Below are 55,462 nucleotides of genomic sequence, written 5' to 3'. Positions count from 1 at the left end.
TCGTTCGGCCTGGGTGGAACCGTCGCTGGTGTGAGACGCCCAGGACCCGGCCATCGGCAAGCACTTTCACGCCAACGGCCTGGAGAACAGGGCCAAACGGGGCCTTCGGTGTCAGTGCCGGGCGCTAGTGTCGTTCGCCCGGCAAGGAGCCGGTGAGTCCAGGGGGAGCACGACAGCGCCATGCACGACAACCACACCGGATACCGCCTCTCCGTCGTCGACGAGGACCCGCTGCGCGCCCGCAGGGAAGCGCGCGAACTGCTCGCCGCGCTCGCCGCGGCGGACTCCACGGCCAGGCTGGACCTTCCCGAACCCGGCGGGCCGGCAGGGGTCGGCGACAAAGGCGGCCCGTCCGCCGAGACCGTCGGGCTGCTGCTGAGCGCCGGCTCGTTCGTCGCCGCCCTGGTGCAGGTGTGGCTGGCGCGGATCCCTCAGCGCACGCTCATCGTCAAGCGGCCCGACGGGGCGACCCTGCACATCACCGGCAAGGAGGCCCGCGAGGACGACACGCTGGTCGAGCGGTTCCTCGCGGAGGACGGCGACGACGGCGCGGCGGGCTGAGCGGCGATGACCGACAACGACCGCCACGCCTTACTCGTCGGCGTCTCCACGTACGACAGCGAGACGTACGCCGACCTCCCGGCCGTACGGGCCGACCTGCACTACATGCGGGCGGTGCTGGAGAGCACCGAGATCGGCATGTACAACGAGTGCGCGCTGGCCGCCGAGCCGACGCGCGCGCAGATGCTGCACGCCGTCGAGACGTTCCTGGAGGCCCGGCAGCCCAGTGAGACCGCGCTGCTCTACTTCAGCGGGCATGGCGAGTACTGCGAGCAGGACGGCCAGCTGTACTTCCTGACCCGGGACACCGACCCCGCCGACCTGCCGGGCACGGCCGTACCGGCGGAGTTCCTGGAGCGGATGCTCCAGTCCTGCCGGGCCGCCTCCAAACTGGTCCTGCTGGACTGCTGCTCCAGCGGTTCGGTCGTCCAGGGCTGGACCGCCAAGGGTCCGGCGGGAGAACCGGACCGGCCCGCGCCGAGCACCCTGCTCCGCCCGACCGGCGTGTACTTCATCACCGCGTCCGACGCCCTCCAGGCGGCCTCCGCGATGGCGCCGCCCGGGTCGGGCCTCGGTACCTCCCGGTTCACCGGGGAGATCGTCGAGGGACTGCGCAACGGCTGGATCAAGGCGGGTGGCTGGATCACCCCGGACGACCTCTTCGACTATCTGACGGCCCAGATGACCCGCGACGGCGTACCGGAGGAACAGCGGCCCACCAAGTCCACGATCAGGGCCACCCGAAGCCTTCCCTTCGCCCGGTCGGTGGCACGGCCGGTGCGCCTTCCCGCGCTGCCCCACGACGCGACCGAGGCCGCCCGGCGCTCCCCCGCGCTGCTGAAGGCCCGGGAGCTGGCCGAGGCGGACGAACGGGACGGCGTCGACCGGCAGCGGCTGCTCCGGTACTACGCGGACTGCCTCACCGCACAGGCGGCGGCCGGAATGCGGCCCGAGCGGGACGGCGGCCGTGACACGAAGTACTTCCTGCTGGCCCAGGGCGAGGAGACGATCCAGTCGGGCCGCGGACCTCACATCGTCGCGCCCGGATCGCTGCCCCGCCCACAGGACGGGCCGTCCGGCTCCGACACCGCGGCGGGCACGCGACAGGAGTACTGGTACGGCTATCCGGCGATCACGCTGCCCGCGCGGGACGGCGGCCGGGGGCGGCGCGCGACGGTAGAGCTGGCGCCGCTGCTCATCCAGCAGATGGAGCTGGCACCGGACGAGAACGGCCGGGACGTGCTCCGGCCCAGCGGCGTACCGTCCCTGCACAGCGGTGTCGTCTCAGAACTCCTGGACGCGGGCGACGCCGCCGACCTGGTCGCCCGCTGGCAGCCGGCCTGGCAGGAGGGCAACGACGCCCAGATGCTGCGCGCCATAAGGGATTTGCTGGACGAGTTGGGGCTGCCGGAACTGGAACCGCTGGACCCGTCCGCGCTCAGCGAGCGCACGGTCATGCAGGCACTACGGCCCGGCGCGCACAACGCGGCCGTGCTGCTGGTGCCGTCCGGCGCGGAGGCCATGGCCACCCAGGCGCTGGTGGACAACCTGCTCCAGATCTCCACGCGGACCGAGCAGATCGCGGGCACCGCCCTGGACGCGCTGCTGAGCGGTGAGGCCCGGCAGACGCCGGCCGCGACCGCCCCCGCGGCGGGCCCGGTGACGCCCATCGTCCCCGGGCCGTGCAACGAGAGCCAGGAGAAGGTGATCTCCTCGGCGATGACACAGCCGCTGACGGTGGCGACCGGGCCGCCCGGCACGGGCAAGAGCGAGGTCGTCACCGCGGTCGTCACCACCTGCGTCGCCGCGGGGCAGTCGGTGCTGGTCGCCTCCACGAACAACGAGGCCGTGGACGTCGTCGCCCAGCGCTGCGACGACATCGCGCCCGGCCTGCTGATGCGGACGGGCAACGCGCAGGCGTTGGAGCGGGAGGCGGCCAAACTGGAACGGCTGCTCGCCGCACCGGTCGAGGCACCGCGTCGCGGATCGGCCACCGTGGGCGGCGAGCTGCGCAACACCCGGGGGATGGCCGACCGGCTGCGGGCGGAGGCGGCACACCGCGTCGGTGAGGAAGAACGCCTGCTGGAACTGCTCCGCGACCGTGAGGAGCGGGCCGCAGCCCTGGAGCTTCCCCTGTCCCTTCTCGAAGAGGCCTGGGCGGTGGACGCGGAGGGCGTCGCACCGCTGGGCCGGTGGGCGCAGAGGGCCCGGAAGACGGCCGCGGCCCGCCGGTGGCAGCTGGGGGCATGGAGGCGTGGGCGCGCGCTCGCCGCGCTGGTCTCGGCCGGGGCGGAGCACTCCGAGGGGACCGGGCCGGCCTGGCCGGAGTGGGCGACGGCACGACCGGTGCCCTCCGAGCTGCTGGAGTCCCTGGCCGGGATCGTCTCCGTGGAGCGGGAACTGCGCGAGCTCGTCCGCAGGCACCGGGAATGGGACGAGGAAGGCCTCGAAGAGCGCCGGCTGGCGACGGCGGGCGCACTGTCCCGCCTGGCCGCGGAACTGTCCCGCGCACTGTCCGCCGAGACCCTCGGCCGTGCCGCCGGGCTCATGAACCAGCGGCTCCAGGCGCTCCGCCGCCGCTCGGGCTACCAGCGCAGCCAGAAGAACCTGATGACGCACATCAAGGGTTGGGCCGTCAGCACCCACTCGGTGCGGCAGCTGGAACTCACCCCGAAGCTGTTCGATCTCGTGGTCATCGACGAGGCCAGCCAGTGCTCCGTTCCGTCCGTGCTGCCGCTGCTGTTCCGGGCCCGCCGGGCACTGATCATCGGTGATCCCATGCAGCTCGGGCACATCCCCGGCGTGTCACCGCAGCAGGAGCGGCAGGCACGGGTACGGGCCGGTCTGAGCGCCGCGCAACTGGAGCACCACCGCCTCACCTACCACGTGCACTCCTCCTACCACGCGGCCGAACAGCACGGCGACAGCACGCTGCTCCTCGACGAGCACTACCGCTGCCATCCGCGGATCGCGGACGTCGTCAACGGCCACTGCTACGGCGGCCGGTTGCGGGTGCTGACGGACGTGCGGCGGCAGGCACCGGCGCACGACCCGGTGGGCGCGGCCGACCCGGCACCGGTGCTCGGCTGGGTCGACGTACCGTCGGGGGAATCGGCGCGCGGCGGCGAGGGGCGGTCCTGGCGGAACGCGGGGGAAGCCGAGGCCGTGCGGCGCGTGGTCGACGGGCTGCTGGCAGGGCTTGCGCCGGACACGACGGTGGGAGTGGTCACGCCGTTCCGGGCGCAGAAGGAGACGTTGGCACGGATGTGGCGGGACGACGACCGGGTCCGGGTCGGCACCGTCCACACCTTCCAGGGCGGACAGCGCGACGTGATGGTGCTCAGCCCGGTGGCGGCGCACAACACACCGCCCCGGACGACGCACTGGGTCGCGAGCCAGGTCAACCTGTGGAACGTGGCGGTCACCCGGGCCAAGTCGCAGCTGATCACCGTGGGCGGCCGCGCCTTCTGGCAGGACCAGAGCGGCCTGCCGGCCCTCCTCGCCGCGCGCTCCGCTCTGCTGGGAGCCGACGCGGACGGCACGATGGCCGAGACCGAAACGCCCGGCCCGGTGACCGCGGTCCGCGAAGACCTCGCCGACCGCCTGCAGCGCTACCTGAATGGACGAGGTATCACCGATCTGGAGCGGACGGCGCTGGTGGGCGGACAGCCGGTGGACCTGCTGTTCACCGACGCCGGCAGGAACACGGCGGTGTTGATCGACCCCGGCCCGGGGCCCGGCGACGACCCCGCCCGGCACCTTCGGCTCCTCCACGCGCGAGGCGACCTGCTCACCGGACTGCCCTCCGGGGGACATGGGGCCAAGCCCTGCCCGGTGAGCCGGACGGTGCGGGTACCCGCCTGGCGGATCCTGGCGGGCGACACCGCGCTGGCACCGCTGCTCGACTGGCTCCCGGACGGGTAAGCCCATCATGCCTGGCGTCTCTACCGGCTAGTCGCCTCTGCTGTAGGTGAGACGTTCGACCTGGCCGGGCGGGAAGTCGTCCGGGACCTCCTTGCCGTTGACGACAAGCTGGAGGACGGAGGCATCGCCAAGGACCAGGGTGATCTGGTCCTTGTCCGTGAAGTTCTTGGTCTCGCCGTTGTCCAGCAGTCCGTCGAACAGGATGCGGCCGTCGTGGTCCTTCGCCGAGATCCAGCTCCGCCCGCTCCTGCCACTCACCACGACCGTGACCCGGTCCTTGGGTGCTGCGCTCACCCGGGACGATGAGGGCGTGGACGGTGGAGCGGAAGCCCGCGACGTGGGCCGCCGGGCATCCGAAGCGGTGACGGAGGGGCCGCCGCCCTTGTTGTCGTCCCCAGGCCGTGTGAGGGAGAGGAGGCCTCCCACGAGCGCGCTCGTCACGACCACGGCCGCGATCAGCAGGATGATCACACGGGGCCTGCGCGAGGGTTCGGCCTGGGCGCGGCGGGGAGGGGCGTCGCCGCGGCCGGGATCGGCGGGAGGCTCGACCGGGACCGGCGGTGCGACGCGCGTCCGGTCACGGTTGGCGAGAGCGAGTGTGTTGTTCGGGTCCGGGTTCTGCTCCGGACCCGGGTTCGGGTCCGGGTCCGGGTCCGGGTTCACCTCCGGGCTAGGGTTCACCTCCGGGCTAGGGTTCACCTCCGGGCTAGGGTTCACCTCCGGGCTAGGGTCCTGGTCCGGGCTAGGGTTCAGGTCCGGGCTAGGGTTCAGGTCCGGGCTAGGGTCCTGATCCGGGCTAGGGTCCTGGTCCGGGCTAGGGTCCTGGTCCGGGTTCAGGTCAGGGTTCGCGCCGAGCGAGCCCAGGAGTGCCTCGGGCGTGGGACGGGCGGCCGGATCCTTGGAGAGGCAGGCGGCGACCAGCGACCGCAACTCCCCCGGCAGCGCGGAGAGATCCGCGGGCTCGTGCACCGCCCGGTACATCAGCCCCAGGGGCGTCCCGGTGCCGAACGCGCTGCCCCCGGCCGCCGCGACGAGTACGGCCCCGAGCGCGAACACATCGGCGGCACCGCCGACGTCGTCGCCTTGCGCCTGCTCGGGCGCGAGGTATCCGGGAGTGCCGAAGGCCGCCCCGGTGGCGGTCAGCCGGGTGGACTCCACGGCCCGGGCGATGCCGAAATCGAGGACGCGTGGGCCGTCGTCGGCCATGATGATGTTGCCCGGCTTCAGATCCCGGTGTACGAGCCCGCAGGCGTGGACGGCTTGGAGCGCTTCGGCCAGCGCTGCCCCGAGAGACCTCAGCTGCTCTTCGTCCATCGGCCCTTGAAGCTCGATCAGCTCGGCGAGCGTGGGCCCGGGGATGTACGCGGTGGCCAGCCAGGGCGCCTCCGCGTCGGGATCGGCGTCGACGACCGGAGCCGTGTGGAAACCGCCGACCCTGCGGGCGGCCGCGACCTCTGCGCGGAACCGTTCACGGAAGTGCGGGTCGGCCGCCAGTTCGGGGCGGGCCACCTTGACCGCGACGGCCCGGCCGCCCGGTGACCGGGCGAGGTAGACCGTCCCCATGCCGCCCGCGCCCAGCTCTCGCTCGACGGTGTAGACACCGATCCGCCGTGGCAGGCCCGCGTCGTTCTCCATCGCCTGCACGCCTCCCCCTGCGCACGGTCACCCGTACGTGACGCCGTCCGGTGCACCCCGGCCGGTCTCCGTCCCGCGTATCCGCCCAGCAGCGTAGACGAAGCCACCACCCGGAGGTCCGGGAAGCCGGTCTCAGCCGCCGCGCCGCACCCGGGCCGCCTTGCGGGCCTCCGCGAGCTTGCGTGCCTCGCTGCTCTTGCGGGACGGCCTGCCGCCGGAGCCGCCCTTCGCGTCCTTGGTGCTGCCCAGGCCGCGGAACGGGGCGTTGTGGTGATGGGGGCGCGGTACGGCCGGCCCGCCGTCAAGAGGCTGTCCGGAGGGGGCCTGGGCACCGGTGATCCGGCTCAGCTCCGCCTCGCCGGACCGCACTTTGGTGACCTTGGGGGCGACGTCGGCGTCCGTCATGACCTGACTCGTCTCGCGGCGCTGTCCCGACAGGACGAGTGTCACGACGGTGCCGGAGCGGCCGGCCCGGGCCGTGCGGCCCGCGCGGTGCAGATAGTCCTTCGGGTCGGTGGCCGGGTCGACGTTGACCACGAGGTCGAGGTCGTCGACGTGCAGTCCGCGGGCGGCGACGTTCGTCGCCACCAGCGCGGTGACCTGTCCGTTCTTGAACTGGGCCAGGGTGCGGGTGCGCTGCGGCTGGGACTTGCCGCTGTGCAGGGCGGCGGCGGCCACGCCGCTGGCCCGCAGATGCCGCGTGAGCTGGTCGACGCCGTGCTTGGTGTCCAGGAACAGCAGGACGCGGCCGTCCCGAGCGGCGATCTCGGTGGTCACGGCGTACCGGTCCGGGCCGTGCACGACGAGGACGTGGTGCTCGATCGCGGAGACCGCGCTGGACGAAGGGTCCACGGAGTGGACGGCGGGCTCGCGCAGGTAGCGCCGCACCAGCTGGTCGACGTCGCGGTCGAGGGTGGCGGAGAACAGCATCCGCTGCCCGTCGGGACGCACCTGGTCCAGGATCTCGGTGACCTGCGGCAGGAAGCCCATGTCACACATCTGGTCGGCCTCGTCCAGGACCGTGATGCGCACCCGTCCCAGTCGGCAGCCCTTGCGCTCGACGAGGTCGTGCAGCCGGCCGGGCGTGGCGACGACGATCTCGGCGCCGTCCCGCAGCGCGGCGGCCTGTCGGCCGATGGACACTCCGCCCACCACGGTGGCGAGCCGCAGCCGCAGCGCCTCGGCGTACGGGGTGAGCGCCTCACCGACCTGCTGCGCCAGCTCCCTGGTGGGCACCAGAACGAGCGCCAGCGGCTCTTTCGGCTGCGCGCGCCGCCCGGCCGTCCGGGCGAGCATCCCCAGGCCGAAGGCGAGCGTCTTGCCGGATCCCGTGCGGCCCCGGCCCAGGACGTCCCGTCCCGCGAGCGCGTTCGGCAGCGCGGCCGCCTGGATGGGGAAGGGCACGGTCACACCGCGCTCGTCGAGCGCCCGCAGAACCTCCGCCGGCAACCCCAGCTCGGCGAAGGACACCGCGCTGGGCCCTGCCGGAGTGGCGCGCGACGCCTCGGACACATCGTCCTGCTGCCGGGCATCGGTACGTGCTGATTCGCTCACAGAGAGCCTTCCTCCGAAGGGACCGTACCGAGGAAGGCGCGGCAGGGACTCGGCCGCCGGCCGGAGACACCGAACGGGGCACCGGCACAGCGACGCTGCAAACCCGCAACGTTAGCACGGGGCACGCCGCCCGGGCCTCCCTCCCGTGATCGCGCCGCTCAGCCGAGCGCCGTCGCTTCCTGTTGCTGCCGGCGCCGGACCCTAGGGCGACCGCTTCGGATGCGAGTCCTCGACAGGGCCGACCGTCAGGAGGGGCCGGAAGTGTCCGGCGGGATGCGGTTCTCCGACCGGGAGTCCCTCGGCTTCGACCCAGGCGTGGGCCGCGAAGGGATTCGTGCGGACGCCCGTGCACCAGGTGGGCCAGGTCCCGCGCGCTCGGCACAGGAGGGCGGTCGCCACCGAGCGCTGCAGGCAGGCCTGCCCCGCGCATCGCAGGCTGACCGAGACCACGGCCGCGCGGGCCGCCGCGGCCTGGTCCGCGGTGGCCGGCGCGGCTCGGCGGCGGGCGAACTCCAGTACCGTGCGCAGCTTGGACGGAGAGAGCCTGCCGAGGATCCGGGCGACGGCCACGGCCAGGAGAGGAACCACTCGACGGTGCGGTGGCAGCCGATCACGGCGGGACAGCGCCACGGGGATGCTCATCGCTTCTCCCGGAGCAGGTCCGCCGAGCGCAGGGAGGCCAGCACAGCCGCCACGTCGTCGTGAGCGCGTGTGACGGCAATGGCGTGCTCGGAAGCGAGGGTCAGCGCGGCCTGCTCGGCGGTCGCACCGCTGGTCAGACTGCGGAGGACCGCGAGCCCTGTGGTGTTGAGCTGCCAGTAGCGGCCGGTCCGTTCGTGCAGGAGTACAGCTCCGTCGTCGGTTTCGGCCAGGGACACCTGCGGGTTGAGGAAGTAGGTGACGCTCACGCTCGTTCGTGTCGCCTTTCGTTCTGGGCGAGGTGGCGTGCGGCGCGGAACCAGGTCTCGCAGCCGAGCAGGTGCTCGACCGCGAAGTTCCTGGTGAGGTCGGCCTGCGGGGTGAGCAGCTGGGAGCGGACCGCGGCTGCCGAGATCAGGCCGGCCTTGGCCAGTTCCGAGTCCGCGAACAGGTCCAGGAGTCCGTCGCGGCTGCGGCTGAGCCCCGTGCGCAGGTCCTCGTCGAAGGAGCCCTTGGTGGTCCGGGCGCGGATCCGTTCGGGCAGGACGTCCCGCATCGCGGTGGCCAGCAGGGGCTTGTACTCCCATGGCGTGCAACGCTCGTGCACGCGTACGGCCAGAGCGGCTTCTACGACGCGGTCGTCGAGGTAGGGCTGATGCAGTCGGATCCCCGCCGTGTCGAAGAGGCGCGCGAACTGCCGGTACGCCGGTGCGGTCGCCCGCAGCGCCACCCGGAACTGGTGCTGGCCGCGATCGGCGGCGAAGGCGTGGGCACCGTCGGCGGCCTTGCGCAGCTCCGACCCGGCCGCGTCGACGGCGGCCGGCGTCACCCAGACCGGGGCGCGCAGCGGTATCAGCCCCCAGCCCAACGGCGGGTGTCTGGGGGCCGGGGCACGGTCGGTGAGGGAATCGGCCTCGTCGCGCCACCAGTCGCGTACCGAATCCGCGCGGGCGAGTTCCGCGAGCATCCCGCGCAGGGGCCAGCGGTTGAGGGCCTGGTAGCCGCGCAGGTGACGCAGGGCGAGCCAGGGGCGCCGGCGCAGCAGCCGGTGCAGATAGCCGGGGAGCCTGCCGAACAGTTCGTCCGCGCCGTGTCCCGCCAGGTGCGCCCGCGAGCCGCGGTCGGCGAGGAGGCCGACTGTGTGCTTCATGCGGGCCAGCGTCCGGGTGAAGAGGTACGGCTGTTCGGTGTCCGCCAGGTCCGCGGGGTGCGCGAACAGGGCGGGCAGTTCGCGCTGCGGCACCACCACGTGGGAAGCCTGGTCGAGCAGTGCCGCCGAGTGTGCCGCGAACGCCGCGTCGTCGTTGCCCAGGTCCGCCTCGCCCCAGCGGAAGGTCAGCAGCTGGGGGGCGCTCCGGGCGGCGAGGAAACACAGCGCGGTGGAATCCATGCCACCGGACAGGTCCGCGCTCAGCGGGCGCGGACCGGACGTGCGGCTGCCCACGGCGTCCGACAGTGCGGCGTGTACCGCGGGCGCGCCCTCTGCCAGGGTGAGGCCGGCCTCCGGGGCCTGCCACCAGCGGACCTCCCGTGCACGGTCTCCTGTCATGATCAGGCAGTGGTCGTCCGGGACCGCGGAGATCCCGGACCAGACGCTCGCGGTGCCCAGCGGAGCCGGCAACCGGCCGCCGGTCGCCAATCGGGCCGCGAGCACGCCTTCGTCCACGCCGGCGCCGGTCAGGCGTGCCAGGGTGTCGGGACGGTCGGACGCCACGGCATGACCATCCACCCGGGTGTGGAAGACCTGGCGCAGGCCGGTGACGCTGCCGCGGACACTCGTTCCGTCCGGGGAGGAGACGATCAGGTGACAGCTGCCGGGAAGCTGCCGGGCCAGGGCTGCGGCATCGGACTGTGACGTCACCTGTCCGGCCAGCCGGGTGAGGCGTGCGGTGGTGACCGGACAATGTCCGATCACCACCACCCGCACCGGGCCCGCCTGAGCCTGAACCATTTCGTCTGCCCCCCACCGGCCGACCAGCCAGGGCTTGCCCGACGGGTGGGGGATGACCTGCGGTGACTCGTAGAGCCACGTGGGGTCTGCGGGACAACGCTCGGGCAGGACGACGAACCCGGTGCTCATCTCACTCCGTCCGACGCGGTCGGTTGATCACCAGCCCTGGTGGGCGAGGAAATCGGTGTGGTCGCTGCCGAAGCCGAGCGTGTCCTCCGAGAACTCGCCGACGGCCGTCAGCGCGGGCGGTTCGTAGCTCTGCTGAACCGACGATTCCTCGAGCTGCTGGTTCTCCACTGTTCTCTCCTTCCATACGGGCCCCGTGCGAGGCCACCGGGCGGGGACCGCCCGGAGTGCGAGGTTGTTTCCGCGAGGCTTGCGCCCGTCACCGGGCAGGTGCCACGGTCGACGCAGTGTCACCGCACCGAAAGACCCCGGTGTGCGATGCCGGAAATTGACCGCACGAGCGTGCCAGCTGTTCCGAAGGGTCATCGATTCAGCCGCGGTCGTGCGGCGGCCTCACTGTCGTGCCTGATTCCACCGGCACCGGGGGAAGACGCCGAGGGAAGACTCGGATACGGCGCTTCCGGGTCGTACTCATGGACCCTTGGGGAATGCAGCCGCCGAGCGGGCAAGGGAAATCGACGTCATGTGGATACGCGCGGTGCGGCCCATCTGACGGTGCCCCGGCCGTCGGTCGGCGACGGGACCTCCGAGGTCCGTCAGACGCATCGCCGCAGCGTGATTTCCTGTGGCGCAGGGAAAGAACGCGACCCGAAGCGGAATTCACTGTCGTCGTTCGGTGATATCAAGAATGGCGCGACACCCAACAACCTCTGCCCCCCGTCCCCGTCGGGTGGCGCGCTCCGAACTCCCTCACGCCCCACCCGTTTCTCTTTCGACCAAGAGACTCGCATCTTCGAAGATTCTCGCACAACCATGCGAGCCCCAAATGGCCGGATACACTCTCACGACTTCTCCTTTACCCCGCCGAAAAGAGAAGCCGGGGAACGTGAAAATCAGCTACTTAAAGTAGTGTCACCTCGGTAACACGCCTGAGGTTGATCACGTAACGTGGCGCCACGGAGGCCCTGGATCGGCCGCGGTCCGCCGGAGCAGGGAGCGGTAGGCGCAAAATGATCGCTCTCACGCGGGACGCCGGCGAAGCCGGGAAGCAGCCCGGAGCGGGCGTTTTCGGGGTGGGCGGGCGATGCTGGTGAGCGAACAGCCCTGCGAGGAGGCCAGGAGGCCCGGCCAGGTGATAGCCGTCAACCCGATGAACAGCGCCTCGGTGCTGGCCGCGTTCGGCGCGATCGGCGTCCTGGTGGTGATCTTCGCGGAGTCCGGTCTGCTGGTCGTCGGCTTCTTCCTGCCCGGTGACACCCTGCTGTTCCCGGCCGGCGTCCTGTGCGCCGGCAACGCGGACCAGGGGCCCCGGCTGGCGTTGTGGCAGGTGCTGCTGTGCGCGGCGGTCGGGGCGGTGGCCGGCGGGCACGTCGGGTATCTGATCGGGCAGCGCGGCGGACGGGCCCTGCTGGCCCGTACCTCAAGCCGGCGGCTGAAGGCGGCTGCCGCGCGGGCCGAGGAGCTGCTGGCCCGGTACGGCCACGGGAAGGCGCTGGTCATCGGCCGGTTCGTGCCGCTGGTGCGGACGGTGCTGCACCCTGTGGCCGGCGCGCTCGGTGTGCCCGTGCGGACCTTCACGCTCTGGCAGACGGTGGGCGGGGTGCTGTGGTCGCAGATGCTCGTCCTTGCCGGGTACACCCTCGGCGCCTCCGTCCCGCACCTGGACGACTACCTGCTTCCGCTGGTCGCCGTGGTCGTGGTGCTGTCGATGCTGCCGCTCCTGTTCGAGGCCCGCCGCACCCGCCGGGAACAGCGCGCCCGCCGCTGAGCGGCACCGGCAGCTCCGCCAGGTCGGTGTCGGACACGTTCAGCGGGTCGTCGGCCGGCACCGTCAGGTCGGCGCGGTGCCCGACGGAGAGCCGGCCCGCCCGGTCCTCCCCCGCGGCCCAGGCAGGGCTGACGGTCATGGCCTGGAGCGCCAGCAGCGTGGTGAGGGCCTGGTCGGGGGCGTGCGGCGGAAGGAGAGAGGCGGAAGGAGAGAGGCGGGGCGGCGGTGCCGGGCGCCGGCCATCACCTTCGGCGGCGGGTACGGCACGATGGGCCGATCGGAGCCGCGGACGACCCGCACCCCGGCCTCCCCCAGGTCCCGGCAGCGCAACGCTGGTGCCGTGCATGAAGAGCTTCACGCCCGCCACCCGCCACAGCACACCGGCGGCGACCTGGACCCGGACGAGCCCGGCCGGCATCGTCGTCCGCCTCCGGCCTGCTCGGCCCGAGCACGGCCGACCGGCCCTCGGCGCGGGCGTGGGCGCATCTCCGGGCTGTGCGCGGTCACCGTCTGCACCGGGCCCGTGGCCGCCGCCTGGGCGGTGTCGACCTGGCCCTGCCGGGGGCTGATCATTTCCTGCGCGGTGTACGCGCTGCTCATGCGCCGTGTCCGTGCCGCCGGGTGAGGTGCGGGCCACCGGTGCAGCCGGCGCCGGGAACTCCGGGGCCGTCGATCCCCGCCACCGCGCGAAGCCGGCGGCGACCGGGCGAGGTCCGCGGCGGCCCCGGGTCCTCCTCGTGCTCTCGCCGGGTCCGGCTGTGACGAAGAGTGCAGCCCAGCGCCACCGGTAGGGCGCCGGCGAGTCGGTGGGCGTCTCGGCGGGCGCGCCACCGGTACGCGCGCCCGGCCGGGCGGCGGATGGGTCAGTGTGGTCCGCGGTCCTTGCGGCGTTTGCGGTTCGGGCGGCGCGGGCGGTGGACCGTGTCCATCTCCCCTATCGCGGCCCGGACATGGGCCGGATCGCCCGGCCGGGAACCCCCGGCACACCACCAGGACGGGCGCCCGGCGTCCTCGGTGACGTGCATCCCGAGCCCGTGCAGGGTACAGACGGGCCAGGCCTGCCACAGGAGCTCCATGACCGTGTCCTGGGCGGCCTCGGCGACGGCCCGGAGGGCCCCGGCGGCGGACGGCTCCGGCCACAGGGAGTTGCCGTGCGAGTCGCCGTTCGCGAGGGCCACATGTACCCGCTCGCTCTCGTCCGGGTCCCCCTCCCAGCCCGGATACGCGACGAGGCACAGCGGGCGCTGACCGGGCAGGGCCGCGGCCAGGTCCCGGTTGACCGCGGCCAGCGCCTGGTCCCAGAGCGGATGTTCGCCCGTCGTGACGAAGCGCGGGTCGGGCGGGAGGAAGGGCGAAGAACGCATGGGCCCATCCTCTCAGCCGGCCGCCGTACCACCGGGCGGCGACCAGGCACGGGGCAAGGACGCGTTCTGGACGGGGCGGTGACGAGCCGTGAGACTGGCGGGGTCCGGCACCCGGCGCCCCGGCTCTTCAGGACGGTGACCCATGGATGAGGAAATCCCCCGCGTCGAACTCACCCCTATGGCCGCGGACCTGGTGCGGCGGCTGCACGCCGAGCACGGTCCGCTGATGTTCCACCAGTCCGGCGGCTGCTGCGACGGCAGCGCGCCCATGTGCTACCCGGACGGCGAGTTCCGTACCGGCGACTCGGACGTGCTGCTGGCGGAGCTGGCGGTGGACGGGGTGGCCGAGCCGGTCACCTTCTGGATGTCCCGGAGTCAGTACCAGGCGTGGAGCCACACCCGGTTGATCGTGGACGTCGTCCCCGGACGGGGTAGCGGCTTCTCGCTGGAGGCACCCGAGGGGGTGCGTTTTCTCACTCGTTCTCGCGTAGTCGAGGCCTAGTCGGCCCGGCGGTCGCCGCGCTCTGGTCCACTGCCCCGTAGAACCCGTACGGAACCCCTACGGAACCCGAACGGGAAAGCCCGTGCGGCAGGGACAGTTGACGAGACATCAGGGGGCACGGTGACCAGACGTCGCAGGCGTTCGGCAGCGGGCAGAGCGGTTCTCACGGTGGTCACGGCGTTCGGTGTGCTGGCCGGTGCGGCCCTGGCGGGGGCGGCACCGGCCGGCGCCGTCGCGGCCGGCAAGCGGATCGCGCCGGGCGTCACCTACCGGCAGTTCGACGTCGAAGCGGGCGCGGGCCCGGCTCACGCCCATCTGCTCACGGTCGACCTCGCCAATCCGCACGTCCGCGTGGGCCTGCTGTATCCGGGCGCGGTGGCGGCCCGGACCACCGTCTCCCGGCTGGCGGACTCGGCCGGGGCGGTCGCGGGGGTCAACGGTGACTTCTTCAACATCACCGAGACCCAGCACCCGGGCGTGGAGGCCACCGGCGCGAGCGTCGGACCGGCGATCGCGGACGGGCAGGTGCTCAAGGCCGCGGTGCCGACCGGGCAACGGTTCGGGCCCGCGCTGCCGCCGGGGACGAGCACCCGGGACGTCTTCGGCGTGGGCACCGACCGGCGGGCCCGGCTGGACCGCCTCTCCCTCCTCGGCAGCGTCGTCACACCGGAGGGTGCCTTCCCCCTGAAGGGCCTCAACCAGTACGCGCTCGCCGAGAACTCCGTCGGCGCCTTCACCTCGCGCTGGGGCAGTGCCTCCCGGATGCGCGCGGTGTGCGGCAGCGACACCCAGCGGTCGGCGCCGTGCAGCGGCGACACCTACGAGGTGCGCATCGTGGACGGCCGGGTGGTCTCCGTCTCCGACACCCCGGGCAGCGGGACGATCCCGGCGGGCGCCACGGTCCTCGTGGGCCGTGAGGAGGGCGCCCAGCGGCTGCGCAAGCTCTCGGTGGGGGACGCGGTGACCGTGAAGCACAGCATGGTGGCGGCCTCGTCCGGGGTGCCGTACGCGTTCGCGATCGGGGGCTTCCCCGTCCTGCGGGACGGCGAGGCGCTGTCCGGCCTGGACGACGTCACCTCGACGGTGCGCACGGTCGTGGGCTTCAAGGGCGGCGGACACCAACTGCTGATCCTGGCGTTGGACGGGGCCACCGAGTACCGGTCCGGGATGACGGTCGCGGAGGAGGCCGGCACCATGCGCTCGCTGGGCGCCTCCGACGCGTTCAACCTCGACGGCGGCGGTTCGACGGAGCTGGTCACCCGGGACGACGGCGCGAGCGCCGTGACGGTCCGCAACCATCCGAGCAGCGGCGCCGAACGGCCCGTCGCGAACGGGATCGGCGTCTTCTCGGCCCCCTGATTCAGGGCCGCAGGCTGCTCACCAGCTCGGCGGTCGTGGTGAGCCCACTGCTGATGGTGGGCGCCATGCTCGTGCCGGCCAGGAAGAAGCCGAGCAGCATGCAGACCAGGGCGTGGGACATCTTCAAGGCGCCGTTGCGCACGAAGATCACGGCAATGATCAGCAGCAGCAGCACCACAGAGATGGAAATGGCCATCGCGAACCTCCTCCGCCACGCCCCTTGAGCGGCGTTCGGCCGCAAGTGTGGCGTAGCGGAGGGTTTGTTCGGGTGGCTGACGTGTCCCCCAAACGTGTGGTGTCACGCGGTGGTGCGGGCGTCGGAGATGACGGCGGTGACCGGTCCGGGGCGGACGCGGCCGCGTGCGTAGCGAAGGGGGTATGCGTGCACCCGCCACGCGAAGGAGGGCGTCTTACGGGGAGTTGGCGCGCGGTTCACATGCCCGGAGACCGTGCGGCGGAGCCCACGCGCGGAAGAGCCCGCCCCGGGTGGGGCGGGTTCCCGCGGGAGTGCCTCAGGGGGCCTGCAGGTCGATCAGTCCGGCCAGCGCCTCGCGGTGCGCACCGGCCGTCCCGTAGGCGATCGAGTCGGCCTTGGCCCGCTTGAGGTACAGATGGACCGGGTGCTCCCAGGTCATGCCGAGCCCGCCGTGCAGTTGCAGCGCCTCCTCGGCGGCGTGGACGGCGACGGAGGCGGCGTACGCCTGCGCGACGGCGACCGCGATCTCCGTGTCCTCGCCGGAGGCGAGCGCGTCCGCGGCGGCGCGGGCCGCGGCCCGGAGGTTGACGACCTCCAGCCACAGCTGGGCGAGCCGGTGCTTGATCGCCTGGAAGCCGCCGACCGGCCGGTTGAACTGCTTGCGCTCCTTCAGATAGCGGACCGTCTCGGTCAACGCCCAGTCCGCCACGCCGAGTTGCTCGGAGGCGAGCAGTCCGGCGCCGGCCCTCAGGGCCCGTCGTACGGCGGGTTCCGCGTCGCCGACACGGCGGCCGGGAACGCCGTCCAGCCGTACCGTCGCCAGCGGCCGGGTCAGGTCCAGGGAGACCTGCGGGGTGAGCGTCACCGCGTCGGCCGGGACGGCGTACAGGCCGCCGTCGTCGGCCGGGACGAGCAGGACGTCGGCGACGGCCGCGTCGGCGATGCCGGTCAACTCGCCGCGCAGGGTGCCGTTCTCCAGCCGTACGGTCTTCCACCCGGCATCCGGGGCCGTGTGCAGCCCCACGGCGAGGGCGCCGATGGTCCGGCCGGAGGCCAGCTGTCCCAGCAGTTCCTCGTCGCCGGAGGCCAGCAGGGCCTCGGTGGCCACGACCGCGCTGGTGAGGTAGGGCACGGGTGCGACCGCTCGGCCCAGCTCCTCCAGGACCACGGCGACCTCGCGGGCCGAGGCGCCTTGGCCGCCCTGCGCCTCGGGGACCAGCAGGCCGGCGAGGCCCATGCCGTCCGCGAGTGCCTTCCAGGCCGCGAGGTCGTGCGGGGCGTCGGACTCGGTGCGGGCGATGACGCCGGGCGCGTCGCAGTGGTCGGCGAGCAGGTCCCGTACGGCGGCCCGCAGCGCCTCTTCCTCCTCCGAGTACAGCAGGTCGGTCATCGGGCCAGGTCCTTCCATGCGACGTCCTTGTCGGTGCGCGGCTCGGCGGGCAGGCCGAGGACCCGCTCGGCGACGATGTTCAGCAGGACCTCGCTGGTCCCGCCCTCGATGCTGTTGCCCTTGGAGCGCAGATAGCGGTAGCCGGCGTCGCGGCCGGTGAAGTCGACCAGTTCGGGGCGGCGCATGGTCCAGTCGTCGTACACCAGGCCCTCCTCGCCGCGGAGTTCCACCTCCAGGCCGCTGATCTCCTGGTTGAGGCGGGCGAAGGCGAGCTTCATGCCGGAGCCCTCGTAGCCGGGCTGGCCGGCGACGAGTTGCTGGCGCAGGCGTTCGGCGGTGAGGCGGGAGACCTCGGCCTCGACCCACAGTTTCAGCAGCCGCTGGTGCAGCTCGTGGGTGCGCAGTTCGGGGCGTTCGCGCCAGGTCTGCGCGATCGGGCCGATCATGCCGCCCTCGCGGGGCAGAGCCATGCCGCCGATGGAGACGCGCTCGTTCATCAGCGTCGTCTGGGCGACCCGCCAGCCGTCGCCGACCGCGCCGAGGCGGCGGGAGTCGGGGATGCGGACGTCGGTGAGGAAGACCTCGTTGAACTCGGCCTCGCCGGTGATCTGGCGCAGCGGCCGGACCTCGACGCCCGGGTCGGTCATGTCGCAGACGAAGTAGGTGATGCCGGCGTGCTTGGGCACGTCCGGATCGGTGCGGGCGATGAGGATGGCCCAGCGGGCGACGTGTGCGCTGGACGTCCAGACCTTCTGTCCGTTGACGACCCAGTCCTCGCCCTCACGGACGGCCCGGGTGCCCAGCGCGGCGAGGTCGGAGCCGGCGCCCGGTTCGCTGAACAACTGGCACCAGACCTCTTCGCCGGTCCACAGGGGGCGCAGGAAGCGCTGCTTCTGCTCGTCCGTGCCGTACTTGAGGATCGTCGGCGCGGCCATGCCGAGGCCGATGCCGATGCGCCGGGGGTCGTTGTCGGGGGCGCCGGCCGCCTCCAGCTCGGCGTCGACGACGGCCTGTAGGGAGCGCGGGGCGCCCAGACCGCCGAGGCCCTGCGGGTAGTGGACCCAGGCGAGGCCCGCGTCGAAGCGGGCGCCCAGGAAGTCCAGGCGGTCGGTGTCCGCGGGGGGATGCGCGGCCAGCAACTCCCGGGTGCGGCGGCGCAGTTCTTCGGCGTCGGTCATGCTGCTTCCTCCCTCACCACGGCGATCCGGCCGGTCGACCGGCCGTCCGCCACCTTCTGCACGGCCACGGCGGCCTCGCTCAGCGACACCCGCTCGCTCACCAGCGGCTTGATCGCGCCCCGGGCGGCCAGCTCGGTGAGCTGCTCGTGGCACTGCAGGATCAGCTTCGGGTTCTTGGTGTTGTACAGGCCCCAGTGCAGGCCCTGGATCGAGTAGTTCTTCACCAGCGCGTGGTTGAGGGCGGGGCTCGGGATGGTGCCGCTGGCGAAGCCGACGACGACGATCCGGCCCTCGAAGGCGACGAGCTTGGCGGACTGGACGTAGGCCTCCCCGCCGACGGGGTCGTAGATCACGTCGGCACCCCGGCCGCCGGTGGCCTCCTTCACGGCCGCGATCACGTCCTCGGCGTGGCGGTCGACGACCACGTCACAGCCCAGCTCGCGGGCCACGGCGGCCTTGTCCGCGCCGCCGACCACACCGATGACGGTGGCGCCGGCCGCCTTGCCGAGCTGGACGGCGGCGCTGCCGACACCGCCGGCGGCGGCGTGCACGAGCAGGGTCTCCCCGGCCTCCAGGCGGGCCCGGCGGTGCAGGCCGAACCAGCCCGTCTGGTAGCCGATGTGCAGCGCGGCGGCCTCGGCGTCGTCCAGCGACTCGGGCGCGGGCAGCAGGGCGCGTGCGTCGGCGAGGGCGTACTCGGCGAAGCCGCCGTGGGGCAGCGCGGGGTTGGCGATCACGCGACGGCCGTCCTCGGTCTCGCCGCAGATCTCCACGCCGGGCGTGAAGGGCAGCGGCGGACGCACCTGGTACTGGCCGCGGCACAGCAGCGCGTCCGGGAAGTTGACGTTGGCCGCGCGTACGCGCAGCAGCACCTGACCGTCTCCGGGTGTGGGCCGCTCCACCTCGGCCAGGCGCATCACCTCGCTCGGCTCGCCGTTCTCGTGCACTTGCCATGCCTGCATGCGGGGCCTCCACGGGACTGCTTCGTCTGACCGGGTCCGACTGCATACTAAGCGGTCGCTTGCCGTTCAGGGAACAGCCGGCCGGACTCCGGCCCGCGTCGGGTGGGTCACTTCCCGGACGCCGGCCGCGCCCGTACGTGCATCCTCTCTCCCTGGGGCCCGAACAGGCTCAGGAACTCCACCGGCCCCTCGCCCGTCGAGCCGAACCAGTGCGGCACGTGCGTGTCGAACTCGGCGGCCTCCCCCGCCGACAGCACCACGTCGTGCTCGCCCAGGACCAGCCGCAGCCGGCCCGAGAGCACGTACAGCCACTCGTAGCCCTCGTGGGTGCGCGGATCCGGCTCCTGCCGGCGCTGCGGCTCCAGCACCTTGAAGGCCTGCAGGCCGCCGGGCTGGCGGGTCAGCGGCCAGTGGGTGCGGCCGCCCCGCGTGATCGGCTTGGACCGCACCCGCGGGTCCCCCACCGGCGGTGCGCCGACCAGGTCGTCCAGCGGCACCTGGTGCGCCTGGGCGATCGGCAGCAGCAGTTCGAGGCTGGGTCTGCGCAGGCCGGACTCCAGCCGGGAGAGGGTGCTCACGGAGATGCCGGTGACCTCGGACAGCGCGGCCAGGGTCACCTCCCGCTCCTTGCGCATCCGCCGCAGCCTCGGACCCACTCCGGCGAGAACGTCGTCGGTACTCATGCCGGCATTGCAGATTCGGCAAACCCCTTTGTCAATGCCGCAGCCGCCGGACGGGGGAAGCGGAGGTGGCCACACCACCGGAACCCGAGCCGGGGACACGGGCCGGGACGGCGCGGGCTTCGCGGCACAGTCGGCAAGCCACCGGACGAGAGGGGCGGAGGTGGTCACACGGCCAGAACCGGAATCGGCGACCCGGGCCGGACCGCCCAAGCTCCACGGCACCGCCGACACGCCACCGGACGAGAGAGGGGGCAAAAGTGGTCACACGGCCAGAACCGGAATCGGCGACCCGGGCCGGACCCCTCAGGCTCCACGGCACCGCCGACACGCCACCGGACGAGAGGAACGAAAGTTGCCACACGACCAGAACCGAGATCGGGAACCCGGGCCGGACCGCCCAAGCTCCACGGCACCGCCGACACGCCACCGGACGAGAGGAACGAAAGTTGCCACACGACCGGAACCGGGGTCGGGGGCGCGGGCCGGGACGGCGCGGGCTTCGCGGCGCGCCGGTGGGCCGCAGGGCGGTGCGGGGCCGGCAGCCGGTGGTGGGACTGTGGGGCGAGATGCCGCCGCTCCCGGAGCCGGCCGGGCGGTCCACCGCCCGTACCGCACGGCGAGGAGGCCCCCGACCCGCCGACCGGCGGGCTCGCGGCCCCGCCGCTGAGTGCGCGCCAGGCGCTGATGGTGACCCGGCCCTCCCCGCGGGCACCCCCTCCGGGAGGAGACACGGTCCACGACCACGAACGCGGGGGACCGCGGGAGCGGCCTCAGCGGCGTCGCGCCCGGCAACGCGCCTCGCCGGCCGGACGAACCGCCACGGGGCGTGCGGACCGGCGCCGCCGTACCGGGTGTGTTCCGGCGCCCCGCGTAGCACGATGACTGCATGCTGCTGATCCGGCTCGCCCAGGTGTCCCAGGAGGTCGCCGCGACGGCGGCCCGGTCCCGCAAGACGGCGCTGCTCGCCGAGCTGTTCCGGGAGGCGGAGGCGGACGACGTGCCGATCGTCATCCCGTATCTGGCCGGACGGCTGCCCCAGGGCCGGCTCGGCGTCGGCTGGAAGGTGCTGAGCCGTCCGGTGCCGCCGGCCGCCGGGCCCGCGCTCACGGTCCGCGAGGTCGACGTGCTGCTCAGCGAGCTGGGCAAGGTGTCGGGCCCGGGCTCGCAGGCGGAGCGGGCCCGGCTCGTCGGCGAGCTGATGGGCGCCGCCACCGAGGAGGAACAGCGTTTCCTGCTCGGTCTGCTCACCGGCGAGGTACGGCAGGGCGCGCTGGACGCGGTCGCGGTGGAGGGTCTCGCCCGGGCGACCGGTGCCGACGCGGCGGACGTACGACGGGCGGTGATGCTCGCCGGGTCGCTGCAGACGGTCGCCCAGGCCCTGCTCGCCGAGGGGCCCGGGTCGCTGGACCGGTTCCGGCTCACCGTGGGCCGGCCCGTCCTGCCGATGCTGGCGCACAGCGCGTCCTCGGTCGCCGAGGCGGTGGAGAAGCTGGGCGCCTGCGCGGTGGAGGAGAAGCTGGACGGCATCCGGGTGCAGGTCCACCGGGACGGCGACACGGTCCGCGTGCACACCCGCACCCTGGACGACATCACCGACCGGCTGCCCGAAGTGACCGCCGCGGCCCGGGAGTTGCGGGGCGAGCGGTTCATCCTGGACGGCGAGGTGATCTCCTTCGACGCGGCCGGCCGGCCCCGGTCCTTCCAGGAGACGGCGGGCCGGGTCGGCTCCCGGACGGACGTGGCGAAGGCGGCCGGAGAGGTCCCGGTCTCCCCCGTCTTCTTCGACGCCCTCTCGGTCGACGGCACCGACCTGCTGGACCTCCCGTTCGCCGAGCGGCACGCACAACTGGCCCGGCTGGTGCCCGAGCCGATGCGGGTGCGCCGCACCGTCGCCTCCGGCCCGGCGGACATCGCGGAGGCGGAACGGTTCCTCGCCGACACCCTGGCCCGCGGTCACGAGGGCGTGGTGGTCAAGGCGCTGGACGCGCCCTACAGCGCGGGCCGGCGCGGCGCCGCCTGGCTGAAGGTCAAGCCCGTCCACACCCTCGACCTGGTGGTGCTGGCCGCCGAGTGGGGCCACGGCCGGCGCACGGGCAAGCTCTCCAACCTCCATCTGGGCGCCCGCGACCCCGACGGCGGCTTCGCCATGCTCGGCAAGACCTTCAAGGGCATGACCGACGCGATGCTCGCCTGGCAGACCGAGCGGCTCCAGGAGCTCGCGGTCGAGGACAACGGCTGGGTGGTACGGGTGCGCCCCGAACTCGTCGTGGAGATCGCCTACGACGGCCTCCAGCGCTCCTCCCGCTATCCGGCCGGCGTCACCCTCCGTTTCGCCCGCGTGGTCCGCTACCGCGAGGACAAGCGCCCCGAGGAGGCCGACACGGTGGAGGCCCTGCTGGCGGCCCACCCGGAGGTCACACCGTGACGGTGCGGGCGACGAGGCGCAGCGCGGGACTGCTGCTGTTCCGGCACACCGCTGCGGGAATCGAGGTCCTGCTGGGGCACATGGGTGGTCCCTTCTGGGCGAAGAAGGAGGCGGGGGCGTGGACCGTCCCCAAGGGCGAGTACGAAGCCGACGAGTCCGCGTGGGAGGCCGCCCGGCGGGAGTTCCGGGAGGAGCTGGGGCTGGCGCCGCCCGACGGGACGGCCGTACCGCTGGGCGAGGTCGCGCAGAAGAACGGCAAGATCGTCACCGCGTGGGCCGTCGAGGCGGACCCGGACCTCACCGGCTTCCGCCCCGGCAGCTTCACCATGGAGTGGCCGCCGAGGTCCGGCCGGGTGCGGGAGTTCCCGGAATTGGACCGCGTGGCGTGGTTCGGCCTGGACCGCGCCCGTGAGCTGGTCATCGCGGCACAGACCGCGTTTCTCGACCGGCTGGCGGAGCACTCGGGCTGAAGGGGGCCTTTCGCGTTGCGCCGCGCCCTGCCGCGCGCGAAGGTCGAAGCAAGCCCGCTCCCAGGGAGGTCAGCCATGCCCATCGCGACGGTGAACCCGGCGAACGGCGAGACGCTCAAGACGTACGAGCCCATGGGCGAGGAGGAGCTGGAACGCCGGCTCCAGCTCGCCGAGGCCACGTTCCGCACCTACCGGACGACCGCGTTCGCCGACCGCGCTCGCCTGCTGAACAAGGCCGCCGACCTGCTGGACGAGGACCAGCAGGAGATCGCCCGGGTCATGACCACCGAGATGGGCAAGCCGATCAAGCAGGCACGGGCGGAGGCCGCGAAGTGCGCCAAGGCCATGCGCTGGTACGCCGAACGCGCCGAGGGACTGCTGGCCGACGAGGAACCCGCCGAGTCGGACGTGCGCGATGCGGGCGCCTCCCGGGTCCGGGTGCGCTACCGCCCGTTGGGCCCCGTGCTCGCGGTGATGCCGTGGAACTTCCCGATGTGGCAGGTGATCCGGTTCGCCGCGCCCGCGCTGATGGCGGGCAACGTGGGCCTGCTCAAGCACTCCTCCAACGTCCCCCAGACGGCCCTGTACCTGGAGGACCTGTTCCACCGGGCGGGCTTCACGGAGGGCTGCTTCCAGACGCTGCTGATCGGATCGGCGGCGGTGGACGACATCCTGCGCGACGAACGGGTGAAGGCGGCGACGCTGACCGGCAGCGAGCCCGCGGGCCGGGCGGTCGCCTCCACCGCCGGCGAGATGATCAAGAAGACGGTGCTGGAGCTGGGCGGCAGCGACCCGTACGTGGTGATGCCGTCGGCCGACCTGGACCGGGCGGCCGAGGTGGCGGTGACCGCGCGCGTGCAGAACAACGGGCAGTCCTGTATCGCCGCCAAGCGGTTCATCGTGCACAGCGACGTCTACGACGCCTTCGCCGAGAAGTTCGTCGCGGGCATGCGGGCGCTCAAGGTCGGTGACCCGCTGGAGGAGGACACCGAGGTCGGGCCGCTCTCCAGCGAGCAGGGGCGCACCGACCTGGAGGAGCTGGTCGACGACGCGAAGCGCAGTGGCGCCGAGGTGCTGTGCGGCGCCGAGCGGCCGGACGGACCGGGCTGGTACTACCCGCCGACCGTGCTGGCCGGAATCACCCGGGAGATGCGCATCCACCGGGAGGAGGCGTTCGGGCCGGTGGCCACGCTGTACCGGGCGGCCGATGTGGACGAGGCGCTGCTCATCGCCAACGACTCGTCGTTCGGGCTGAGTTCCAATGTGTGGACGCGGGACGAGAGCGAGGTGGAGCGGTTCAGCCGCGACCTGGAGGCCGGGTCCGTGTTCGTCAACGGGATGACCGCCTCCCATCCGGCGTTCCCGTTCGGCGGGCTCAAGCGGTCCGGGTACGGGCGTGAGCTGTCCGGGCACGGAATCCGCGAGTTCTGCAACATCACCACGGTTTGGCAGGGTGCGTGAGCGCTGCGCGGCTAGCATCCGGTTTGTGAACGGCGAAGTGACTCTGCCTCTGATCGTGGACGACCGTGGGGCCCTGCAGGTGGCAGCGGCCGACGTGAGTAAGCTGCTGCGGACCGTGGGCGCTCGGTGGCTGCATCTGGTCGATGGCGGGGAGCCGGGGTTGGACGAGGACACGGTGGCTGCTTTGACCATCGAGCTGGCCAAGCTCGCGGATCGCATCGACGTGGCGTGTATCGCGCACAGCAGCGGGGCGCCTTAGACCGCTGTGCCGAGCGTTGCCCAGAACATGCTCTCGTACTGCTGCAGCAGGCTTCCGTACGTGTGTGCCAGGTCCAGGTTCAGGTCACCGGTGTCCAGCGCCGCCTGGACCGCCGCCGTCGCCTGTTCGTCCAGCTCGGGAGCCGGCTCGGCGAAGAAGTCGAAGAAGGCGCGGGCCTCGTCCGGGAAGCCGTAGTGGGTGCGCAGGCCGGAGGCGATGCGGGCGCAGTAGCCGCCCCAGGCCGAGAAGTTGGCCGTGAGGGCCAGGACGACGTCTCCCGGGGAGGCGTTGAGGGCCAGCCAGGAGACGTAGGCGGGGTAGGCCTGGCAGCCGGCGAGGGGGACGTACCCCGCGGCGCGTTCCGCCGTCACCCCGCAGGCCCCGGCGAAGGCCGCGAGGTGACCGGCCGCCAGTTCCTCACCCGTCGCCAGGGTGGTGAAGAAGACCGCGGAGGCCGGGTCTGCGCGCTGTGCGAGGTGCTGGAAGGCGCGGCGGTCGGCCGGGATCACCTCCCGCTGCTCCAGGGCCAGTGCGGCCAGGGCCGCCGGGGAGGCCTCGCCGCGTTCGATCAGCGGTACCAGCGGATTGGCCGCCGGGTCGGGGGCCAGGGTTCGGATGGCCGTCCCCAGCAGCTGCCGCGCCGTAACAGTGGTCATGGATTTTCCCCTCGTACGGCGGTGGAATTCGCCCTTCGAGCCTGACACGGGGTCACCGATTCGGAGTAACCCAACGCGAGATAGTCGTCCTCCTGGGTGACGGTGGGCGTAGCACCCACAGAGGTGAACCACCTTCTGGCCGGCGGGCGGCGAAGGCCCTCCGGAAATCGGAAAGCAGGGACGGTTCATGGCGACTTTGTGCAGACCTTCGGTGTCGGTCCCGGAGCACGTGATCACGATGGAGGAGACGCTGGAGCTGGCGCGCTCCCGCCACGCGGACCACCCTCAACTGCCACTCGCGCTGCGCCTCATCGAGAACACGGGCGTCAAGACCCGGCACATCGTGCAGCCCATCGAGGAAACGCTGAAGCACCCGGGCTTCGAGGAGCGCAACAAGCTCTACGAGGCCGAGGCCAAGGCCCGGGTCCCCGCGGTGATCCAGCGGGCGCTGGACGACGCGGAGCTGCTCACCAGCGACATCGACGTGATCATCTACGTCTCGTGCACGGGCTTCATGATGCCCTCGCTCACGGCGTGGCTGATCAACGAGATGGACTTCGACTCCACCACCCGGCAGCTCCCCATGGCCCAGCTGGGCTGCGCGGCCGGCGGTGCGGCGATCAACCGGGCGCACGACTTCTGCTCGGCCTACCCGAACGCCAACGCGCTCATCGTGGCCTGCGAGTTCTGCTCGCTGTGCTACCAGCCCACCGACCTCGGCGTCGGCTCGCTGCTCTCCAACGGTCTGTTCGGCGACGGCATCGCCGCGGCCGTGGTCCGCGGGAACGGCGGCACGGGCGTCCGTCTGGAGCGCAACGGCTCCTACCTGATCCCGAAGACGGAGGACTGGATCGCGTACGACGTCCGGGCCACCGGCTTCCACTTCCTGCTGGACAAGCGGGTGCCCACGACCATGGAGCCACTCGCCCCGGCGCTGAAAGACCTGGCGGGACTGCACGGCTGGGACGCGTCCGACCTGGACTTCTACATCATCCACGCGGGCGGCCCCCGGATACTCGACGACCTCAGCAAGTTCCTGGAGGTCGAGCCGCACGCCTTCCGGTTCAGCCGGGCCACGCTCACCGAGTACGGCAACATCGCCAGCGCCGTCGTCCTGGACGCGCTGCGCCGGCTGTTCGACGAGGGCGGCGCCGAGGACCAGGCGCGCGGTCTGCTCGCCGGGTTCGGTCCCGGCATCACCGCCGAGATGACGGTGGGCCGCTGGGTCAACGCGGACGGAGACGCGCGATGACCGCGCAGACCACGCTCACCGGGACACCGCCCCCCGTCCGGCAGTGGCCGGCGCTCGACCTGAGCGGCGCGGACTTCGACCCGGTGCTGACCGAGCTGATGCGCGAGGGACCGGTCACCCGCGTGCAGCTGCCCAACGGCGAGGGCTGGGCCTGGCTGGTGACCCGGCACGACGATGTGCGCATGGTCGCCAACGACCCGCGCTTCAGCCGTGAGGCGGTCATGAACCAGCAGGTCACCCGGCTCGCCCCGCACTTCATCCCGGACCGGGGCGCGGTCGGCTTCCTCGACCCGCCCGACCACACCCGGCTGCGCCGCGCGGTGGCCGCCGCGTTCACCGCGAAGGGCGTGGAACGGGTGCGGGACAAGGCGCGCGCCGTACTGGACGAGCTGGTCGACGAGCTGCTGCAGGACGGGCCGCCCGCCGATCTCACCACCGCGGTCCTCAGCCCGTTCCCGATCGCGGTGATCTGCGAGCTGATGGGCGTCCCGCCCGGCGACCGGCACACGCTACACACCGGGACCCAGCTCATCCTGTCCTCCTCGAACGGCAGGGAGGTCAGCGAGAAGGCCAAGCGGGAGATGAGCGCCTACTTCTCCGGTCTCATCGCTCAGCGCGAGAACAGCACGGCCGAGGACGTCACCTCGCTGCTCGGCGCCGCGGTGGGCCGGGGCGAGGTCACCCTGGAGGAGGCCGTCGGTCTCGCCGTCCTCCTCCAGATCGGGGGCGAGGCGGTCACCAACAACAGCGGGCAGATGTTCTACCTGTTGCTGACCCGCCGCGACCTGATCGAACAGCTGTGCGACGATCCGGGGATCCGGCCGCGGGCCATCGACGAACTGCTGCGCTACATCCCGCACCGCAACGCCGTCGGTCTGTCCCGGATCGCCCTGGAGGACGTGGAGATCAGAGGGCACCGCATCCGCGCGGGCGACCCGGTCTACGTCTCCTACCTGGCCGCCAACCGCGACCCGGACGTCTTCCCAGACCCGGAGACCATCGACTTCTCCCGCAGCCCGAACCCGCATGTGTCCTTCGGGTTCGGCCCGCACTACTGCCCGGGCGGCCAGCTCGCCCGACTGGAGTCGGAGCTGCTGGTCGACACCCTGCTGGACCGGGTCCCGGGCCTGAAGCTGGCGGTACCGCCGGAGCAGGTGCCCTTCAGGAAGGGCGCGCTGATCCGGGGTCCCGAGGCCCTGCCGGTGACCTGGTGAGCCACCGATGACACAGACCGAGGGACTGCTCGTGCCGCCGGGCCACGGCCGGGTCGTGGCGACACCGGCGCAGCGTGTGACGTTCAAGGTCACCGGCACCCACTCGCGGATCGCCTCCACCTTCGAGGTGGAGGTCCCGCCGGGCTTCGACGTGGGCGCCCATGTGCACACGCGCAGCGAGGAGTTGTTCTACGTCCTCGAGGGCGAGCTGGACGTGCTCGCCTTCGAGCCGCGCATCCGCACACCCGACAACTGGCAGAAGTGGGAGTCGGGTTCGGGCGGCCGGGTGGTCCGGGCGACGCCCGGCACGGTCATCGTCGTACCGCCGGGGTGTCCGCACGCGTTCGCGAACCCGACGGACACGCCGGCGAAGATGTTCTTCCAGGCGTCCCCGCCCCCGGATCACGAACGCTACTTCGAGGAGCTGCTGGAGATCCTGGGCACCGGCGGCCCGCCGGACCATGAGGCCATCGAGGCGCTGAGGGCGAAGTACGACATCGAGCAGCTCACGCCTCTCAGACACCGGTGAGTGTCCCTACCGGATCGGCATCCCGGCCAGGGTCCGCGCGATGACGAGCCGCTGGATCTCGCTCGTCCCCTCGAAGATCGTGTAGATCGCGCTGTCCCGGTGCATCCGCTCGACCGGGTACTCACGGGTGTACCCGTTGCCGCCCAGGATCTGGATCGCCTGCGCGGTCACCTTCTTCGCCGTCTCACTCGCGAACAGCTTCGACATCGACCCCTCGGCGGCGGTGAACGGCTTGCCGTTGACCGCCATCCAGGACGCCCGCCACACGAGCAGCCGGGCCGCGTCGATCTGCGTCCGCATGTCCGCGAGCTGGAAGGCGACCCCCTGGTTGTCGATGATCGGCCGCCCGAACTGCTCCCGGGTCCTGGCGTAGTCGAGGGCGACCTCGTACGCGGCCCGGGCGGTGCCGACCGCCATCGCGCCGACGGCGGGGCGGGACGCCTCGAACGTGGCCATCGCCGCGTTCTTCACCCGGTCGCCTCCCGCCGCCTTCGCCTTCTCGCGGGCCCGCGCGAGCCGCTCGTCCAGCTTCTCCTTGCCGCCGAGCAGGCAGGAGCCGGGGACGCGGACGTCGTCGAGGACGACCTCGGCGGTGTGCGAGGCGCGGATGCCGTGCTTCTTGAACTTCTGGCCCTGGGACAGGCCCGGCGTGCCCGGCGGGACGATGAAGGAGGCGTGGCCCTTGGAGCCCACCTCCGGGTCGACGCTCGCGACGACGACGTGGACGTTCGCGATGCCGCCGTTGGTCGCCCAGGTCTTCGTGCCGTTGATCACCCACTCGTCCTTGGCCTCGTCGTACACGGCGCGCGTGCGCAGGGAGGCGACGTCCGAGCCGGCGTCGGGCTCGGAGGAGCAGAACGCGGCGACCTTGACATCGTTCTGGTCGCCGTACATCTGCGGGATCCAGGTGCCGATCTGCTCCTCGGTTCCGTTGGCGAGAACGCCCACGGCGGCGAGACCGGTGCCCACAATGGAGAGGGCGATGCCCGCATCGCCCCAGAAGAGCTCCTCCATGGCCATCGGGACACCGAGGCCGGTGGGGTCGAAGTACTGCTGCGCGTAGAAGTCGAGGGAGTAGATGCCGACCTTCGCGGCCTCCTGGATGACCGGCCAGGGAGTCTCCTCGCGCTCGTCCCACTCGGCGGCCGCGGGGCGGATCACGTCGGCGGCGAAGCCATGGAGCCAGTCCCGGACTTCCTTCTGTTCGTCGTTCAGCTCCATGGTGAACTCGGCCATGTCCCCTCCAGCGGCGGCAATACGATGTTACTAGCGGTAACCCGAGTCTGTTACCGGCGGGTAGGAAAAGTCAACCTGCGAAGACGTCCCGGCATCCCGTTCGATGTCAGGGGCCCAGTCAGTGTTAGTTTGCGCAGGCGTCACCGAATCAGCACGGGTGGGGAGAGCACATGGACACCACACAGCGGACCGATCAGCAGCGGTCCGCCGACCGCCGACGGCGCGAGCTGCTGGAGGCCGCCGACCGGGTGGTGCTGCGCGACGGCCCGCAGGCGTCGATGAACGCGATCGCGGCGGAGGCCGGAATCACGAAGCCGATCCTTTACCGCCACTTCGGCGACAAGGGCGGCCTTTACGCGGCTTTGGCCAAGCGGCACACGGACGCGCTGCTCGATTCACTGCGGGCGGCGCTGGACGCTCCGGCCGACCGGCGCGAGCGGGTCGAGTCCACGCTGGACACCTATCTCGCGGCGATCGAGGCCCGGCCTCAGGTCTACCGGTTCCTGATGCATCCCTCGGAGGGCAGCGCCGGGGGCGACCAGGGCTTCGACGTCGGCAAGCACAGTGCTCCGCTGCTCCGGCGGATGGGCGAGGAGCTGGCCCAGGTCATCGAGGAGCGGGTGGACCTGGGGCCGGAGAGTCAGCAGCTGGCCCGGGTGTGGGGACACGGGATCGTCGGGATGATGCACGCGGCGGGCGACTGGTGGCTGGGGGAACGCCCTTGCTCCCGGGCCGAGTTGGTGCGGTCTCTCGCCGATCTGCTGTGGGGGCGGCTTGCGGCCGCGGGGGACAGGATGGGCGGCCCGGGGTTCTGACGGCCGCTGCTCGACTGCGGGCGCGTGGGGGCTCGCCGCGCCCACGCGGCGGAGCCGCATGCCGATACGGCTCCGCGCCCCTTCAGGCGGGACCACTCCCCCGGTGCCATGAAGCCCGCTTGATCTGCCTGGCCAGTCTTCGCTTCCGCCAGCCCCCGAGGTGGTCCGCGTACACCCGGCCCTCCAGGTGGTCGCACTCGTGCTGCAGGCACCTGGCGAAGAAACCCGTGCCGTGCACGGTGACCGGCTCTCCGGTCACCGTGAATCCCTCGACCACCGCGTGGTCGAACCGTTCCGTGCCCGCCTCCAGCCCCGGCAGGGACAGACAGCCCTCGGGCCCCCGGAGGACCACCCCGTCCGTCTCCACCAGACGCGGGTTCACCACATGTCCGAGATGACGGACATCGTCGTCGTCCGGGCAGTCGAACACGAACACCCGCAGTCCCACCCCGATCTGGTTCGCCGCCAGCCCCACCCCCTGCGCCGCGTACATCGTGGCGAACAAGTCCTCCACGAGCACCGCCAGATCGGGGCCGAAGTCGGTGACTTCCCGGCATTGCTCGCGCAGCGGCGCGTCGCCGAGCAGGGAAAGAGGCCGGACTCGCCCGTGGGCGCCCGGGATCGTGCCGTGTCGCATAGCGGCAAGGGTACGGTTCCTTCAGCTCATGCCCGCCGCACAGGTGTGGGCCGGGATTCGGGTGTGCGAATGGATCTCGATAGGCTTCAGGTCCACACCACGTTGCCGGATGGCCCCAGGCGCGGCGCGTACGCAAGGAGGATCGAGAACTGATGGCAGGCAACTCGGACCCGCTCTCGCCGCGGGCCAAGCTGGCCGTGACCGCGGGCAAGGCGGTCGCTGCGGCATCACGCGCAGCGGGGCGCGGCAGCGGGTCGGTGATCGGTGGCCGGGTCGCGCTGAAGCTCGACCCCGATCTGCTCGCACGGCTCGCCCAGAACCTGGACGTCGTCCTGGTCTCCGCCACCAACGGCAAGACGACGACCACCCGGCTGATCGCCGAGGCGCTGCGCGCCGCGGGTCCGGTCGTGTCGAACGCGCTCGGCGCCAACATGCCGGCCGGTATCACCTCCGCGCTCGCGGGCGGCTCGGACGCGAAGTTCGGTGTCATCGAGGTCGACGAGAAGTACCTGGCCGGTGTGGCGCGGGACACGGATCCCAAGTGCATCGCCCTGCTCAACCTCTCCCGCGACCAGCTCGACCGGGCCGCCGAGACCCGGATGCTCGCCGAGAACTGGCGTGAGGGTCTGGCCGGGACCAAGGCCTTCGTGGTCGCCAACTGCGACGACCCGCTGGTGGTGTGGGCCGCGTCCTCCTCGCCGAACGTGGTCTGGGTCGCGGCCGGGCAGATGTGGCAGGAGGACGCCTGGTCCTGCCCGTCGTGCGGTGGCGTGATGCAGCGCCCGGGCGACGACTGGTTCTGCGGCGAATGCGGGTTCCGGCGGCCCACGCCGACCTGGGCGCTGTCCGGGGATCATGTGCTGGACCCGCACGGCTCCGCCTGGCCGATCCACCTGCAGCTGCCGGGCCGCGCCAACAAGGCGAACGCGGCCAGCTCCGCGGCCGTCGCGGCCGTGTTCGGCGTGCCGCCCCAGGTCGCCCTGGAGCGGATGTACCAGGTGCAGGCCGTGGCCGGTCGCTACGACGTCGTCCAGTTCCAGAACCGTGATCTGCGGCTGCTGCTGGCGAAGAACCCGGCCGGCTGGCTGGAGACGTTCTCGCTGATCGACCCGCCGCCCGCACCGGTGATCCTGTCCGTGAACGCCCGTGGGGCCGACGGCACCGACACCTCCTGGCTGTGGGACGTCGACTACACCCGGCTGACCGGCCACCCGATCTTCGTCATCGGCGACCGGAAGCTCGACCTCGCTGTCCGCCTGGAGGTCGCGAACCAGCACTTCCAGGTCTGCGAGGACCTCGACCAGGCCGTGCAGATGTGCCCGCCGGGCCGTGTCGAGGTCATCGCGAACTACACCGCGTTCCAGGACCTGCGCCGTCGCGTCGGCAACTGATCTTCGAAGGGCGATCACCTCATGAGCGACAACCAACTGCGGCTGGTGTGGATCTACCCGGACCTGCTGAGCACCTACGGCGACCAGGGCAACGCCCTCGTCGTGGAGCGCCGGGCGCGGCAGCGCGGCCTGGACGTGGCGCGGCTCGACGTGCGCAGCGACCAGCCGATCCCGACCTCCGGCGACATCTACCTGATCGGTGGCGGCGAGGACCGTCCGCAGCGGCTCGCCGCCGAGCGGCTGCGCCGTGACGGGCATCTGCAGCGTGCGGTGCAGAACGGCGCGATCGTCTTCTCCGTGTGCGCCGGCTACCAGATCCTCGGCCACGAGTTCGTGAACGACCTCGGCCAGCGCGAGCCGGGCCTCGGCCTGCTGGACGTGGTCTCGGTGCGCGGCGAGGGCGAGCGGTGCGTCGGTGACGTGCTCGCCGACGTCGACCCGCAGCTCGGGCTGCCGCAGCTGACCGGCTTCGAGAACCACCAGGGCGTCACCCACGTCGGCCCGAGCGCCCGCCCCTTCGCCCACGTGAAGGTCGGCAACGGCAACGGCACCGGGGACGGCACGGAGGGCGCGTACAACGGGACCGTCTTCGGTACCTACATGCACGGCCCGGTCCTCGCCCGCAACCCGCAGATCGCGGACCTGCTGCTGAAGCTGGCGCTCGACGTCAACGCGCTGCCGCCGGTCGACGACCGCTGGTACGAGGCGCTCCGCAACGAGCGCATCTCGGCCGCCCAGCAGCCCGCGTAAGCGTCGCTCCAGCGGTACTTCAGCGCACCCCGGCAGGCTCGTAGTGGGCCCGCCTGACAGGCCGTCCGCTCACATGTGCGGGCGCGTCCAGCAGGCGGACGCCCGCTACGGAGCCACCCCCTCACGCCGGTAGGGTGGCCGGGAATCCGCCGGACAACGTGGTCCGGTTACCCGGCCCACGTTGAGAAGGTATTCGGGCTATGCGCATTGGTGTCCTCACGTCCGGCGGCGACTGCCCCGGCCTGAACGCCGTCATCCGGTCCGTCGTGCACCGTGCCGTCGCCGACCACGGCGACGAGGTCATCGGTTTCCGGGACGGCTGGAAGGGCCTCCTGGAGTGCGACTATCTCAAGCTCGACCTCGACGCCGTCGGCGGCATCCTGGCCCGCGGCGGCACCATCCTCGGCTCCTCCCGGGTCCGCCCGGAGCACCTGCGCGACGGCGTGGAACGGGCCAAGGGCCATGTCCAGGAGCTCGGCCTGGACGCGATCATCCCGATCGGCGGTGAGGGCACACTGAAGGCGGCCCGGCTGCTGTCGGACAACGGGCTGCCGATCGTGGGTGTGCCCAAGACCATCGACAACGACATCGCCGTCACGGACGTCACCTTCGGCTTCGACACGGCCGTCACCGTGGCGACCGAGGCGCTGGACCGGCTGAAGACCACCGCCGAGTCGCACCAGCGGGTGCTGATCGTGGAGGTCATGGGCCGGCACACCGGCTGGATCGCGCTGCACTCCGGCATGGCGGCCGGCGCCCACGCCATCGTCGTCCCGGAACGCCCCTTCGACATCGACGAGTTGACGGCGCGGGTCGGCGAGCGGTTCGACGCGGGCAAGCGGTTCGCGATCGTGGTCGCGGCCGAAGGGGCCAAGCCGAAGGCCGGCACGATGGACTTCGACGAGGGCGGCAAGGACATCTACGGCCACGAGCGCTTCGCCGGCATCGCCCGGCAGCTCTCCGTCGAGCTGGAGCACCGGCTCGGCAAGGAAGCGCGGCCCGTCATCCTCGGGCATGTCCAGCGGGGCGGCACGCCGACCGCCTACGACCGGGTACTGGCGACCCGCTTCGGGTGGCACGCGGTGGAGGCCGTGCACCGCGGTGAGTTCGGGAGGATGACCGCCCTGCGCGGGACCGACATCGTGATGGTGTCGCTGGCGGAGGCCGTGGAGACCCTGAAGACCGTTCCCGTGGAGCGCTACGACGAGGCGGAGTGCGTTCTGTAGTTCACCCGAGAACAACCCGCCCCCGGTCACCGCCGTGACCGGGGGCGGTTCTACTCTTGGGGCGGACAACTCGCACAACCCCCACGAATCAGGAGCCGCCGGATGGATCACAGCGGGCACGGCATGATGATGGATCTGCCGCCGTTCACGCTGGGGCGGGGGCTCCAGTGGTCGGCGGACCCCTTCTTCCTCGTCGCCTGTCTGCTCGGGCTGGGTCTGTACGGCTGGGGCGTCGTACGGCTGCGGAGGCGCGGGGACGCGTGGCCCGTCGGCCGTACGGTGGCGTACGTCGTCGGTGTACTCACGATCGCCCTGGTCATGTGCACCCGGCTGAACGACTACGGCATGGTCATGTTCAGCGTGCACATGGTGCAGCACATGGTCATCAGCATGCTGTCGCCGATCCTGATCCTGCTCGGCGCGCCGGTCACGCTGGCGCTGCGCGCGCTGCCGGCTGCCGGCCGGGGCCGCAGGGGGCCGCGCGAGCTGCTGCTGGCGCTGCTGCACAGCCGGTACATGCGGGTCATCACCCACCCGGTGTTCACCATCCCGCTGTTCATCGCGAGCCTGTACGCGCTGTACTTCTCCCCGTTGTTCGATTTCCTGATGGGGTCCAGGGCCGGGCACATCGCGATGATGGTGCACTTCCTCGCCGTGGGCGTGGTGTTCTTCTGGCCGATCATCGGCGTCGATCCGGGTCCGCACCGGCCGGGGCATCTGATGCGGATGCTGGAGCTGTTCGCCGGCATGCCGTTCCACGCCTTCTTCGGCATCGCCCTGATGATGGCGTCCGAGCCGATGGTGGACACCTTCCGGCACCCGTCGGCCTCGCTCGGCATCGACGCGCTGTCCGACCAGAACGCCGCCGGCGGGATCGCCTGGGCGTTCAGCGAGATCCCGTCCGTGCTGGTGCTGATCGCGCTGCTGTTCCAGTGGTACGGCTCCGAGCAGCGGCAGGCCAAGCGCAAGGACCGGGCGGCGGACCGGGACGGCGACAGGGAGCTGGAGGCGTACAACGCCTACCTGGCCTCCCTGAACGCGCGAGAGGGCTGACGCGGAGCCATCCCCTCCGGCCGGGAATCAGGGCACCATGGTCATGGACGGACCAAGAGGAGGGTGTCGCGATGCCCGGTTCCACGAACGGTTCCACCAAGGCGATGGGGGTTCTCACGGTCGGCGGGCTCGTCGTCGTGACCGCCTACACGGTCGTGCTCGGCGGCAACGGCTGGCTGTGGTTCGGCTGGGTGGTGCTGGGTCTGCTGACGCTCGCCATGGTCGTCACCCAGTCGTGAGGTCCGCTGCCGAGCGGGGCTGACTACAGTGCCCGCATGAGCAGCAGGACACCCTCCTTCGACGACCTCGACCGCAAGATCATCACCGCGCTGATGGCGAACTCCCGGACCAGCTTCGCCGAGATCGGCGCGGGTATCGGCCTGTCCGCGACGGCGGTCAAGCGGCGGGTGGACCGGCTGCGCGAGACCGGCGTGATCACCGGGTTCACGGCGACGGTGAAGCCCTCGGCGCTCGGCTGGCGCACGGAGGCGTACGTAGAGGTGTACTGCGAGGGCGCGGCCCCGCCCCGGCGCCTGGCGGAGGTCGTCCGCAACCATCCGGAGATCGTGGCGGCGATGACGGTCACCGGCGGTGCCGACGCGCTGCTGCATGTGCGGGCGCGGGACGTGGAGCACTTCGAGGAGGTGCTGGAGCGGATCCGCGTCGAGCCGTTCATCCGGAAGACGATCAGCGTGATGGTGCTGTCCCATCTCCTCCCGGAAAGCCCGGAAGCGGGAGCGACCCATGCGGCGCCGGAATGACCCGAGGTATGCGCAGGAGTAGTGCGCGCACACGCTGAAGAACGCAGCGATGCTGCGCATCTGCGCAGCTTTTTTTGCTTGTCGGGCGTCTGTTTCCCTTTCTACCGTGGTCACACCCCCAGTGACACACTGCAAAGCGGAGGGAACCCTCTGTGTCCGAAACCCGTGTACAGCGCCCTCGGCGCTTTCTCGTCTGTGAACCCAGACATTTCGCCGTGCAGTACGCGATCAATCCGTGGATGCAGCCCGACCGGCCCGTCGACCTGGACCTCGCCCAGGAGCAGTGGCAGACGCTGATCCGCGCCTACCGTGCGCACGGGCACAGCGTCGAGTCGGTCGAGCCGGTCCCCGGACTGCCCGACATGGTCTTCGCCGCCAACGCGGCGTGCGTGGTCGGCGGCCGGGTCTTCGGCTCCCTGTTCCACGCACCGGAGCGGCGCCCCGAGTCGGTGCACTACGACACCTGGTTCAAGGCGGCGGGCTACGACGTGTACCGCCCCGAGTCGGTGACCGAGGGTGAGGGCGACCTGGTGTGGACGGGCCGGTACGTGCTCGCCGGCACCGGTTTCCGCACCACGCGCGAGGCGCACCGCGAGGCGCAGGAGTTCCTCGGCCACCCGGTGATCGGCCTGACCCTGGTGGACCCGTACTTCTACCACCTGGACACGGCGCTGTTCGTCCTCGACGAGGGCAACATCTGCTACTACCCCGAGGCCTTCTCGGCGGGCAGCCGCGAGGTGCTGCGCCGCCTGTACCCGGACGCGGTGCTCGCCACCCGGGAGGACGCGATGGCATTCGGCCTGAACTCCGTGTCCGACGGCCGCAACGTCTTCATCGCGCCCCGGGCAGAGGCGCTCGCCGACCGTCTCGCCCACCACGGTTACGTCCCCGTCCCCGTCGACCTGTCCGAGTTCCACAAGGCAGGCGGCGGCATCAAGTGCTGCACCCAGGAGATCCGCTGATGACCGCGTCCTTCGATGCCCCCGCGCGCACCCGCACGTCCGCCGACCTGATCCGTGCCGAGGAACCCGTCCTCGCGCACAACTACCACCCGCTGCCCGTGGTGGTGGCCCGGGCCGAGGGCACCTGGGTGGAGGACGTCGAGGGCAACCGCTACCTCGACATGCTCGCCGGTTACTCGGCGCTCAACTTCGGCCACCGGCACCCGGCGCTGGTCGAGGCCGCGCACCGCCAGCTCGACCAGCTGACGCTGACCTCCCGGGCCTTCCACAACGACCGGCTCGCGGAGTTCGCGGAGCGGCTGTCCCAGCTGACCGGCCTGGACATGGTGCTGCCGATGAACACCGGTGCCGAGGCGGTGGAGAGCGGCATCAAGGTGGCCCGCAAGTGGGCGTACGACGTCAAGGGTGTCCCGGCCGACCGGGCGACGATCGTGGTCGCGGCGGACAACTTCCACGGCCGTACGACGACCATCGTCAGCTTCTCCACCGACGAGACGGCCCGCGCCGGCTTCGGGCCGTTCACACCCGGCTTCCGGATCGTGCCGTACAACGACCTGGCCGCGCTGGAGGAGGCCGTCGACGAGACGACGGCGGCGGTGCTCATCGAGCCGGTCCAGGGCGAGGCGGGCGTGATCATCCCGGACGACGGCTATCTGGCCGGGGTGCGGGAACTGACCCGCCGCAGGGGATGCCTGTTCATCGCGGACGAGATCCAGTCCGGCCTCGGCCGCACGGGCCGCACCCTCGCCGTCGAGCACGAGGACGTCGTCCCGGACATGCTGCTGCTCGGCAAGGCGCTCGGCGGCGGGATCGTACCGGTGTCGGCGGTGGTGGCCCGGCGCGAGGTGCTGGGGGTGCTGCACCCGGGCGAGCACGGCTCGACGTTCGGCGGCAACCCGCTCGCCGCCGCGGTCGGCACCGCCGTGGTCGAGCTGCTGGAGACCGGCGAGTTCCAGCGGCGGGCCGCCGAGCTGGGCGTGATCCTGCGGGACGGCCTGACCGAGCTCGTCGGCGAGGGCGTGGTCGGCTTCCGGGCGCGCGGGCTGTGGGCGGGCGTCGACGTCGACCCGGCGATCGGCACCGGCCGGGAGGTCAGCGAGCGTCTGATGCGGGAAGGGATCCTGGTGAAGGACACCCACGGATCCACGATCCGGCTGGCGCCCCCGCTGACCATCGCGGCGGAGGAACTGCGTTCCGCGCTGGCGGCGCTGAGGAAGGTACTGGGTTCCTGACCCCGGGTGGGGGCGGAGTGGCCCGCACACCGCCCCCACCCGCTCCCCGTCCCCCACCCGATGGCCGCAGGGTGAGGATGGGGACGTGAGGTGGTAGACCACTCTCAGCGACAGAGAGGTCGGCCGTGGGCACTCACGAGGAGCAGGACGTCGCCCGGCACCGGTTCGACGTGGCCGATGCCGCGCCCCTGCTGCTCGACGCACAGGGCGTGGTGACCAGCTGGACGCCGGACGCCCAGCGGCTGCTGGCGTACGCGGCCCCCGAGGTGGTGGGGACCCCGGCGACCGGTCTGCTGTGCACCGAGGACGCCGTGCGGGTGCCCGAGCTGGCCGAACGGTGTCTCAGGGACGGCGGCTGGGCGGGGCTGCTGACCGCACGGCGCAAGGACGGACAGCCGGTCCGGGTGATGGTGCGGATCACCCCGGCGGTGGAGCCCGGCGGCGCCCCGCACTGGCTGGTGCTCCTCTCCGACATGTCCGGGGCGCGTGGCTGGGACATGAGCCGTGCGGTGCTGGAGCAGATGGTGACCGGCTCCCCCGTCGGCATCGCGATCGTGGACACCGAACTGCGGTGCGTCTGGTCGAACGCGGCCCTGGAGCGGTACGGCGGCGGCTCCGCGCGGGAGCGGCTGGGGCGCCGGCTGGCGGAGATCCAGCCCGGCATCGACTCCGCGGGCATCGAGGCGCAGATGCGGCGGGTGCTGGAGACCGGCCGGCCGGTGGTCGGGTACGAGCATGTCGGCGAGGTGCGGTCCGCGCCGCACTGGGAGACGGCGCACATGATGTCGTTCACCCGCCTCGACGACGACCGGGGCCACCCGATGGGCGTGTACTACACCGTCGTCGACATCAGCGAGCGGTACCGCGCCCGGCAGCGGCTGGCCCTGCTCGACCGGGCCGGGGAGCAGATCGGCCGCACCCTGGACATCGTGCGCACCGCGCAGGAACTGGCCGACATGGCCGTGCGGCACTTCGCCGACTTCGTCAGCGTGGACCTGCTGGAGTCCGTGCTGCGGGGTGCGGAGCCCGAGCCGGGGCCGCTGGGCGACACGGATCGGGTGCCGTTGCGGCGGGCCGGGCACCAGTCGGTGAACCCCGGGGTCCCGGAGACCGTCGCCCGGATCGGCGAGGTGGCCACCTACCTCGCCGGGTCGCCCCCGGTCCGCTGTCTGAGCACGGGCCGGTCCTGGCGCGAGGAGCGGCTCGACCCGCTGGCCAAGGAGTGGGCCCAGGACATCCCGGGCGGCCGGGCGGCCACCTTCCTGGAGCTGGGCCTGCACAGCGTGATGATCGTGCCGATCCGCGCGCGCGGCATCACGATGGGCGTCACCACCTTCTTCCGGCGCCGCCGCCAGGAGCCGTTCGACGAGGACGACCTGAGCCTCGCCGAGGACCTGGTGTCCCGGGCGGCGGTCTGTGTGGACAACGCCCGCCGTTACACCCGCGAGCGGGACGCGGCGCTGGTCCTGCAGCGCCGTCTGCTGCCGCACCGGCTGCCCGCGCAGGACGCGGTGGAGGTGGCCGCCTGCTACCGGCCGGCCGACGAGCTGACCGGGCTGGGCGGCGACTGGTACGACCTCATCCCGCTGTCCGGGGCGCGCGTGGCCCTGGTCGTGGGCGAGGTGCCGGGACACGGGATCGACGCCGCCGCGGCCATGGGCGGACTGCGCACCGCCGTACGCACGCTCGCGGCGCTCGACCTGCCGCCGGAGGAGGTCCTCGCGCACCTCGACGACCTGGTGGCGCGGACGGCCCGGGAGGAAGGGGTGCCGCCCCCGGAGCCCGCCGGGATCCGGGCGGCGGGTCCGGGATGCGTGTACGTCGTCTACGACCCCGTCGACGGGCGGTGCACGATGGCCGCCGCGGGCCATCCCGCGCCCGCCGTCGTCCGGCCCGACGGCACCGTCGGCTTCGTCGACCTCCCGCAGGGCTCCCCGCTCGGAGTGGACGGGCCGCCCTTCGAAGCGGTCGAGCTGGCGCTGGCGGAGGGCAGCACGCTGGTCCTGCACACCGACGGGCTACTGGCCCACGGGGACGGCGGCACCGGCGACGGCACCGGCGACGCCGACCGCGAACGGCTGCGACGCGCCCTGGAGGGGGGCGCCCCCTCGCTCGACCAGCACTGCCGGACCGTGGTCGACGCCCTGGTCCCGGACCGGCCGCACGACGACGTGGCCCTGCTGATGGCCCGCACCAGGCTGCTGGGCGCCGACCGGGTCGCCGACTGGGACCTGCCCGCCGACCCGGCCGTGGTCGCCGACGCCCGCAAGGAGGCCGACCGGCAGCTGGCCGAGTGGGGTCTGGGGGAACTGGCGTTCACCACGGAGCTGGTGGTGAGCGAGCTGGTCACCAACGCCATCCGGCACGCGGAGGGCCCCATCCGGCTCCGGCTGATCCGGGACCGCGCCCTGATCTGCGAGGTCTCCGACGGCGGCGCCACCGCACCCCATCTGCGCCATCCGCGCACCACGGACGAGGGCGGCCGCGGACTGCTGCTGGTCTCCCAGTTCGCCCAGGGATGGGGAACCCGTTTCGTGCCCGGCGGAAAGGTCATCTGGGCCGAGCAGTCCCTGACGGATCCGCCGGGCTGACGTGCACGGCGTGTTCCAGGCGCTGCCGGGCTCCTGACACCCGACCTGGTCTTCGCGGACACCGACAAGGAGTTCCTGCGGGTGGCCGGGCGCACCCGTGAGCAGGTGGTGGGGCGCGCTACCGGCCCGCGGTCGGCGCGCTGAACGTGTGCGGGGACTGGTACGACCTCGTCGACCCGTTAGGCGGCAACCGCATCGGTGTGGCCGTGGGCGACGTGGTCGGCCACGGTCTGGAGGCGGCCGGGGTCATCGGACAGCTGCCCAGCGCGTTGAGCGCCGCCTCCCGGTCGCCGCGGGACCGGCCGAGGCCCTGAACGTCCTCGGCCGGTACGCGCACGTCGTGGACGGCGCCGAATCGGCCACGGTCGTCACGACCTTCATCGACTTCGACCGCCGCACGATCACCTGCAGCTGTGCGGGACACCTGCCGCCCGTCCTGGTCCGCCCCGACGGCCGTGTGGAGTTCCGAGCGGCTCGCGGACACCGTCCTGCTGGAACTGCTGCCGCCCGGGGGCGCCACCGACGACACGGCACTGGTCATCGTGCGGCTGTGACGGGAGGCGGCCCCGGGCCGCACTGCTCAGCTCTTGCCGAGGAGCCTGCCCATCTCCTTGATCTCGGCGTTCTGGGTGGTGACGATGGCGTCGGCCATCGCCTTGGCGGGCCCGTAGGCGCCCTTGGCCTTCTCCGTGCCGGCCATCTCGACGGCGCCCCGGTGGTGCTCGACCATCAGGGACAGGAACTTCTTGTCGAAGTCCGCGCCCTCGGCCTTCTTCAGCTCGGTCATGTCACTGTCACTCATCATCCCGGAAGCCCCGGACATTCCCGGCATTCCGGAGTGAGCCGAGTGGTCCATGCCGGCCATGGGGACCTGCTCGCCCCAGGACGTGAGCCAGCCGGTCATGGTGCGGATCTCGGGGTCCTGTGCCTTTTCGATGCGGGTGGCGAGGTCCTTCACCCGCGCCGAGGAGGCCCGGCCGGGGGCGAGCCGCGCCATCTCCAGGGCCTGCTGGTGGTGCGGGATCATGCCCTGCGCGAAGGCGACGTCCTGGGCGTTGTGAGCCCTCGCGGCCGACGCGCTCGGGGAGGCCGACGGGCCGTGGGCGGCGTGGCCGTCGCCGTCACCGCCGCCACCGCAGGCGGCGAGGACGAGGGCGGCGGTGACGGCCATGCCGGCCAGGGCGGCACGGCGCGTCGAAGTGCGGATGGTCATGCGGGAACTCCTGCGGTTCTCAAGGGATTCGGGGCACGTGTGAGCACGACCGCGAGCGCTGCGCCGACAGGCGCGCGGCTGCGGCCGGCGGGGCCCTCTAGATCCGCAGGAGTTGGAGTTCGGCCAGGGTGGGTGGGGCGCGGGCGCCATCCGGTGCCGTGGCCGCGCGGGAACGCGGGCAGTGGACCGGTGCGGGAGCCGTCACGGGGTCGGGGGCGAGGGCGGGCGGCTGGGGGCCGCCGTTCACCGCGCCCGAGGCGCAGGTGGGGTCCGCGTGGTGCGGATGGCCGCCCCCGCAATGGCCGTCGCCGCCCGGGCAGCCGTCCTGCGTCACGACGGAGACGGCGCCGGTGAGGTGCGTGGACCGGGCGTGCTCCGCCCTTCCCATGCCTCCGCCGGGCGCCAGGCCGTGCATGCCCAACAGCCCCGCCAGCACCGCGAGCACGAGCAGCCCGCGCCACCGCCGCTCGGGCGGGCGCGGGGCGTGCGCTGTGGTGCTGGTCATCGGGGACATCGTACGGGGACCGGTACGAGCGCCCGCGCGGGGCGCGCCGCCCACGCCCGCGGGGGCCACGGGTACCGGTCCGGGTGGGTACGCCCCACGGTGGCCCGGGGGCGGCGGCGGGGTTCAGGCGGGAGCCGTGGCGACGCGGGCGGCATGAGCATGGCCGGTTGCGGTTACAGATGACCTCAGGCGCACACGGGGTGGCCTGGACGAGTGAGGGGCGAGCCGTGTTCTACCACCTGCTCAAGTACGTGCTGCTGGGCCCCCTGCTGAGACTCGTCTTCCGGCCGCGGATCGAGGGCCTGGAGAACGTGCCGGCGTCGGGGCCCGCGATCGTCGCCGGGAACCATCTCTCCTTCTCGGACCACTTCCTGATGCCGGCGATGCTCAAGCGCCGGATCACCTTCCTCGCCAAGGCGGAGTACTTCACCGGCCCCGGGCTCAAGGGCCGGCTCACCGCGTTCTTCTTCCGCAGTGCCGGGCAGATCCCGGTGGACCGCTCGGGCAAGGAGGCGGGGCAGGCGGCGATCCGGGAGGGTCTCGGGGTGCTGGGCAGGGGCGAGCTGCTCGGGATCTACCCGGAGGGCACCCGTTCGCACGACGGCAGGCTCTACAAGGGCAAGGTCGGAGTCGCCGTGATGGCGCTGAGGGCCGGGGTGCCGGTGGTGCCGTGCGCGATGATCGGCACGTTCGAGGCCCAGCCGCCCGGGAAGGTCATCCCGAACATCCACCCCGTCACCATCCGCTTCGGCAAGCCCCTCGACTTCTCCCGCTACGCCGGCATGGAACGGGAGAAGGCCGTTCTGCGGGCGGTCACCGACGAGATCATGTACGCGATCCTGACCTTGTCCGGGCAGGAGTACGTCGACGAGTACGCGGCGGTCGTCAAGGCGGCCCAGGCGGCCGAGAAGAAGGGACGCAGGTTCCCGCGGCCACCGCTGGGCTGATCTCTGCCGTCGGCAGAAGGCACTCGGCCCGGGACTGCCGCGTGCCTAGGCTCGCCGTATGAAGAGGGCTGTGGTGATCGGGGCGAGCGGGCAGATCGGACGTCCGACGGTGACGGCGCTGGCGCGGGACGGCTGGCAGGTGACGGCCGCCTCACGGAGCGGCGGCCGGGACGCGGCGTGGGACGAGGGGGTGCGGGCGGTCCGGCTGGACCGTGCCGATGACGCGGCCCTGGCCGCGGTGGTCGGCGACGGCTGCGACCTGCTGGTCGACATCGTCGCCTATGACGCGTCGCACGCAGGGCAGTTGACCTCCCTGGCGGGCCGGATCGGCTCGGCCGTCGTGGTTTCGAGCGTGTCGGTCTACGACGACGGCGCGGGCCGGAACTTCGACACGCTGCACGAGCCGGGCGGCTTTCCCGCCTACCCCGTGCCGGTCCCCGAGACGCAGCCGACGGTGACACCCGGCGAGTCGTCGTACAGCACCCGCAAGGCCGCGCTGGAGCATGGACTCCTCGCAGCTGCACAGGCGTTACCGGTCACGGTGTTGCGCCCGGCCGCGGTGCACGGCCCGTGCAGCCCGCTTCCCCGTGAGCTGTACTTCGTGAAACGCAATCTGGACGGCCGGCGCCGTCGGGTGCTCTCCTACCGGGGCGAGAGCCGGTACCACCCGTCGGGCGCGCGGAACATCGCCGAGCTGGTGCGGCTGGCGGCGGCCCGGCCCGGTACCCGGGTGCTCAACGCCTGTGACGGCGAGGCGCCGACGGTCGAAGAGATCGGTGCGGCGGTCGACGCGGCGATGGACGTGGAGACGCGGACGACGCTCGTCGACGGTCTACCCGAGGGGGCCGTCGGACAGACGCCGTGGTCGATTCCGGGCCCGGCCGTGTTCGACATGTCCGCCGCCCAACGGGAGTTGGGCTACCGGCCGGTGGTGTCGTACGCCGACAGCCTGCCGGAGACGGTCGAGTGGCTGACCGGTGTGCTGGCCGGGCGGGACTGGCGGGAGTGCTTCCCGCTGCTCGCCCGGGCGTATCCGCGGCTGTTCGACTACGCGGCGGAGGACGCCTGGTTCGCGGCATGAGCGAGGGGCGGCCGGTGCGTCCGGCCGCCCCCCGTCACCGTGGGACCGCTGTTACGGCTTGGGCGTGGCGTGCGGGGTGCAGGTCACGTCCGCGGCGTCCAGCTTGCCGTCGAGCAGGTACGCGTCGACGCGCTGGTTGATGCAGGGGTTGACCAGGCCCGTCACACCGTGGGACCCCGCGTCCTTCTCGGTGATCAGACGGGAGCCCGTGAAGCGCTCGTGCAGTTCGACGGCACCCTCGTACGGGGTGGCCGCGTCCCGGGTGGACTGCACGATCAGCACCTGCGGCAGGCCCTTGTGGGTCTTCACCTGGACCGGGGTCCGCTGCTTGGCCGGCCAGGTCGCGCAGGGCAGGTTCATCCAGGCGTTGGCCCAGGTCATGAACGGGTTGTCCTGGTTGAGCCGGGTGTTGTCCCGGTCCCACTTCCGCCAGCTGGTGGGCCACTTGGCGTCGGCGCACTCGACGGCCGTGTAGACCGCGTTGCCGTTCTCGGCGCTGATGTTGCCGGCCGTGTCCGACAGGTCGGGGGCGGCGGCGTCGACCAGTGCCTTGGTGTCCCCGGCGACGTACTTGCTGAACGCCGTGGCGACCGGCACCCACGAGGAGTCGTAGTACGGCGCGCTCTGGAAGAAGGAGATCAGCTCGGCCGGGCCGACGACCCCGCCGAGGGGGTTCTTCTTGGCCGTGGCGCGCAGCTGGAGCCACTGGGCCTGGACGGCGGCGCGGGTGGTGCCGAGGTGGAAGGCGGCGTCGTTCGCGGCGACCCAGTCCTCCCAGTCCTTCCAGCGGCCCTCGAAGGCGACGTCCTGGTCCAGGTTGGCCTGGTACCAGATGTTCTCGCGCGAAGGGTTGACCACGCTGTCCACGATCATGCGGCGCAGGTGGCCCGGGAAGAGGGTGCCGTAGACGGCGCCGAGGTAGGTGCCGTAGGAGACGCCGAGGTAGTTGAGCTTCTTCTCGCCCAGGGCGGCGCGGATGACGTCCAGGTCGCGGGCGGTGTTCGGCGTGGTCATGTACGGCAGCATCGCGCCGCCGCGCTCGGCGCAGCCCTCGGCGTACTCGCGGGCCAGCTTGCGCTGCGCGGTCTTGTCCGCCTCGGTGTCCGGCACCGGGTCCATCTTGGGTGCCTTGACGAACTCCTGTGGGTCCACACAGGAGATGGGGGCGGAATGGCCGACACCGCGCGGGTCGAAGCCCACGAAGTCGTAGGCCTTGGCGACGTTGGCCCAGACGGGGTTCTTGTTGGTGATCCGGGTCGGGAAGCGCAGCCCGGAGGCTCCGGGACCGCCCGGGTTGTAGACGAGCGAGCCCTGGCGCTCGCTCGGGGTGCCCGTGTTGCCGATGCGGTCGACGGCGAGCTTGATCTGCTTGCCGTACGGGTGGGCGTAGTCGACGGGCACCGTCACCCAGCCGCACTGGATGGGCTTGGCCAGTCCCCAGTCGGCCGGACAGTCCTGCCAGTCGATGCCGGCCTTGGCGGCGCGGGCGGCGGCTGTCGCGGCGCCCTTGGCCTCCCGGTCCAGGCCCGGCCGTCCGGCGGCGCCGGCCGCGGGCGCCGAGACGACACCGGCGATCAAGGTGGCGGTGACGAGCGCTCCGGCTGAACCGAGTGCCAGCAGACGGCTCTTCGGTCTGGTCTCCCTCACGTGGGGCCCCTCCCCCTGCATCTGCATTGCTGCGAGTGGTCAGGGGATCCTCTCGACTGTGAGCCGCCTGAGAACAGAGGGAGTTGGTCTTCTTTACCAATCCGATAACCGGACGATCTTGTCCCGTTGAGCGGATGGGTCCGTCGTGGCCGCTCGCGCCCGCGCGGCAGAGCCGCATGTCACCGCAGGCCCGCAACCCCTTACGGGGCGCTTCGTGCGAGCCCTGCCAGTGACTCGTCCAGGACCCGCCGGAGTTGGAGCGCATCCGGTGCCACCGCACTGACCAGGACCGCAGGGCCGGCCAGTGGTATCAGGGCGGCGCACTCCCCCAACACCCGTGCCTGGGCCGGATGGTCGGCGAACTCGGGGCGCACCACGACGAGTTGACCCACCGCACGGCACCCCGCCAGTACCGCCGGGCCGTCCCAGCCGCCCGGGGCGCCGGGGCCGTAGGACAGCTCCTGGTCCAGTACCGTGCGGCCCGCGACCCGGACGGTCAGCCTGCTGGTCAGGCGTCCGGGCTCCTCCCCGGCCCGGCCGAGCACCTGTTCCTCGCGCAGTACCAGCCGGGCCCCGGCGGCGAGCTCGGCCCGTGTGGTGACGTACAGGTCGCTGCCGTGGGCCGAGATCAACTGCTCGGGCAGCCAGTGCAGTTCGGCGTCGTCGGTCACGTCGAGCCGGACGTCGTAGCGGGCCTCGCCATGGGCCTGGCCCGGCAGGGCGAGGGTGGCGGCGGCCGAGCCGACGTGCAGCCGGGCGCCCTTCTCGACCCGGGCGGTGAGCGTGAAGCGGTCGCCGCCGAGCGGGCCGCTCATCGCACCGACCACCATGACCCGCGCTTCCGCGCCGCTCGACCGGATGCGACGCAGGGCCAGCGGGCCCTCGCCGTCCAGCGCGGGCAGCGCGGTGCCGCCACGGCCGTCGGCGCGTGCGACGATCCGCGCGTCCGCCCGGACCCCGGTGGTGGTCATGCCGACCACGCGACGAGCCGCTCGCGCAGCCAGGCGGCCACGTCGGCCACACCGGTCTCGCCGCGCAACGACTGGAAGACCACCGGAAGTTCGGCGCGCTGCGTCCTGGCGTCGGCGGCCATCCGGGCGAGGTCGGAGCCGACGTAGGGGGCGAGGTCGGTCTTGTTGACGACGAGCAGGTCGGCCGTGGTGACACCGGGGCCGCCCTTGCGCGGGATGTCGTCGCCGCCGGCCACGTCGATCACAAAGATCTGCGCGTCCACCAGGCCCTTGGAGAAGGTGGCGGTGAGGTTGTCCCCGCCGGACTCGACGAGGATCAGGTCCAGCGGGCCGACCGCGGCCTCCAGGTCCTCCACGGCTTCGAGGTTGGCGGAGATGTCGTCGCGGATCGCGGTGTGCGGGCAGGCGCCCGTCTCCACGGCCGTGATCCGCTCGGGCGGCAGCACGGCCTCCCGGAGCAGGAACTCGGCGTCCTCACGGGTGTAGATGTCGTTGGTGACGACGGCCAGCGACAGCTCGTCGCGCAGGGCCCGGCAGAGCGCGGCGACGGTGGCGGTCTTCCCGGACCCGACGGGCCCGCCGAGTCCGATGCGCAGGGCACGGCGCGAACCGTCGGGCCGGTGCGCGTCCGCGCTGACGGTGGTGGGGCCGTCGTGGGTGTGGTCGAGGTGCATGTACGGCTCCGTTGTCCGACGTGTGGGGGTGGGGTCCGGCGCAGGGGTTCAGGAGGCGAAGAGGCGTACCGGCCAGGCGGCGTGCCACTCCGCGGCCACCTCCAGCAGGGGGCCGGACGCCGCGGGCAGCGCGTCGACACCCTCGTCGAGCGCTCTGCGGGCCGCCGTGACGGCGCGGTCCGCCACGCGGTCCAGCTCCGGCGCCAGCCGGGCCAGGACACCGGTGGCGTCGAAGGGGTCCAGGCTGAGCAGGCGCACGGTGGCCGTCGCCGGGCCGCTCACGCTCTCGTAGGCCGCACAGTACGCCGCGTCCTCGGGAGCGAGTCCGGCCGACCGCGCCGCCACGCCGAGCACCACGGGCTGGTGCGCGCCTTTGGGGAACTGCACGCCCAGCGCGTCGAGTTCGGCCGACGGCCAGGCCGCCCGGGCCGCCCGCAGCAGCTGCCGGCCCAGGCGCCGGGCGGCGCTCCGCAGGGCCGGAGAGGGTGTACGGGCGTCCGCGGCCGCGTCCAGCTCTTGTGGCTCGACCCCGAGTACGGCCGCGGCGGCCAGCGCGCCGGCGACCAGCCCGGCGGTGTGCAGCCGGCCCCGGCAGAAGTCCTCCAGGCCGGCTGCGGAGGTGATCCGGCCCGCCTTGACGGCGGCCTCCGCCCCTCCGGAGTGCGCGTGTCCTCCGGCGGGGAAGCGGCCGTCGGCCAGGACGAGCAGTGCTGCCCTGGACATCAGAAGAGGAAGTAACGCTGGGCCATGGGCAGTTCGGCCGCCGGCGTCGCCTCGACCAGTTCGCCGTCGATGTGCACGGCGAAGCTGTCGGGGTCGATCCGGACGTCGGGCCGGGCGTCGTTCTCGCGCATGTCGGCCTTGGTGACCGCACGCGTGGACTCGATCGCCGCGAACCGCTTGCCGAGCCCCAGCCGTTCCGGCAGCCCGTCCTCGATCGCGAGCCCCGCGACGAAGTTGACGGAGTTGGCGGCGGGTGCGCGGCCGATCGCGCCGTACATCGGGCGCGGCAGGATCGGCTGCGGGGTGGGGATGGAGGCGTTGGCGTCGCCCATCTGCGCGTAGGCGATCTGCCCGCCTTTGATCACGAGGAGCGGCTTGACCCCGAAGAACGCGGGCTCCCACAGCACCAGGTCGGCGAGCTTGCCGGTCTCGACGGAGCCGATCTCGGCGGCGAGGCCCTGGGCGAGCGCCGGGTTGATCGTGTACTTGGCGACATAGCGCCGTACCCGGTGGTTGTCCGCGCGGCCGTCGCCCGGAAGTGCGCCGCGCCTGCGCTTCATGACGTGGGCGGTCTGCCAGGTGCGCAGGATCACCTCGCCGACGCGGCCCATGGCCTGGGAGTCGGAGGAGATGATCGAGATCGCGCCGAGGTCGTGCAGTACGTCCTCCGCGCCGATGGTGGACGGCCGGATCCGGGACTCGGCGAAGGCCAGGTCCTCGGGGACGGACGGGTTGAGGTGATGGCACACCATCAGCATGTCGAGGTGTTCCTCGGCGGTGTTGACGGTGTACGGCCGGGTCGGGTTGGTGGAGCTGGGCAGCACGTTGGGCTGCGAGACCACGGTCATGATGTCCGGCGCGTGCCCGCCGCCGGCGCCCTCGGTGTGGTACGAGTGGATGCCCCGGCCCGCGATCGCGGCGAGGGTGTCACCGACGAAGCCCGCCTCGTTCAGCGTGTCCGTGTGGATGGCCACCTGGATGCCCGTGCGGTCGGCGACGGTCAGCGCGGCGTCGATGACGGCCGGGGTCGAGCCCCAGTCCTCGTGCAGCTTCAGGCCGACGGCGCCGCCGCGGATCTGGGAGAGCATCGCCTCGTGCGAGACGGTGTTGCCCTTGCCGAGGAAGCCGACGTTGACCGGGTAGGCCTCCATCGCCTCCAGCATCCGGGCGAGGTGCCAGGGGCCGGGTGTGACGGTGGTGGCCTTGGAGCCCTCGGCGGGACCGGTGCCGCCGCCGACCAGGGTGGTGATGCCGGAGGCCAGCGCCTCGTCGGCGACCTGGGGGCAGATGAAGTGGACGTGCGCGTCGATGGCGCCTGCGGTGAGGATCCGCCCGTTGCCCGCGATGATCTCGGTCTCGGGTCCGATGACCAGGTCCGGGTGGACGCCGTCCATGGTGTCCGGGTTGCCGGCCTTGCCGAGGGCGGTGATCCGGCCGTCGCGGATGCCGACGTCGGCCTTGACGATCCCCCAGTGGTCGACCACGACGGCACCGGTGATCACGGTGTCGGGGGTGCCCTCGGCGCGGGTGGCGCGGGACTGGCCCATGGACTCGCGGATGACCTTGCCGCCGCCGAACACCGCCTCGTCACCGGAGGTGCCGGGGCCGCCGCAGCGGTCCTGCTCGATCTCGATGAGCAGGTCGGTGTCGGCGAGCCGGATGCGGTCACCGGTGGTGGGCCCGAACAGGTCGGCGTAGGCGCCGCGCTGGATCTCAGGCATCGAGGGCACCTCCGGTCTCGCCGCGCAGCCCCGGCACGATCCGGGCGCCGGCCAGGGGCACGAGTTCGACCTCGGCGGGGATGCCGGGCTCGAAGCGCACGGCGGTGCCGGCGGCGACGTTCAGCCGCTTGCCGCGGGCCGCGGCCCGGTCGAACCGCAGGCCGGGGTTGGCCTCGGCGAAGTGGTAGTGGGAGCCGACCTGGACCGGCCGGTCGGCGGCGTTGAGAACGGTCAGACGGGTGACCTCGCGGCCGGCGTTGAAGTGGACGGGTTCGTCGGCGAACAGGATCTCTCCGGGAATCATCGAGGCCCCCGTCAGATGATCGGCTCGTGGACGGTGACGAGCTTGGTGCCGTCCGGGAAGGTGGCCTCCACCTGCACGTCGTGGATCATCTCCGGCACGCCGTCCATCACGTCGTCCCGGCTGAGCAGCTTGCGGCCGGAGGACATCAGCTCGGCGACCGTACGGCCGTCACGCGCACCCTCGAGGATGTGCGACGTGATGAGGGCGACCGCTTCCGGGTGGTTGAGCCTGAGGCCACGGGCCCGGCGCTTCTCGGCGACGTCGGCCGCCACGTGAATGAGCAGGCGCTCTTGTTCGTGCGGGGTCAGTTGCACGTCCCACCTCACAGTCCTCGCTCCGGACCGTGCGGGGTCCGGTTGCCGCGGCCACCACGACGGGGACAGGTGTAACACACAGACAAATCCCCGAATCATCCTCGATCCGGGCAGAAAAACCCCTGGTGGCGTGGATCGGCAGGCTAGTTCGCCGGAGTTTCGGCGACGTTAACCAGACCTTGATCCACTCATGACCGCGCGATGGGCGCCCCGATACCCGCGCACGTCAGGACACGCCGGGTCCGCGATGCTCGGCGGCGATCCCGAAGCGCTGCTGTTCGCGCGTGGCGGAGCCCGCCTCCCGCACCCCCGAGACCGAGCTGATCACCTGCTCCTCGGCCGGCTCGTCGAGCGCGTCCAGCCGCTCCAGGTCGGCGGCCGAGACCAGCGCGACCAGCGGCTTGCCGTGCCGTGTCACGACGACGCGCTCACCGCCGTACACCACCCGGTTGATCAGGTCGGCGAGCTCAGCCCTGGCTTGCGTCACCGGAATCTCGTAGGCCATGCCCCCATCATAACGTCACGTACGTCCTGTACATTTTTTACAGAAGCCGAGCCTGTCGGAGGCCGTGCGATGAGGAGGGGTATGCCCATGTCCCGAGCGTTCGCCCGCTATGTCCTGCCCGAGTTCACCGAGCGCACCAGCAGCGGCGCGCGCACCCTCGACCCCTACGGCAAGCTCTTCGAGGACCGGATCGTCTTCCTCGGGACCACGCTCGACGACACGGCCGCGAACGATGTGATGGCGCAGTTCATGTACCTGGAACACGCGGCCCCGGAGCGGGACATCACCCTGTACGTCAACTCCCCGGGCGGTTCGTTCAGCGCGCTCACGGCGGTCTACGACACGATGCGCTACGTCAGTTGCGACGTGGCCACCTACTGTCTGGGCCAGGCCGCGTCCCACGCCGCCCTGCTGGTCGCGGCCGGCGCACCGGGCAAGCGGTTCGCGCTGCCCGGCGCCCGCATGGTGATCGGGCAGCCCCGGCTCCCCGAGCCGGTGCAGGGCCAGCCCAGCGACCTGCTCATCCAGGCCGACGAGTTGGCCCGCATGCGCGCGCTGACCGAGGAGATGCTCGTGCGGCACACCGGGCGCACGGCGGAGCAGGTGCACGACGACCTGGAACGGGACGTGGTCCTGGACGCCCCCGCCGCGCTGTCCTACGGTCTGGTGGACGGCATCGTGCCCGGCCGGCGGAGCACGCCCGGCGCACCGGACGCGAGGTGAGCCGCCGATGCTGCCGGAACTTCCGCCACTGCCCGCACTCACCCGTGCCGAAGGGGATCTGATCGACCGTTACCTGGAGGCGGCCGACCTGCTGGGGAGGATCAATCCGGCACGGGACGGAGACACCTATCGCGGACTGCGCGCGGCCCAGGCCCTGGTCCGCAAGGCCGCAGAGCTGCGTGACGCCCTCGCGTTGATGCACCAGCGGGGCGAGACGGAGCTGCACGGGGACACGCTGGCACGGGCCTTGCGGGTGCTGGACGGTGCGCGTCGCACCGCTCGCGTCGCGCTCCCGTCCGACGGCGTCGGCTGATCCGGACGCCCGACCAGCCGCACGAACCCGACTGTCGACACACGCCGTTCGGGACGGGCCCGAAACGGCCCGAACGGCGTACCCCCGACCGGTGTATATCCAGATCGTTTTACGGACCTTCCGACTTGCGCACCGCACGGGTCCGTGGTGCGTAAGAAGAGGCTCCGCCCCAGGTCGGGGGCTACGACCGGGATGTGACGGCGCCTCGAACGCAGCCGTGTCCACTCGAACGGGTGAGTGGTGAGTAACGCCACAAATCCCCGATTCCGTTGGGATTTTCAGACAGCTGTGAGTGAAGATCCCTGTCTGACGACAAGCCCCCGCCACAACGGCGGGGCGATCCGGGCGGACGCCGAGTCCTGCCGCCGCCCGGGTGACCGGTCGACGGAGTGGATCGGCAGGAGTGGAGGACCCAAGCAAGTCGGGTCGCCGGAACGGATGTTCGTCTGTACGTCACAGACGGCCGGATGTTCCGAGCAGCCCTTGGGGTGAAGCCGCATCGCGGCCGGGCAACTTCGCCAGCCCGAATCCGACAGGTCATCCTTCACAGGCGGCTGACGAAGGGTTGCGCATGACTGCGCTGAATCGTGTCCCGTCGCTCATGGCCCGGGCCGGCACGGCCTCGGCCCTCACCCTTGCCGCCGTCGGCGGCTCGATCGCGGTGCCCGGTCTCGCCACCGACGCCTCGGCCGCGACTCTCGCGACAAAAGCACTGCAGGTCGCGGCCTCCAAGAAGGGGTCCCCGTACCAGTGGGGAGCCACGGGGCCGCACCGGTTCGACTGCTCGGGGCTGACGCTCTATTCGTTCAAGAAGGCGGGCAAGAGCCTGCCGCGTACCGCAGCCCAGCAGTACAACAAGACGCACCACATCTCGGCCGGCGGCCGTAAGGCCGGTGACCTGGTCTTCTTCCACTCGGGTTCCAGCGTCTACCACGTCGGCATCTACGCCGGCCACGGGAAGATCTGGCACGCGCCGAGGACCGGGGACGTGGTGAGGCTCCAGAAGATCTGGACCAAGAGCGTCTGGTACGGCAGGGTCAACTGACCCCTCGTCAGGGCAGGAGCGGCTCCAGCAGCAGGGCCGCTCCCAACACCGTCAGCGCCACCCCGGTGCCCGCCTGGAGCCCACGGGCGGCCCGGGGCCGGCGCAGCCACCCGCCCAGCCGGTCCACCAGCAGCGCTACCGCCTGGAACCACACCAGCGCCAGCACACACACGATCAGCGCGAGCAGCAGCGTCCGGGGCAGCGCGGGGCTCCCCGCGGGCACGAACTGCGGCAGGAGACTGAGGAAGGTCAGCGAGGCCTTCGGGTTGAGGACGTTGGTGACGAAGCCCTGCCGGAGCGGATGCGCGCCCCCGGCCGCGGCCTCCTCGGGCGTCGCCGCGGGCCGCCGCAGTGCCCACAGGGTCCGCACGCCGAGCTGCAGCACATAGGCGCCGCCCAGCAGCTGCAGTGCCCCGAACAACGCGGGCACGGCGACCAGGACGGCCGCGACCCCGGCCACCGCCAAGGTGGTGTGCACCAGGAGTCCGCCCGCGATGCCGAGCCCGCACACCGCGCCGGCCCGGCGTGAGACGAGGGCGTTGCGTACGACCACGGCGAAGTCGGCGCCGGGCATGGCGACGAGTCCGGCGGCGATCCCGGTGAAGGCGAGGAGCTGTCCGTCCATGCGGCCAGCCTGCCTGGCCCAAGCCTTCAACAGGTATTTCGAATGGATGGGGAGAGCCTTAAGCATTGCTTTAGTCTGGTCACATGTACGACCCCACTCGGCTGGCGGCGCTCGTGGCCGTGGCGGAGGCCGGCTCGATCACGCGGGCGGCCGACCGGCTCGGCTACACGCCGCCCGCCCTCTCCCAGCAGCTGGCCAAGCTGGAGCGGGAGGCGGGCACGGCGCTGCTGGTACGCCACCACCGCGGGGCGCGGCTGACCGAGGCGGGCGAGCTGCTGGTGGCCCGGGCCCGGCGGGTGCTCGACGAACTCCAGCAGGCCCGGCACGAACTGGCGCGGCTGACCGGACTCACCGGCGGGGCGCTGCGGCTCGGCACCTTCCCGACCGCCGGGGTGCATCTGCTGCCGCCGGCGCTGAGCGCGTTCCGCCGGGCGCATCCGGACGTGACGCTGTCGGTCGCGGACTACGACCCGCCGGCCGGGGTCACGGCGGTGGCGGCCGGCGAGGTGGACCTGGCGCTGACCCACACCTACCACCCGGCCGAGCCCGTTCCCGTGCCGTCGTCGGTGCGGCTGGAGCCGGTCCTGGTGGAGGAACTGGTACTGGTGACCGCGCCAGGGCACGCGCTGAGCAGCACCTCCTCGCGGCTGCCGCTGGCCGAGCTGGCCGGACAGCCGCTGATCAGCATGGCGCCGCAGCATGCGGCCCGGCGGCAGATCGAGGCCCTGTTGTCCGCCGCGGGCGCCACACCGGCGCTGCTGGTGCCGACGCCCGGGTACGCCGTGGTGTGTGCCCTTGTCAGCGCGGGGCTCGGCGTGGCGGTGGTCCCGGAGATGGTGGCCCGCACGGCGGCCACGCCGGTCGGGGTACGGCCCTTGGAGGCGGGCCGCCTGCACCGCACGATCTCGGTGGCCCACCGCGCGGACGAGACATCGCCGGCCGCGGACGCCTTCCGGACGCTGCTCCGGGGCGCGTTCGGCCGAGCGGGTCGCTCCGCGGGGACCTGAGCCGGGGCAGGAGCGCCGCGACCACGACACGAGGCCCGACGCGACCGCCTACCGCAAGCCGCTGCCGGACAGCGGCCGACAGCCCGCCACATCCAACCACCGACACCGCGCTACGGGGCCTGAGATCCCTCCCCCACCGCCGGCATCACGGCGCGCATGCGGCCACATCTGACGGCCCGTGAAGGCCCCTGGGCCCCGGCATGGGCGGACCGGGGCGCGTTCGGCGCTGAGCAGGCCGCTCGACGGGCCTGGAGCGCCGGGACACACCGTCCCGGCGCCGCCGCGAGCGCTCTTCTGCCGGGCGGACCACACGCCGACGAGCGTCCCGGCTGGGCCACCTCACCGGCGAAGGGGCCTCGGAGCCGACCGCTCCACACCCGCAGCCCACCCCGGCCCGCCGCGAGCCTCACCGCCCCCCCCCAGCCCCTCACC

Annotated in this window: 55 protein-coding genes, 3 pseudogenes and 1 riboswitch; of the genes and pseudogenes, 30 read left to right on the top strand and 28 right to left on the bottom strand. The window is 72.2% G+C overall.

What is annotated here, in order from left to right; genetic code table 11:
- Positions 1–180 precede the first annotated feature (180 nt).
- Positions 181–561 carry an effector-associated constant component EACC1 gene (locus tag IO33_RS0103975; protein WP_031160229.1) on the top strand — a complete coding sequence of 127 codons (381 nt, stop codon included), beginning with the start codon at positions 181–183 and terminating at the stop codon, positions 559–561.
- Between the two features lie 6 nt (positions 562–567).
- Complete coding sequence (locus IO33_RS0103970) at positions 568–4,485, top strand: caspase, EACC1-associated type (protein WP_031160227.1); 3,918 nt, start codon at positions 568–570, stop codon at positions 4,483–4,485.
- 27 nt (positions 4,486–4,512) lie between these two features.
- On the opposite strand, the gene IO33_RS54005 is transcribed toward IO33_RS0103970, so the two are convergent.
- From IO33_RS54005 to IO33_RS52105, 7 genes and pseudogenes are all read right to left on the bottom strand, one after another.
- Positions 4,513–4,743, bottom strand: coding sequence for a DUF4115 domain-containing protein (locus IO33_RS54005; RefSeq protein ID WP_425347955.1), 231 nt, complete (start codon positions 4,741–4,743; stop codon positions 4,513–4,515).
- A 594-nt stretch (positions 4,744–5,337) separates the two neighbouring features.
- Positions 5,338–6,048 (bottom strand): annotated as a pseudogene (locus tag IO33_RS54000) (serine/threonine-protein kinase); the annotation flags it as partial.
- A gap of 204 nt (positions 6,049–6,252) precedes the next feature.
- Positions 6,253–7,674, bottom strand: a complete 1,422-nt coding sequence (locus tag IO33_RS0103960; protein WP_031160223.1) for a DEAD/DEAH box helicase — start codon at positions 7,672–7,674, stop codon at positions 6,253–6,255.
- Between the two features lie 201 nt (positions 7,675–7,875).
- On the bottom strand, positions 7,876–8,316 hold the full coding sequence (locus IO33_RS0103955) for a lasso peptide biosynthesis B2 protein (protein ID WP_031160221.1): 441 nt from the start codon (positions 8,314–8,316) through the stop codon (positions 7,876–7,878).
- Positions 8,313–8,582 (bottom strand): lasso peptide biosynthesis PqqD family chaperone, encoded by a 270-nt coding sequence (locus tag IO33_RS0103950; protein WP_031160219.1) that lies wholly within the window; start codon positions 8,580–8,582, stop codon positions 8,313–8,315. The genes IO33_RS0103955 and IO33_RS0103950 overlap by 4 nt, the downstream gene beginning before the upstream one ends.
- Complete coding sequence (locus IO33_RS0103945) at positions 8,579–10,393, bottom strand: asparagine synthase-related protein (protein ID WP_031160217.1); 1,815 nt, start codon at positions 10,391–10,393, stop codon at positions 8,579–8,581. The genes IO33_RS0103950 and IO33_RS0103945 overlap by 4 nt, the downstream gene beginning before the upstream one ends.
- Before the next feature lie 27 nt (positions 10,394–10,420).
- Positions 10,421–10,561, bottom strand: a complete 141-nt coding sequence (locus IO33_RS52105) for a lasso RiPP family leader peptide-containing protein (RefSeq protein ID WP_229854239.1) — start codon at positions 10,559–10,561, stop codon at positions 10,421–10,423.
- A 913-nt stretch (positions 10,562–11,474) separates the two neighbouring features.
- On the opposite strand from IO33_RS52105, the gene IO33_RS0103935 reads away from it, so the two are divergent.
- Entirely contained in the window at positions 11,475–12,158 is a 684-nt protein-coding gene (locus IO33_RS0103935; RefSeq protein WP_245235674.1) for a DedA family protein, read from the top strand.
- A gap of 73 nt (positions 12,159–12,231) precedes the next feature.
- Here the strand turns inward: IO33_RS0103935 and IO33_RS53735 are convergent.
- Positions 12,232–12,297: pseudogene (locus tag IO33_RS53735) on the bottom strand (hypothetical protein); the annotation flags it as partial.
- Between the two features lie 201 nt (positions 12,298–12,498).
- On the opposite strand from IO33_RS53735, the gene IO33_RS50255 reads away from it, so the two are divergent.
- On the top strand, positions 12,499–12,783 hold the full coding sequence (locus IO33_RS50255; protein ID WP_157857788.1) for a hypothetical protein: 285 nt from the start codon (positions 12,499–12,501) through the stop codon (positions 12,781–12,783).
- Positions 12,784–13,021: 238 nt separating this feature from the next.
- Here IO33_RS50255 and IO33_RS0103930 read toward each other — a convergent pair whose 3' ends face one another.
- On the bottom strand, positions 13,022–13,522 hold the full coding sequence (locus IO33_RS0103930) for a hypothetical protein (protein WP_031160213.1): 501 nt from the start codon (positions 13,520–13,522) through the stop codon (positions 13,022–13,024).
- Positions 13,523–13,664: 142 nt separating this feature from the next.
- Between IO33_RS0103930 and IO33_RS0103925 the strand changes: the two genes are divergently transcribed.
- Both IO33_RS0103925 and IO33_RS0103920 read left to right on the top strand, forming a co-directional pair.
- Complete coding sequence (locus IO33_RS0103925) at positions 13,665–14,024, top strand: DUF779 domain-containing protein (RefSeq protein WP_031160211.1); 360 nt, start codon at positions 13,665–13,667, stop codon at positions 14,022–14,024.
- A 168-nt stretch (positions 14,025–14,192) separates the two neighbouring features.
- Entirely contained in the window at positions 14,193–15,383 is a 1,191-nt protein-coding gene (locus IO33_RS0103920; protein ID WP_425347953.1) for a phosphodiester glycosidase family protein, read from the top strand.
- A gap of 1 nt (position 15,384) precedes the next feature.
- On the opposite strand, the gene IO33_RS0103915 is transcribed toward IO33_RS0103920, so the two are convergent.
- From IO33_RS0103915 to IO33_RS0103895, 5 genes are all read right to left on the bottom strand, one after another.
- Positions 15,385–15,579 (bottom strand): hypothetical protein, encoded by a 195-nt coding sequence (locus IO33_RS0103915; RefSeq protein WP_031160206.1) that lies wholly within the window; start codon positions 15,577–15,579, stop codon positions 15,385–15,387.
- A gap of 316 nt (positions 15,580–15,895) precedes the next feature.
- On the bottom strand, positions 15,896–16,969 hold the full coding sequence (locus tag IO33_RS0103910) for an acyl-CoA dehydrogenase family protein (protein ID WP_031160203.1): 1,074 nt from the start codon (positions 16,967–16,969) through the stop codon (positions 15,896–15,898).
- Entirely contained in the window at positions 16,966–18,147 is a 1,182-nt protein-coding gene (locus IO33_RS0103905; RefSeq protein ID WP_031160201.1) for an acyl-CoA dehydrogenase family protein, read from the bottom strand. The genes IO33_RS0103910 and IO33_RS0103905 overlap by 4 nt, the downstream gene beginning before the upstream one ends.
- Positions 18,144–19,109, bottom strand: a complete 966-nt coding sequence (locus IO33_RS0103900) for an NADPH:quinone oxidoreductase family protein (protein WP_031160198.1) — start codon at positions 19,107–19,109, stop codon at positions 18,144–18,146. The genes IO33_RS0103905 and IO33_RS0103900 overlap by 4 nt, the downstream gene beginning before the upstream one ends.
- Before the next feature lie 107 nt (positions 19,110–19,216).
- Positions 19,217–19,792 (bottom strand): helix-turn-helix domain-containing protein, encoded by a 576-nt coding sequence (locus IO33_RS0103895; RefSeq protein ID WP_031160197.1) that lies wholly within the window; start codon positions 19,790–19,792, stop codon positions 19,217–19,219.
- An 886-nt stretch (positions 19,793–20,678) separates the two neighbouring features.
- On the opposite strand from IO33_RS0103895, the gene IO33_RS0103890 reads away from it, so the two are divergent.
- The 4 genes from IO33_RS0103890 (at position 20,679) to IO33_RS0103875 (ending at position 24,407) form a co-directional block, all read left to right on the top strand.
- Positions 20,679–22,217, top strand: a complete 1,539-nt coding sequence (locus IO33_RS0103890; RefSeq protein ID WP_031160195.1) for an ATP-dependent DNA ligase — start codon at positions 20,679–20,681, stop codon at positions 22,215–22,217.
- Entirely contained in the window at positions 22,214–22,687 is a 474-nt protein-coding gene (locus tag IO33_RS0103885; RefSeq protein WP_031160192.1) for an NUDIX hydrolase, read from the top strand. Before IO33_RS0103890 ends, IO33_RS0103885 begins: the two co-directional genes overlap by 4 nt.
- A 75-nt stretch (positions 22,688–22,762) precedes the next feature.
- The gene (locus tag IO33_RS0103880) at positions 22,763–24,148 is read left to right on the top strand and encodes an NADP-dependent succinic semialdehyde dehydrogenase (RefSeq protein ID WP_031160190.1); all 1,386 of its coding nucleotides are present in this window, start codon (positions 22,763–22,765) and stop codon (positions 24,146–24,148) included.
- Positions 24,149–24,173: 25 nt separating this feature from the next.
- Positions 24,174–24,407 (top strand): DUF6213 family protein, encoded by a 234-nt coding sequence (locus IO33_RS0103875; protein ID WP_031160188.1) that lies wholly within the window; start codon positions 24,174–24,176, stop codon positions 24,405–24,407.
- On the opposite strand, the gene IO33_RS0103870 is transcribed toward IO33_RS0103875, so the two are convergent.
- The gene (locus IO33_RS0103870; RefSeq protein ID WP_037684873.1) at positions 24,404–25,063 is read right to left on the bottom strand and encodes a transcriptional regulator; all 660 of its coding nucleotides are present in this window, start codon (positions 25,061–25,063) and stop codon (positions 24,404–24,406) included. The two genes, IO33_RS0103875 and IO33_RS0103870, sit on opposite strands and share 4 nt — an antisense overlap.
- Before the next feature lie 187 nt (positions 25,064–25,250).
- Here IO33_RS0103870 and IO33_RS0103865 point away from each other — a divergent pair, with 187 nt between their 5' ends.
- The 3 genes from IO33_RS0103865 to IO33_RS0103855 are packed head-to-tail and all read left to right on the top strand — an operon-like array spanning position 25,251 to position 28,058.
- Positions 25,251–26,315 (top strand): type III polyketide synthase, encoded by a 1,065-nt coding sequence (locus IO33_RS0103865; protein WP_031160184.1) that lies wholly within the window; start codon positions 25,251–25,253, stop codon positions 26,313–26,315.
- Positions 26,312–27,529, top strand: a complete 1,218-nt coding sequence (locus IO33_RS0103860) for a cytochrome P450 (protein ID WP_031160181.1) — start codon at positions 26,312–26,314, stop codon at positions 27,527–27,529. The genes IO33_RS0103865 and IO33_RS0103860 overlap by 4 nt, the downstream gene beginning before the upstream one ends.
- A 7-nt stretch (positions 27,530–27,536) precedes the next feature.
- On the top strand, positions 27,537–28,058 hold the full coding sequence (locus IO33_RS0103855) for a cupin domain-containing protein (protein ID WP_031160179.1): 522 nt from the start codon (positions 27,537–27,539) through the stop codon (positions 28,056–28,058).
- Between the two features lie 6 nt (positions 28,059–28,064).
- Here IO33_RS0103855 and IO33_RS0103850 read toward each other — a convergent pair whose 3' ends face one another.
- On the bottom strand, positions 28,065–29,294 hold the full coding sequence (locus IO33_RS0103850; RefSeq protein WP_031160177.1) for an acyl-CoA dehydrogenase family protein: 1,230 nt from the start codon (positions 29,292–29,294) through the stop codon (positions 28,065–28,067).
- A 170-nt stretch (positions 29,295–29,464) separates the two neighbouring features.
- Here IO33_RS0103850 and IO33_RS0103845 point away from each other — a divergent pair, with 170 nt between their 5' ends.
- Positions 29,465–30,109, top strand: coding sequence for a TetR/AcrR family transcriptional regulator (locus IO33_RS0103845; RefSeq protein ID WP_031160175.1), 645 nt, complete (start codon positions 29,465–29,467; stop codon positions 30,107–30,109).
- Positions 30,110–30,191: 82 nt separating this feature from the next.
- Here the strand turns inward: IO33_RS0103845 and def are convergent, their stop codons facing one another.
- Positions 30,192–30,746: a peptide deformylase gene (gene def, locus IO33_RS0103840; RefSeq protein WP_031160173.1), complete on the bottom strand. Its 555-nt coding sequence runs from the start codon at positions 30,744–30,746 to the stop codon at positions 30,192–30,194.
- 152 nt (positions 30,747–30,898) lie between these two features.
- Here def and IO33_RS0103835 point away from each other — a divergent pair, with 152 nt between their 5' ends.
- The 10 genes and pseudogenes from IO33_RS0103835 to IO33_RS46890 form a co-directional block, all read left to right on the top strand.
- Positions 30,899–32,137, top strand: a complete 1,239-nt coding sequence (locus IO33_RS0103835; RefSeq protein WP_031160170.1) for a MurT ligase domain-containing protein — start codon at positions 30,899–30,901, stop codon at positions 32,135–32,137.
- A gap of 21 nt (positions 32,138–32,158) precedes the next feature.
- Positions 32,159–32,887, top strand: a complete 729-nt coding sequence (locus tag IO33_RS0103830) for a type 1 glutamine amidotransferase (RefSeq protein ID WP_031160167.1) — start codon at positions 32,159–32,161, stop codon at positions 32,885–32,887.
- A 200-nt stretch (positions 32,888–33,087) separates the two neighbouring features.
- The gene (locus IO33_RS0103825; RefSeq protein ID WP_031160165.1) at positions 33,088–34,113 is read left to right on the top strand and encodes a 6-phosphofructokinase; all 1,026 of its coding nucleotides are present in this window, start codon (positions 33,088–33,090) and stop codon (positions 34,111–34,113) included.
- A gap of 102 nt (positions 34,114–34,215) precedes the next feature.
- Positions 34,216–35,166, top strand: coding sequence for a cytochrome c oxidase assembly protein (locus tag IO33_RS0103820; protein WP_031160162.1), 951 nt, complete (start codon positions 34,216–34,218; stop codon positions 35,164–35,166).
- 71 nt (positions 35,167–35,237) lie between these two features.
- On the top strand, positions 35,238–35,405 hold the full coding sequence (locus IO33_RS49140; protein ID WP_031160160.1) for a hypothetical protein: 168 nt from the start codon (positions 35,238–35,240) through the stop codon (positions 35,403–35,405).
- A 36-nt stretch (positions 35,406–35,441) separates the two neighbouring features.
- Positions 35,442–35,927, top strand: coding sequence for an Lrp/AsnC family transcriptional regulator (locus IO33_RS0103810; protein ID WP_031160158.1), 486 nt, complete (start codon positions 35,442–35,444; stop codon positions 35,925–35,927).
- 152 nt (positions 35,928–36,079) lie between these two features.
- Positions 36,080–36,889 carry a dimethylargininase gene (ddaH, locus tag IO33_RS0103805; RefSeq protein WP_031160155.1) on the top strand — a complete coding sequence of 270 codons (810 nt, stop codon included), beginning with the start codon at positions 36,080–36,082 and terminating at the stop codon, positions 36,887–36,889.
- Entirely contained in the window at positions 36,889–38,121 is a 1,233-nt protein-coding gene (gene rocD, locus IO33_RS0103800; protein WP_031160152.1) for an ornithine--oxo-acid transaminase, read from the top strand. The genes ddaH and rocD overlap by 1 nt, the downstream gene beginning before the upstream one ends.
- Positions 38,122–38,246: 125 nt before the next feature.
- A complete protein-coding gene (locus IO33_RS0103795; protein ID WP_031160149.1) occupies positions 38,247–40,712 on the top strand; it encodes a SpoIIE family protein phosphatase in 2,466 nt (821 codons plus the stop codon).
- 116 nt (positions 40,713–40,828) lie between these two features.
- Positions 40,829–41,266: pseudogene (locus tag IO33_RS46890) on the top strand (PP2C family protein-serine/threonine phosphatase); the annotation flags it as partial.
- A 26-nt stretch (positions 41,267–41,292) separates the two neighbouring features.
- Here IO33_RS46890 and IO33_RS0103780 read toward each other — a convergent pair.
- Positions 41,293–41,925: a DUF305 domain-containing protein gene (locus tag IO33_RS0103780; protein ID WP_031160147.1), complete on the bottom strand. Its 633-nt coding sequence runs from the start codon at positions 41,923–41,925 to the stop codon at positions 41,293–41,295.
- Positions 41,926–42,022: 97 nt separating this feature from the next.
- Positions 42,023–42,430, bottom strand: coding sequence for a DUF6153 family protein (locus IO33_RS0103775; protein WP_031160146.1), 408 nt, complete (start codon positions 42,428–42,430; stop codon positions 42,023–42,025).
- Positions 42,431–42,657: 227 nt separating this feature from the next.
- Between IO33_RS0103775 and IO33_RS0103770 the strand changes: the two genes are divergently transcribed.
- Both IO33_RS0103770 and IO33_RS0103765 read left to right on the top strand, forming a co-directional pair.
- Positions 42,658–43,377, top strand: a complete 720-nt coding sequence (locus tag IO33_RS0103770) for a lysophospholipid acyltransferase family protein (protein WP_031160145.1) — start codon at positions 42,658–42,660, stop codon at positions 43,375–43,377.
- A gap of 58 nt (positions 43,378–43,435) precedes the next feature.
- Positions 43,436–44,458, top strand: coding sequence for an NAD-dependent epimerase/dehydratase family protein (locus tag IO33_RS0103765; protein ID WP_209438800.1), 1,023 nt, complete (start codon positions 43,436–43,438; stop codon positions 44,456–44,458).
- 51 nt (positions 44,459–44,509) lie between these two features.
- Here IO33_RS0103765 and IO33_RS0103760 read toward each other — a convergent pair whose 3' ends face one another.
- From IO33_RS0103760 to IO33_RS0103725, 8 genes are all read right to left on the bottom strand, one after another.
- On the bottom strand, positions 44,510–46,105 hold the full coding sequence (locus IO33_RS0103760; RefSeq protein WP_031160143.1) for an alpha/beta hydrolase: 1,596 nt from the start codon (positions 46,103–46,105) through the stop codon (positions 44,510–44,512).
- 200 nt (positions 46,106–46,305) lie between these two features.
- Positions 46,306–47,076, bottom strand: coding sequence for an urease accessory protein UreD (locus tag IO33_RS0103755; protein ID WP_031160142.1), 771 nt, complete (start codon positions 47,074–47,076; stop codon positions 46,306–46,308).
- Entirely contained in the window at positions 47,073–47,750 is a 678-nt protein-coding gene (gene ureG, locus IO33_RS0103750; RefSeq protein WP_031160141.1) for an urease accessory protein UreG, read from the bottom strand. Before ureG ends, IO33_RS0103755 begins: the two co-directional genes overlap by 4 nt.
- Positions 47,751–47,798: 48 nt before the next feature.
- Positions 47,799–48,473 (bottom strand): urease accessory protein UreF, encoded by a 675-nt coding sequence (locus IO33_RS0103745; RefSeq protein WP_031160140.1) that lies wholly within the window; start codon positions 48,471–48,473, stop codon positions 47,799–47,801.
- Positions 48,473–50,194, bottom strand: coding sequence for an urease subunit alpha (locus IO33_RS0103740; RefSeq protein ID WP_031160138.1), 1,722 nt, complete (start codon positions 50,192–50,194; stop codon positions 48,473–48,475). The genes IO33_RS0103745 and IO33_RS0103740 overlap by 1 nt, the downstream gene beginning before the upstream one ends.
- Positions 50,187–50,498 (bottom strand): urease subunit beta, encoded by a 312-nt coding sequence (locus IO33_RS0103735; RefSeq protein WP_031160136.1) that lies wholly within the window; start codon positions 50,496–50,498, stop codon positions 50,187–50,189. The genes IO33_RS0103740 and IO33_RS0103735 overlap by 8 nt, the downstream gene beginning before the upstream one ends.
- Positions 50,499–50,509: 11 nt before the next feature.
- A complete protein-coding gene (locus IO33_RS0103730; protein ID WP_031160134.1) occupies positions 50,510–50,812 on the bottom strand; it encodes an urease subunit gamma in 303 nt (100 codons plus the stop codon).
- Between the two features lie 226 nt (positions 50,813–51,038).
- Positions 51,039–51,317: a type II toxin-antitoxin system Phd/YefM family antitoxin gene (locus IO33_RS0103725; RefSeq protein WP_031160131.1), complete on the bottom strand. Its 279-nt coding sequence runs from the start codon at positions 51,315–51,317 to the stop codon at positions 51,039–51,041.
- 87 nt (positions 51,318–51,404) lie between these two features.
- On the opposite strand from IO33_RS0103725, the gene IO33_RS0103720 reads away from it, so the two are divergent.
- The 3 genes from IO33_RS0103720 to IO33_RS0103710 all read left to right on the top strand — a co-directional run bounded on the left by IO33_RS0103720 (position 51,405) and on the right by IO33_RS0103710 (position 53,398).
- Positions 51,405–52,040, top strand: coding sequence for an ATP-dependent Clp protease proteolytic subunit (locus IO33_RS0103720; protein WP_031160129.1), 636 nt, complete (start codon positions 51,405–51,407; stop codon positions 52,038–52,040).
- A 7-nt stretch (positions 52,041–52,047) separates the two neighbouring features.
- Positions 52,048–52,353 (top strand): hypothetical protein, encoded by a 306-nt coding sequence (locus IO33_RS0103715; protein ID WP_031160126.1) that lies wholly within the window; start codon positions 52,048–52,050, stop codon positions 52,351–52,353.
- Positions 52,354–52,703: 350 nt separating this feature from the next.
- Positions 52,704–52,920: riboswitch (cyclic di-AMP (ydaO/yuaA leader) on the top strand.
- Between the two features lie 4 nt (positions 52,921–52,924).
- Positions 52,925–53,398: a C40 family peptidase gene (locus IO33_RS0103710; protein WP_031160124.1), complete on the top strand. Its 474-nt coding sequence runs from the start codon at positions 52,925–52,927 to the stop codon at positions 53,396–53,398.
- A 7-nt stretch (positions 53,399–53,405) separates the two neighbouring features.
- Here the strand turns inward: IO33_RS0103710 and IO33_RS0103705 are convergent, their stop codons facing one another.
- Positions 53,406–54,023 (bottom strand): LysE family translocator, encoded by a 618-nt coding sequence (locus IO33_RS0103705; protein WP_031160122.1) that lies wholly within the window; start codon positions 54,021–54,023, stop codon positions 53,406–53,408.
- A gap of 83 nt (positions 54,024–54,106) precedes the next feature.
- Here IO33_RS0103705 and IO33_RS0103700 point away from each other — a divergent pair, with 83 nt between their 5' ends.
- A complete protein-coding gene (locus IO33_RS0103700) occupies positions 54,107–55,030 on the top strand; it encodes a LysR family transcriptional regulator (RefSeq protein WP_031160120.1) in 924 nt (307 codons plus the stop codon).
- Positions 55,031–55,462 lie beyond the last annotated feature (432 nt).

The sequence above is a fragment of the Streptomyces durhamensis genome (genome assembly GCF_000725475.1).
GTDB classification, from domain to species: Bacteria; Actinomycetota; Actinomycetes; order Streptomycetales; family Streptomycetaceae; genus Streptomyces; species Streptomyces filipinensis.
The sequence above is the reverse complement of the archived record's forward strand: the minus strand, read 5'-3'. Positions and strand labels throughout refer to the sequence as shown.

Coding starts and splice junctions, on each gene's coding strand:
- IO33_RS0103705 (WP_031160122.1), bottom strand. CDS start 54,023: ATGGACGGACAGCTCCTCGCCTTCACCGGGATCGCCGCCGGACTCGTC.
- IO33_RS0103975 (WP_031160229.1), top strand. CDS start 181: ATGCACGACAACCACACCGGATACCGCCTCTCCGTCGTCGACGAGGAC.
- IO33_RS0103700 (WP_031160120.1), top strand. CDS start 54,107: ATGTACGACCCCACTCGGCTGGCGGCGCTCGTGGCCGTGGCGGAGGCC.
- IO33_RS0103740 (WP_031160138.1), bottom strand. CDS start 50,194: ATGCCTGAGATCCAGCGCGGCGCCTACGCCGACCTGTTCGGGCCCACC.
- IO33_RS0103775 (WP_031160146.1), bottom strand. CDS start 42,430: ATGACCAGCACCACAGCGCACGCCCCGCGCCCGCCCGAGCGGCGGTGG.
- IO33_RS0103905 (WP_031160201.1), bottom strand. CDS start 18,147: ATGACCGACGCCGAAGAACTGCGCCGCCGCACCCGGGAGTTGCTGGCC.
- IO33_RS0103970 (WP_031160227.1), top strand. CDS start 568: ATGACCGACAACGACCGCCACGCCTTACTCGTCGGCGTCTCCACGTAC.
- IO33_RS0103850 (WP_031160177.1), bottom strand. CDS start 29,294: ATGGCCGAGTTCACCATGGAGCTGAACGACGAACAGAAGGAAGTCCGG.
- IO33_RS0103830 (WP_031160167.1), top strand. CDS start 32,159: ATGAGCGACAACCAACTGCGGCTGGTGTGGATCTACCCGGACCTGCTG.
- IO33_RS0103855 (WP_031160179.1), top strand. CDS start 27,537: ATGACACAGACCGAGGGACTGCTCGTGCCGCCGGGCCACGGCCGGGTC.
- IO33_RS0103880 (WP_031160190.1), top strand. CDS start 22,763: ATGCCCATCGCGACGGTGAACCCGGCGAACGGCGAGACGCTCAAGACG.
- IO33_RS0103910 (WP_031160203.1), bottom strand. CDS start 16,969: ATGACCGACCTGCTGTACTCGGAGGAGGAAGAGGCGCTGCGGGCCGCC.
- IO33_RS0103845 (WP_031160175.1), top strand. CDS start 29,465: ATGGACACCACACAGCGGACCGATCAGCAGCGGTCCGCCGACCGCCGA.
- IO33_RS0103710 (WP_031160124.1), top strand. CDS start 52,925: ATGACTGCGCTGAATCGTGTCCCGTCGCTCATGGCCCGGGCCGGCACG.
- IO33_RS0103735 (WP_031160136.1), bottom strand. CDS start 50,498: ATGATTCCCGGAGAGATCCTGTTCGCCGACGAACCCGTCCACTTCAAC.
- IO33_RS0103930 (WP_031160213.1), bottom strand. CDS start 13,522: ATGCGTTCTTCGCCCTTCCTCCCGCCCGACCCGCGCTTCGTCACGACG.
- IO33_RS0103890 (WP_031160195.1), top strand. CDS start 20,679: ATGCTGCTGATCCGGCTCGCCCAGGTGTCCCAGGAGGTCGCCGCGACG.
- IO33_RS0103810 (WP_031160158.1), top strand. CDS start 35,442: ATGAGCAGCAGGACACCCTCCTTCGACGACCTCGACCGCAAGATCATC.
- IO33_RS0103825 (WP_031160165.1), top strand. CDS start 33,088: ATGCGCATTGGTGTCCTCACGTCCGGCGGCGACTGCCCCGGCCTGAAC.
- def (WP_031160173.1), bottom strand. CDS start 30,746: ATGCGACACGGCACGATCCCGGGCGCCCACGGGCGAGTCCGGCCTCTT.
- IO33_RS0103860 (WP_031160181.1), top strand. CDS start 26,312: ATGACCGCGCAGACCACGCTCACCGGGACACCGCCCCCCGTCCGGCAG.
- IO33_RS0103895 (WP_031160197.1), bottom strand. CDS start 19,792: ATGAGTACCGACGACGTTCTCGCCGGAGTGGGTCCGAGGCTGCGGCGG.
- IO33_RS0103865 (WP_031160184.1), top strand. CDS start 25,251: ATGGCGACTTTGTGCAGACCTTCGGTGTCGGTCCCGGAGCACGTGATC.
- IO33_RS0103755 (WP_031160142.1), bottom strand. CDS start 47,076: ATGACCACCACCGGGGTCCGGGCGGACGCGCGGATCGTCGCACGCGCC.
- IO33_RS0103935 (WP_245235674.1), top strand. CDS start 11,475: ATGCTGGTGAGCGAACAGCCCTGCGAGGAGGCCAGGAGGCCCGGCCAG.
- IO33_RS0103835 (WP_031160170.1), top strand. CDS start 30,899: ATGGCAGGCAACTCGGACCCGCTCTCGCCGCGGGCCAAGCTGGCCGTG.
- IO33_RS0103820 (WP_031160162.1), top strand. CDS start 34,216: ATGGATCACAGCGGGCACGGCATGATGATGGATCTGCCGCCGTTCACG.
- IO33_RS0103900 (WP_031160198.1), bottom strand. CDS start 19,109: ATGCAGGCATGGCAAGTGCACGAGAACGGCGAGCCGAGCGAGGTGATG.
- IO33_RS0103870 (WP_037684873.1), bottom strand. CDS start 25,063: ATGACCACTGTTACGGCGCGGCAGCTGCTGGGGACGGCCATCCGAACC.
- IO33_RS0103715 (WP_031160126.1), top strand. CDS start 52,048: ATGCTGCCGGAACTTCCGCCACTGCCCGCACTCACCCGTGCCGAAGGG.
- IO33_RS49140 (WP_031160160.1), top strand. CDS start 35,238: ATGCCCGGTTCCACGAACGGTTCCACCAAGGCGATGGGGGTTCTCACG.
- ureG (WP_031160141.1), bottom strand. CDS start 47,750: ATGCACCTCGACCACACCCACGACGGCCCCACCACCGTCAGCGCGGAC.
- rocD (WP_031160152.1), top strand. CDS start 36,889: ATGACCGCGTCCTTCGATGCCCCCGCGCGCACCCGCACGTCCGCCGAC.
- IO33_RS0103780 (WP_031160147.1), bottom strand. CDS start 41,925: ATGACCATCCGCACTTCGACGCGCCGTGCCGCCCTGGCCGGCATGGCC.
- IO33_RS0103955 (WP_031160221.1), bottom strand. CDS start 8,316: ATGAGCATCCCCGTGGCGCTGTCCCGCCGTGATCGGCTGCCACCGCAC.
- IO33_RS0103925 (WP_031160211.1), top strand. CDS start 13,665: ATGGATGAGGAAATCCCCCGCGTCGAACTCACCCCTATGGCCGCGGAC.
- IO33_RS0103745 (WP_031160140.1), bottom strand. CDS start 48,473: ATGTCCAGGGCAGCACTGCTCGTCCTGGCCGACGGCCGCTTCCCCGCC.
- IO33_RS0103765 (WP_209438800.1), top strand. CDS start 43,436: ATGAAGAGGGCTGTGGTGATCGGGGCGAGCGGGCAGATCGGACGTCCG.
- IO33_RS0103945 (WP_031160217.1), bottom strand. CDS start 10,393: ATGAGCACCGGGTTCGTCGTCCTGCCCGAGCGTTGTCCCGCAGACCCC.
- IO33_RS0103725 (WP_031160131.1), bottom strand. CDS start 51,317: ATGGCCTACGAGATTCCGGTGACGCAAGCCAGGGCTGAGCTCGCCGAC.
- IO33_RS0103915 (WP_031160206.1), bottom strand. CDS start 15,579: ATGGCCATTTCCATCTCTGTGGTGCTGCTGCTGCTGATCATTGCCGTG.
- IO33_RS0103720 (WP_031160129.1), top strand. CDS start 51,405: ATGTCCCGAGCGTTCGCCCGCTATGTCCTGCCCGAGTTCACCGAGCGC.